At 70.5% G+C, this 54,098-nt stretch carries 60 protein-coding genes and 2 pseudogenes (1 of these 62 running past the window's edge); 41 read left to right on the top strand and 21 right to left on the bottom strand.

Going from position 1 to position 54,098, the window contains the following annotated elements; all coding sequences use genetic code 11:
- Positions 1-468, bottom strand: the 5' portion of a protein-coding gene (locus ACZ501_RS10460) for a hypothetical protein (protein WP_468793988.1). 69 nt of this gene lie to the left of the window's left edge; the window shows 468 of its 537 coding nt (coding positions 1-468); it begins with the start codon at positions 466-468; its stop codon lies off the left edge, out of view.
- A gap of 954 nt (positions 469-1,422) precedes the next feature.
- Here ACZ501_RS10460 and ACZ501_RS10455 point away from each other — a divergent pair.
- Entirely contained in the window at positions 1,423-1,833 is a 411-nt protein-coding gene (locus ACZ501_RS10455) for an excalibur calcium-binding domain-containing protein (protein ID WP_468795448.1), read from the top strand.
- An 890-nt stretch (positions 1,834-2,723) separates the two neighbouring features.
- Here the strand turns inward: ACZ501_RS10455 and ACZ501_RS10450 are convergent.
- Positions 2,724-3,866: a hypothetical protein gene (locus ACZ501_RS10450; RefSeq protein ID WP_361610206.1), complete on the bottom strand. Its 1,143-nt coding sequence runs from the start codon at positions 3,864-3,866 to the stop codon at positions 2,724-2,726.
- A gap of 158 nt (positions 3,867-4,024) precedes the next feature.
- The gene (locus ACZ501_RS10445) at positions 4,025-4,147 is read right to left on the bottom strand and encodes a hypothetical protein (RefSeq protein ID WP_361610208.1); all 123 of its coding nucleotides are present in this window, start codon (positions 4,145-4,147) and stop codon (positions 4,025-4,027) included.
- Positions 4,148-4,175: 28 nt separating this feature from the next.
- Between ACZ501_RS10445 and ACZ501_RS10440 the strand changes: the two genes are divergently transcribed.
- Positions 4,176-4,310: a hypothetical protein gene (locus ACZ501_RS10440; RefSeq protein ID WP_468793985.1), complete on the top strand. Its 135-nt coding sequence runs from the start codon at positions 4,176-4,178 to the stop codon at positions 4,308-4,310.
- Between the two features lie 253 nt (positions 4,311-4,563).
- Here ACZ501_RS10440 and ACZ501_RS10435 read toward each other — a convergent pair whose 3' ends face one another.
- Positions 4,564-4,989 carry a hypothetical protein gene (locus ACZ501_RS10435; protein ID WP_468793982.1) on the bottom strand — a complete coding sequence of 142 codons (426 nt, stop codon included), beginning with the start codon at positions 4,987-4,989 and terminating at the stop codon, positions 4,564-4,566.
- Between the two features lie 524 nt (positions 4,990-5,513).
- Here ACZ501_RS10435 and ACZ501_RS10430 point away from each other — a divergent pair.
- The 4 genes from ACZ501_RS10430 to ACZ501_RS10415 all read left to right on the top strand — a co-directional run bounded on the left by ACZ501_RS10430 (position 5,514) and on the right by ACZ501_RS10415 (position 8,873).
- Positions 5,514-5,921: an ATP-dependent DNA ligase gene (locus ACZ501_RS10430; RefSeq protein ID WP_468793979.1), complete on the top strand. Its 408-nt coding sequence runs from the start codon at positions 5,514-5,516 to the stop codon at positions 5,919-5,921.
- Between the two features lie 96 nt (positions 5,922-6,017).
- Positions 6,018-6,176, top strand: a complete 159-nt coding sequence (locus ACZ501_RS10425; RefSeq protein ID WP_361609880.1) for a hypothetical protein — start codon at positions 6,018-6,020, stop codon at positions 6,174-6,176.
- A gap of 303 nt (positions 6,177-6,479) precedes the next feature.
- Entirely contained in the window at positions 6,480-6,749 is a 270-nt protein-coding gene (locus ACZ501_RS10420) for a hypothetical protein (RefSeq protein ID WP_468793976.1), read from the top strand.
- A gap of 78 nt (positions 6,750-6,827) precedes the next feature.
- Complete coding sequence (locus ACZ501_RS10415) at positions 6,828-8,873, top strand: CehA/McbA family metallohydrolase domain-containing protein (protein ID WP_468793974.1); 2,046 nt, start codon at positions 6,828-6,830, stop codon at positions 8,871-8,873.
- A gap of 388 nt (positions 8,874-9,261) precedes the next feature.
- On the opposite strand, the gene ACZ501_RS10410 is transcribed toward ACZ501_RS10415, so the two are convergent.
- A complete protein-coding gene (locus tag ACZ501_RS10410) occupies positions 9,262-10,359 on the bottom strand; it encodes a hypothetical protein (protein WP_468793971.1) in 1,098 nt (365 codons plus the stop codon).
- Positions 10,360-10,680: 321 nt separating this feature from the next.
- Here ACZ501_RS10410 and ACZ501_RS10405 point away from each other — a divergent pair, with 321 nt between their 5' ends.
- The 8 genes from ACZ501_RS10405 (at position 10,681) to ACZ501_RS10370 (ending at position 18,032) form a co-directional block, all read left to right on the top strand.
- The gene (locus ACZ501_RS10405) at positions 10,681-11,637 is read left to right on the top strand and encodes an ABC transporter substrate-binding protein (RefSeq protein ID WP_468793968.1); all 957 of its coding nucleotides are present in this window, start codon (positions 10,681-10,683) and stop codon (positions 11,635-11,637) included.
- A 2-nt stretch (positions 11,638-11,639) separates the two neighbouring features.
- Complete coding sequence (locus ACZ501_RS10400; protein WP_361609885.1) at positions 11,640-12,602, top strand: amino acid ABC transporter permease; 963 nt, start codon at positions 11,640-11,642, stop codon at positions 12,600-12,602.
- Positions 12,603-12,610: 8 nt separating this feature from the next.
- The gene (locus ACZ501_RS10395; protein ID WP_468795445.1) at positions 12,611-13,363 is read left to right on the top strand and encodes an amino acid ABC transporter ATP-binding protein; all 753 of its coding nucleotides are present in this window, start codon (positions 12,611-12,613) and stop codon (positions 13,361-13,363) included.
- Complete coding sequence (locus tag ACZ501_RS10390; protein WP_468793965.1) at positions 13,360-14,574, top strand: M20/M25/M40 family metallo-hydrolase; 1,215 nt, start codon at positions 13,360-13,362, stop codon at positions 14,572-14,574. Before ACZ501_RS10395 ends, ACZ501_RS10390 begins: the two co-directional genes overlap by 4 nt.
- 171 nt (positions 14,575-14,745) lie before the next feature.
- Complete coding sequence (locus tag ACZ501_RS10385) at positions 14,746-16,038, top strand: cyanophycinase (RefSeq protein WP_468793962.1); 1,293 nt, start codon at positions 14,746-14,748, stop codon at positions 16,036-16,038.
- Positions 16,039-16,175: 137 nt separating this feature from the next.
- On the top strand, positions 16,176-17,048 hold the full coding sequence (locus ACZ501_RS10380; protein ID WP_468793959.1) for a MurR/RpiR family transcriptional regulator: 873 nt from the start codon (positions 16,176-16,178) through the stop codon (positions 17,046-17,048).
- A gap of 199 nt (positions 17,049-17,247) precedes the next feature.
- Entirely contained in the window at positions 17,248-17,679 is a 432-nt protein-coding gene (locus tag ACZ501_RS10375) for a hypothetical protein (protein WP_468793956.1), read from the top strand.
- A complete protein-coding gene (locus ACZ501_RS10370) occupies positions 17,676-18,032 on the top strand; it encodes a hypothetical protein (RefSeq protein WP_361605570.1) in 357 nt (118 codons plus the stop codon). The genes ACZ501_RS10375 and ACZ501_RS10370 overlap by 4 nt, the downstream gene beginning before the upstream one ends.
- Here ACZ501_RS10370 and ACZ501_RS10365 read toward each other — a convergent pair.
- A pseudogene (locus ACZ501_RS10365) lies at positions 18,022-18,844 on the bottom strand (IS5 family transposase). The gene ACZ501_RS10370 and the pseudogene ACZ501_RS10365 overlap by 11 nt on opposite strands.
- 48 nt (positions 18,845-18,892) lie before the next feature.
- On the opposite strand from ACZ501_RS10365, the gene ACZ501_RS10360 reads away from it, so the two are divergent.
- Entirely contained in the window at positions 18,893-19,699 is an 807-nt protein-coding gene (locus ACZ501_RS10360; protein WP_468793953.1) for an AAC(3) family N-acetyltransferase, read from the top strand.
- Between the two features lie 78 nt (positions 19,700-19,777).
- Here the strand turns inward: ACZ501_RS10360 and ACZ501_RS10355 are convergent.
- The 3 genes and pseudogenes from ACZ501_RS10355 to ACZ501_RS10345 all read right to left on the bottom strand — a co-directional run.
- Positions 19,778-20,040 (bottom strand): annotated as a pseudogene (locus tag ACZ501_RS10355) (response regulator); the annotation flags it as partial.
- 98 nt (positions 20,041-20,138) lie between these two features.
- On the bottom strand, positions 20,139-20,975 hold the full coding sequence (locus tag ACZ501_RS10350; protein ID WP_468793950.1) for a nucleotide sugar dehydrogenase: 837 nt from the start codon (positions 20,973-20,975) through the stop codon (positions 20,139-20,141).
- 93 nt (positions 20,976-21,068) lie between these two features.
- Positions 21,069-21,542 carry a hypothetical protein gene (locus tag ACZ501_RS10345; RefSeq protein WP_468793947.1) on the bottom strand — a complete coding sequence of 158 codons (474 nt, stop codon included), beginning with the start codon at positions 21,540-21,542 and terminating at the stop codon, positions 21,069-21,071.
- Between the two features lie 49 nt (positions 21,543-21,591).
- Here ACZ501_RS10345 and ACZ501_RS10340 point away from each other — a divergent pair, with 49 nt between their 5' ends.
- The 5 genes from ACZ501_RS10340 (at position 21,592) to ACZ501_RS10320 (ending at position 25,201) form a co-directional block, all read left to right on the top strand.
- Positions 21,592-22,899, top strand: a complete 1,308-nt coding sequence (locus tag ACZ501_RS10340; RefSeq protein ID WP_468793944.1) for an outer membrane protein assembly factor BamB family protein — start codon at positions 21,592-21,594, stop codon at positions 22,897-22,899.
- A 704-nt stretch (positions 22,900-23,603) separates the two neighbouring features.
- Complete coding sequence (locus ACZ501_RS10335; protein WP_468793941.1) at positions 23,604-24,227, top strand: hypothetical protein; 624 nt, start codon at positions 23,604-23,606, stop codon at positions 24,225-24,227.
- 154 nt (positions 24,228-24,381) lie between these two features.
- Complete coding sequence (locus tag ACZ501_RS10330; RefSeq protein WP_468793938.1) at positions 24,382-24,741, top strand: ParB N-terminal domain-containing protein; 360 nt, start codon at positions 24,382-24,384, stop codon at positions 24,739-24,741.
- The gene (locus ACZ501_RS10325) at positions 24,738-25,070 is read left to right on the top strand and encodes a hypothetical protein (RefSeq protein WP_468795540.1); all 333 of its coding nucleotides are present in this window, start codon (positions 24,738-24,740) and stop codon (positions 25,068-25,070) included. Before ACZ501_RS10330 ends, ACZ501_RS10325 begins: the two co-directional genes overlap by 4 nt.
- The gene (locus ACZ501_RS10320) at positions 25,016-25,201 is read left to right on the top strand and encodes a relaxase domain-containing protein (protein WP_468793935.1); all 186 of its coding nucleotides are present in this window, start codon (positions 25,016-25,018) and stop codon (positions 25,199-25,201) included. The genes ACZ501_RS10325 and ACZ501_RS10320 overlap by 55 nt, the downstream gene beginning before the upstream one ends.
- Positions 25,202-25,364: 163 nt before the next feature.
- Here the strand turns inward: ACZ501_RS10320 and ACZ501_RS10315 are convergent, their stop codons facing one another.
- Positions 25,365-26,765, bottom strand: coding sequence for an alpha/beta hydrolase domain-containing protein (locus ACZ501_RS10315; RefSeq protein WP_468793932.1), 1,401 nt, complete (start codon positions 26,763-26,765; stop codon positions 25,365-25,367).
- 514 nt (positions 26,766-27,279) lie between these two features.
- Here ACZ501_RS10315 and ACZ501_RS10310 point away from each other — a divergent pair.
- Positions 27,280-28,872 carry a relaxase domain-containing protein gene (locus ACZ501_RS10310; RefSeq protein WP_468793929.1) on the top strand — a complete coding sequence of 531 codons (1,593 nt, stop codon included), beginning with the start codon at positions 27,280-27,282 and terminating at the stop codon, positions 28,870-28,872.
- Positions 28,873-29,025: 153 nt separating this feature from the next.
- Here ACZ501_RS10310 and ACZ501_RS10305 read toward each other — a convergent pair whose 3' ends face one another.
- The gene (locus ACZ501_RS10305) at positions 29,026-29,424 is read right to left on the bottom strand and encodes a helix-turn-helix domain-containing protein (protein WP_468793926.1); all 399 of its coding nucleotides are present in this window, start codon (positions 29,422-29,424) and stop codon (positions 29,026-29,028) included.
- A 489-nt stretch (positions 29,425-29,913) separates the two neighbouring features.
- On the opposite strand from ACZ501_RS10305, the gene ACZ501_RS10300 reads away from it, so the two are divergent.
- From ACZ501_RS10300 to ACZ501_RS10285, 4 genes are all read left to right on the top strand, one after another.
- Positions 29,914-30,249 (top strand): hypothetical protein, encoded by a 336-nt coding sequence (locus tag ACZ501_RS10300; RefSeq protein WP_468793923.1) that lies wholly within the window; start codon positions 29,914-29,916, stop codon positions 30,247-30,249.
- A 97-nt stretch (positions 30,250-30,346) separates the two neighbouring features.
- A complete protein-coding gene (locus ACZ501_RS10295) occupies positions 30,347-30,799 on the top strand; it encodes a hypothetical protein (protein ID WP_468793920.1) in 453 nt (150 codons plus the stop codon).
- Between the two features lie 760 nt (positions 30,800-31,559).
- Positions 31,560-31,757, top strand: a complete 198-nt coding sequence (locus tag ACZ501_RS10290) for a hypothetical protein (protein WP_468795537.1) — start codon at positions 31,560-31,562, stop codon at positions 31,755-31,757.
- Positions 31,714-32,043, top strand: coding sequence for a hypothetical protein (locus tag ACZ501_RS10285; RefSeq protein WP_468795442.1), 330 nt, complete (start codon positions 31,714-31,716; stop codon positions 32,041-32,043). Before ACZ501_RS10290 ends, ACZ501_RS10285 begins: the two co-directional genes overlap by 44 nt.
- A gap of 572 nt (positions 32,044-32,615) precedes the next feature.
- On the opposite strand, the gene ACZ501_RS10280 is transcribed toward ACZ501_RS10285, so the two are convergent.
- A complete protein-coding gene (locus ACZ501_RS10280; RefSeq protein WP_468793917.1) occupies positions 32,616-33,233 on the bottom strand; it encodes a TetR/AcrR family transcriptional regulator in 618 nt (205 codons plus the stop codon).
- Positions 33,234-33,384: 151 nt separating this feature from the next.
- Here ACZ501_RS10280 and ACZ501_RS10275 point away from each other — a divergent pair, with 151 nt between their 5' ends.
- The 3 genes from ACZ501_RS10275 (at position 33,385) to ACZ501_RS10265 (ending at position 35,258) form a co-directional block, all read left to right on the top strand.
- Positions 33,385-33,633 carry a hypothetical protein gene (locus ACZ501_RS10275; protein WP_361605621.1) on the top strand — a complete coding sequence of 83 codons (249 nt, stop codon included), beginning with the start codon at positions 33,385-33,387 and terminating at the stop codon, positions 33,631-33,633.
- Between the two features lie 49 nt (positions 33,634-33,682).
- Positions 33,683-34,366 (top strand): NADPH-dependent FMN reductase, encoded by a 684-nt coding sequence (locus ACZ501_RS10270; protein ID WP_468793914.1) that lies wholly within the window; start codon positions 33,683-33,685, stop codon positions 34,364-34,366.
- Between the two features lie 595 nt (positions 34,367-34,961).
- Positions 34,962-35,258 (top strand): hypothetical protein, encoded by a 297-nt coding sequence (locus tag ACZ501_RS10265; protein WP_468793911.1) that lies wholly within the window; start codon positions 34,962-34,964, stop codon positions 35,256-35,258.
- 494 nt (positions 35,259-35,752) lie between these two features.
- Here ACZ501_RS10265 and ACZ501_RS10260 read toward each other — a convergent pair whose 3' ends face one another.
- Positions 35,753-36,382, bottom strand: a complete 630-nt coding sequence (locus ACZ501_RS10260; protein ID WP_468793908.1) for an antibiotic biosynthesis monooxygenase family protein — start codon at positions 36,380-36,382, stop codon at positions 35,753-35,755.
- A 485-nt stretch (positions 36,383-36,867) separates the two neighbouring features.
- Here ACZ501_RS10260 and ACZ501_RS10255 point away from each other — a divergent pair, with 485 nt between their 5' ends.
- Positions 36,868-37,140: a hypothetical protein gene (locus ACZ501_RS10255; protein ID WP_468793905.1), complete on the top strand. Its 273-nt coding sequence runs from the start codon at positions 36,868-36,870 to the stop codon at positions 37,138-37,140.
- A 38-nt stretch (positions 37,141-37,178) separates the two neighbouring features.
- Here ACZ501_RS10255 and ACZ501_RS10250 read toward each other — a convergent pair whose 3' ends face one another.
- Positions 37,179-37,970: an alpha/beta fold hydrolase gene (locus ACZ501_RS10250; RefSeq protein WP_468793902.1), complete on the bottom strand. Its 792-nt coding sequence runs from the start codon at positions 37,968-37,970 to the stop codon at positions 37,179-37,181.
- Positions 37,971-38,122: 152 nt separating this feature from the next.
- Between ACZ501_RS10250 and ACZ501_RS10245 the strand changes: the two genes are divergently transcribed.
- The 6 genes from ACZ501_RS10245 (at position 38,123) to ACZ501_RS10220 (ending at position 42,306) form a co-directional block, all read left to right on the top strand.
- Positions 38,123-38,971, top strand: a complete 849-nt coding sequence (locus ACZ501_RS10245; RefSeq protein ID WP_468793899.1) for a helix-turn-helix transcriptional regulator — start codon at positions 38,123-38,125, stop codon at positions 38,969-38,971.
- Between the two features lie 107 nt (positions 38,972-39,078).
- A complete protein-coding gene (locus ACZ501_RS10240; RefSeq protein WP_468793896.1) occupies positions 39,079-39,675 on the top strand; it encodes a hypothetical protein in 597 nt (198 codons plus the stop codon).
- 112 nt (positions 39,676-39,787) lie between these two features.
- Positions 39,788-39,994, top strand: a complete 207-nt coding sequence (locus tag ACZ501_RS10235; RefSeq protein WP_361610008.1) for a hypothetical protein — start codon at positions 39,788-39,790, stop codon at positions 39,992-39,994.
- Positions 39,995-40,582: 588 nt separating this feature from the next.
- Complete coding sequence (locus tag ACZ501_RS10230) at positions 40,583-41,362, top strand: SDR family NAD(P)-dependent oxidoreductase (RefSeq protein WP_361610009.1); 780 nt, start codon at positions 40,583-40,585, stop codon at positions 41,360-41,362.
- A gap of 149 nt (positions 41,363-41,511) precedes the next feature.
- Positions 41,512-41,907 (top strand): hypothetical protein, encoded by a 396-nt coding sequence (locus tag ACZ501_RS10225; RefSeq protein WP_468793893.1) that lies wholly within the window; start codon positions 41,512-41,514, stop codon positions 41,905-41,907.
- A 189-nt stretch (positions 41,908-42,096) separates the two neighbouring features.
- Positions 42,097-42,306 carry a cold-shock protein gene (locus tag ACZ501_RS10220; RefSeq protein WP_468795439.1) on the top strand — a complete coding sequence of 70 codons (210 nt, stop codon included), beginning with the start codon at positions 42,097-42,099 and terminating at the stop codon, positions 42,304-42,306.
- 13 nt (positions 42,307-42,319) lie between these two features.
- Here the strand turns inward: ACZ501_RS10220 and ACZ501_RS10215 are convergent, their stop codons facing one another.
- Entirely contained in the window at positions 42,320-42,856 is a 537-nt protein-coding gene (locus ACZ501_RS10215) for a hypothetical protein (RefSeq protein WP_468793890.1), read from the bottom strand.
- A gap of 76 nt (positions 42,857-42,932) precedes the next feature.
- Here ACZ501_RS10215 and ACZ501_RS10210 point away from each other — a divergent pair, with 76 nt between their 5' ends.
- Positions 42,933-43,292, top strand: a complete 360-nt coding sequence (locus ACZ501_RS10210) for a hypothetical protein (RefSeq protein WP_468793887.1) — start codon at positions 42,933-42,935, stop codon at positions 43,290-43,292.
- A gap of 36 nt (positions 43,293-43,328) precedes the next feature.
- Here the strand turns inward: ACZ501_RS10210 and ACZ501_RS10205 are convergent, their stop codons facing one another.
- The gene (locus ACZ501_RS10205) at positions 43,329-43,466 is read right to left on the bottom strand and encodes a hypothetical protein (protein ID WP_468793884.1); all 138 of its coding nucleotides are present in this window, start codon (positions 43,464-43,466) and stop codon (positions 43,329-43,331) included.
- Positions 43,467-43,608: 142 nt separating this feature from the next.
- Between ACZ501_RS10205 and ACZ501_RS10200 the strand changes: the two genes are divergently transcribed.
- The 3 genes from ACZ501_RS10200 to ACZ501_RS10190 all read left to right on the top strand — a co-directional run bounded on the left by ACZ501_RS10200 (position 43,609) and on the right by ACZ501_RS10190 (position 45,571).
- Positions 43,609-44,445, top strand: coding sequence for a replication-relaxation family protein (locus ACZ501_RS10200; protein ID WP_468793881.1), 837 nt, complete (start codon positions 43,609-43,611; stop codon positions 44,443-44,445).
- 108 nt (positions 44,446-44,553) lie between these two features.
- Entirely contained in the window at positions 44,554-44,685 is a 132-nt protein-coding gene (locus ACZ501_RS10195) for a hypothetical protein (RefSeq protein ID WP_468793878.1), read from the top strand.
- Between the two features lie 412 nt (positions 44,686-45,097).
- Positions 45,098-45,571, top strand: coding sequence for a hypothetical protein (locus ACZ501_RS10190; protein WP_468793875.1), 474 nt, complete (start codon positions 45,098-45,100; stop codon positions 45,569-45,571).
- Between the two features lie 69 nt (positions 45,572-45,640).
- Here ACZ501_RS10190 and ACZ501_RS10185 read toward each other — a convergent pair whose 3' ends face one another.
- Positions 45,641-45,856 carry a DUF6207 family protein gene (locus ACZ501_RS10185; protein ID WP_468793872.1) on the bottom strand — a complete coding sequence of 72 codons (216 nt, stop codon included), beginning with the start codon at positions 45,854-45,856 and terminating at the stop codon, positions 45,641-45,643.
- 277 nt (positions 45,857-46,133) lie between these two features.
- On the opposite strand from ACZ501_RS10185, the gene ACZ501_RS10180 reads away from it, so the two are divergent.
- Positions 46,134-46,349 carry a hypothetical protein gene (locus ACZ501_RS10180; protein WP_361596554.1) on the top strand — a complete coding sequence of 72 codons (216 nt, stop codon included), beginning with the start codon at positions 46,134-46,136 and terminating at the stop codon, positions 46,347-46,349.
- A 674-nt stretch (positions 46,350-47,023) separates the two neighbouring features.
- On the opposite strand, the gene ACZ501_RS10175 is transcribed toward ACZ501_RS10180, so the two are convergent.
- From ACZ501_RS10175 to ACZ501_RS10160, 4 genes are all read right to left on the bottom strand, one after another.
- Positions 47,024-47,692 (bottom strand): hypothetical protein, encoded by a 669-nt coding sequence (locus ACZ501_RS10175; protein WP_361596551.1) that lies wholly within the window; start codon positions 47,690-47,692, stop codon positions 47,024-47,026.
- Between the two features lie 305 nt (positions 47,693-47,997).
- Positions 47,998-49,191, bottom strand: coding sequence for an alpha-hydroxyketone-type quorum-sensing autoinducer synthase (cqsA, locus tag ACZ501_RS10170; protein ID WP_361596548.1), 1,194 nt, complete (start codon positions 49,189-49,191; stop codon positions 47,998-48,000).
- Positions 49,192-49,546: 355 nt separating this feature from the next.
- On the bottom strand, positions 49,547-49,969 hold the full coding sequence (locus ACZ501_RS10165) for a hypothetical protein (protein ID WP_361596545.1): 423 nt from the start codon (positions 49,967-49,969) through the stop codon (positions 49,547-49,549).
- Between the two features lie 377 nt (positions 49,970-50,346).
- The gene (locus ACZ501_RS10160) at positions 50,347-53,004 is read right to left on the bottom strand and encodes a DEAD/DEAH box helicase (protein ID WP_361596542.1); all 2,658 of its coding nucleotides are present in this window, start codon (positions 53,002-53,004) and stop codon (positions 50,347-50,349) included.
- Between the two features lie 552 nt (positions 53,005-53,556).
- On the opposite strand from ACZ501_RS10160, the gene ACZ501_RS10155 reads away from it, so the two are divergent.
- Entirely contained in the window at positions 53,557-53,760 is a 204-nt protein-coding gene (locus ACZ501_RS10155; protein ID WP_468793869.1) for a hypothetical protein, read from the top strand.
- Positions 53,761-54,098: the final 338 nt, after the last annotated feature.

The raw sequence follows: 54,098 nt of genomic DNA, 5'->3' as shown, positions 1-54,098 counted from the left end.
GGCCACCAGCGAGAGGTTGTCGACGAGTCCGCCGTTGGTGAACTCCAGGCGCCAGGAGCCGCTCTTCAGCGCCACCGCCGGAACGGGCTCGCCATGGCGGGCCGTGACCTGCCAGCCGCGTTCCTCCAGGGCGGTTTCGAGGGCCGCCAGCCGGCCGTCGTCTGCTGGGCCGTCGCCCGTCCAGCCTGCGATGCAATCTGCGAGCTCCCCTTCCTCGGCGCTGGACGCAGCACCCGGGGCGAGCCCGGCGGCGGTGGCGGCAGCGGCGAGTTCGGCTGCGACCGTGTTGCGTGAGGGGTCTGCCCCGGCGCGGGCCGGGCCCTTGGTGCCCGCGGGCTCCCGGACCCAGCCGTCCTCGCTGTCTTCCTCGGCCGCAGCCAGGACGACCCCGCCGACGACGAGGGCGCCCGCGAGCGCCGCGCCCCCTACGGCAGCCGCCCACAGGGATCCGCCCCTGATCCTGCTCACGTTCGTCCCCCGCACCCGCATGGCCTCACACCGGGGCGGCGTGCTCCGGCAGCAGGCCACAGGCTAAAGGGTGACCGGCCGAGCGAGCCCCGCCGGGTCGGCTCGATGACTACCGTGTCCCGTGTCTGATGGGGATGGGGTCGAGCGGCGGCCCGTACCTCTCGGGCGACCCTGCCGAGGGCAGCGTCGTCGCGGTGAACATCAGCAGTGACGCGGAAGCGAGCTACGGAACAGCGCTTGGCGCCTTCGCGCAACAGCTCTACCAGCAGTCCGAGCACGGCTAGCGACCGAAGCCAGAAGTTCACTGTCAGACAAGACGCTCGAACCCGGCGGGCCCTCGCCTGATCGCAGGGCACCCGAACGTAACGGCCGGAGATCCACTGGAGCACCTCTCACACGGGGGTGGCGGAACACCTTCGGACACTCACCATTGCAGTCACCTGGCGGACCCCGCGCTGAGTCGTCGTGACCGCACGGGCGTAGGAGACGGCGAAGGAAAGCAGTTGCCGCGCATGCTTCGTCGCCCGCAGGCATGTTGTCGGGTGGCCGTTGCGGCGCGGGGGCGTTGAGCGGGTGTGCCGTGGCCGTTGCCGTACCGCCAGGCGGTGTCCTTGCGTGTCTGTCCCGGCCGTCCGGGCCCAGGGCGCTGGGGGCCTGGGTATGCGTCGGCCCGCGGTGCCCGCCTCGTTATGTTCTGGTCTGGAGTTCTGTGTACTCACCCCCTGATGCCGCCGCCTCGTTCCAGCCGGCCCCCGCGCGCCGCTGGCATCCCCTGCTGGCGGTCCCTGCCTGATCGCCTTGACGCTCGCCGTTCCGCCGCTGGGTGTCGCGCTCGCGTTCGCGGCCCGCTGGGACAAGGCCGGCCAGGCCGTGACGGTGGTCCTGGCCTCGATCTGGTTCGAGGTCCTGGTCGTCGCCGATGCCAGCCCGAAGAACACGCAGGATGACGCGAGGATGCGCCCGCAGCCGGCCGCCACGGTCACCGTCACCGCACCAGCCCCAGCACCCCCGGCTTCCGCCCCTGCGCCGCCGGCCACCGCGGTGCCCGCATCCCCGACCCCGGCGGCTACTCCTTCGCCACGGTCTGCCCCGTCCGTTGCCGCTCCGGCGCAGCAACAAGCACCTGAGCCGCCGAGCCAACCGCGGCCCCCTGCGGTAGACGACAGCAAGACCGGCACCTCCGGAGACACACAGCCGGGCGGGGCGTCATCCGATGACAGCTCGAGCGCTGGGGACGGCGGTGGCAGCGTCTCCTACCGAAACTGCAGCGCCGTGAGGGCGGCGGGGGCGGCTCCGATCCGCCGCGGGGACCCGGGCTACGGCTCCCACGTGGACCGCGACGGCGACGGCGTCGCCTGCGAGTGACCAGGCTCCTCACCCGACACGACACGCATGCGGTCGGCTCTGCGCGGTCGGCTGAACCGTCCCGGCCGCCCGGGCGCCGCCCGTCAGACAGTCGAGCACCGGGCCGAGGCCACGGTGGCCGTGCGGTGGCGCTCGGGCACGGCGTCCAGGTTCATACCCGGAAGCGGGCGGCGCCGTCGGACGGTCTGGTCCTCGATGGCGAGCTCGTCATCCGGGATGCTGCAGCCGCTCGGCGGCGGTGCCGTGGTCGGCGCAGAGGTCCCCCTTCGGGGGCGGTTTCGTGACCGGGCCGTGTCGCCCCGGCGGTAGTGGCATTGAGCGGGCATGAACATCATCAAGCGCGTGGCGGTGGCCGCGGCGGCGGTGGCGGCGCCAGCCGCTCCCACCCCGCGGCTGTGCCGGCCTACCGGTGCGCGTCCAGCACGCAGGACATTGATGACAGCAGCTATGACGGGCCGTGGCCGGCAACGGCCACTACCGGACGCCGACGATCAGCCACCGGGCCGGCCCCCGGCGCCCTGGTTGATGCGGTGCTGTTCCTGGACTGGCACGGCTACGGCTGCGGCTACGGCCGCCATGACTACACCGCCTCACTCAACGTCTGACCTCGGGCAGCAGTACGGGCCGTTAACCCTGGCCGGGTGGCGGCCCACGCTGCTGCGCTCACTGTTCGCCGGAGTCGGGACTCCACACCGCGGGCCCGCCGCCGCGCCACTCGCGAGCCCGCGCACCCCCACCGCGGTCCGCGCCAGCTCCCTGACCGGCAGCGGCCCCCCCAGGCTGCCCGCCCCCCGGTAGCGCACCCGCCCGACCGTTTCCGCCGCCCCCCCAGCGCCTGCCACGCCTGGACCGTCCCACCGTCATGGCCCGTCATACCGTCATACTGACGGTTACTCACCCACCTCGGGGGTCCCGGCTGCGAGCACTGCGGCGCGCAGGCGTTCCAGCACGTCCGCCGGGGTGATCATGTACGCCTTGCCGGCGATCGACTTCTCAAACCCGGCGCGGGTCAGTCGCCACACCCCGCATGCCTCCCGGCCGGTGACGCCGAGGGAGTTCTGCACCCGGGGATTGAACAGGTCGAGGTGGTGGAGGGTCAGGCCCGGCTCCACCGAGTGCGCCGTACGGGCAGAGCCCGCCTGCTCGTGGTTGGCGAGGACGCTGATCACGTGCGCCACGTGGAGGGCGGGCAGCCGGCCCTGGGGGGCGTCGGGGTGCCGGAAGATGTGCTGGGAGCTGTACGAGTCGGTCTCCGGCCGGACCTCGAAGGGCGTGTCGACGAGGGTCCCGAGGAGGTCGAGGACGGATCCGCCGCCGGCGACTGCGCCGCCAAGGGCGTGCCGAACCCGGTCGACGACGCGCTCCTCGTCCTCGAACGCCTCGTACTCGGCCCGCGCCAGATCGACCGCGTGCTTCTGGTACCAGTCCGGGATCCACTCCGGCACGTCGTTGGCCTTGTCGACCGGGCGGGGCGTGACGCCGGCCATGTCCTCCGGGGCGTGCGCGTCGAGGCGGATCAGCGCTCGGCCGGGAAGGCGGGTGTACAGCGGGCTGTCCGGGACCAGGACCTGCGTGGCGTTCAACCACAGGCGCATGTCCGGGCCTTCGGCGCCGGCCAGACGCCAGATCGCCTCCAAGACCTCGTCGTCGTCCTCCGCGACGCGGACGGGAGCACCGAAGCGCTGTGCGACGGCGTCAACGTGTTCCCGCCACGCGGTGCGCGCGAGGGCGAGGACCTTCGGGTTCTCCTCGGCGTTCTCCGCCTCGATCACGCAGGGCACGTAGCGCGCCATCCGCACCGGGTTGAGGAAGTCGCTGCCCCGCCCGTACAGCTCAAAGGGGGTGCCGGAGCGGCTGTGCAGGGTGATGACGGAGTCGATCTCGATCCGGGTGAAGTACTTGACCTCGCCCATCCATCCGGCGAGGTCGCCCTCCCGGACCGGGGGCCCGGACCACAGCACGGGGTTCGGCAGACCTATGAAGGTGGCCGCGTCCCGAACCTGCCCCGGTGTGTCCTGCCAGGCAAATCTCATGAGTCTTCCCCCCGTTGAGTGATCATCAGTTGATCATCTTAAGGTCGCTTTTCGGCCATGGTCGCCATGCTTCCCGAAAACGCCGAGATCCCGTCCGGTCTTTCAATCGGACGGGACCTCGTGACGATTCTTGAGAGCTTCTCGCCGACAACGCCGGTTCAGTCGCCGGGGTTGGGCACGGTGTCCTGGCCGTGGCGGAGGATCGGCAGCGGGGTTTCGGTGGCGTCGCACCCGGTGCACGCCATGGTGCCGGGCCGGGTCAGGGCATCGAGCGCTGCCATCGTCTCTGGCGGGACTTAGGCTCCGCTCGTGGCTGATACCGAACTCGATGACGATGTGATCCGGGATCGGAAGTGTGCGGATACCGCGTGGGCGCGGCTGCGTGAGGTGCAGGAACGGCATGGCCGGCCGTCGGTAGGGGAGGGCTGGACGGCCGAGGCCTAGCAGGAGTGGGAGGCGGCGCGGTTTCGGTGCCGAGGCCGTGGACGTGGCCCAGGAGGCCATTGCGAAGTGGGCGAAGGACAGCGGGCAGCGCCGGATCGATGTCGAGGTCCGGCTCACAGGTGAAGTGCGGGGCGGCAAAGACCCCCAGGTGTGGCCGGAAGACGAGTAGCACTGCTTGGGTGGAGCGCGGGCCGTACCGGGCGCCGTCGCGGTGATCCACCGCTGGAGCGGCCCCGTCGTCTTGTCGGCCCGGTCAGGCTGTGCGGTGTCGGCGGTGCCGGGCCTGGGGGTCGCAGCCGAGCACGTCGCACAGCAGCTCCTGCTGGAGCGGCGACAGCGGCACCACGCGCACGAAGGCGTCCTCGACAGGGAGCAGGGTCCGCCCCCGGGTGTCCGGGTGGCGCTGTTGCCGACGGATATCGACATCGTGGGCGTCGATCAGGCGCAGCTCGATGTCCGCGAGGGCGAGGGTGTCGCCGTGGGCGGCGATGGCGTGGCATCCGGCGTCGTGCCGGGCCGCGTCCACGCTCGGGTGCACGCTGTGCCCCTGCTGCCAGCAGGTGCTGCACACCCACACGATGCCCACCGGCAGGGCCGTCATCCGGCGCAGTTCCTCGGCGGTCGGCGCGCGGCGGTCGGCGCGCCGGTGTTCTCCTCGGGCGTCGTCATGTCCGGGCAACGAGCGGGCGCCCGTCGGCGTAGCGCTGATGCGGGGCCGCCGGCGTGGGGGACGGCGGCGGGCCGTGCGCCGGGTGCCGATCGCGCCCTTGGTGGTACGCCGCCCGGTGCCCTCCGTCGCGCCGTTGACCGGTGCGGCGGTCAGGCTGGCCCTGGGTACGGCGCACCGGTGGAGGGAGGGCTTGGGGATGGTGCTGCGGCCGCCGGTGGAGCCGATGCTCGCGCAGGCTGCCGAGGCGCTCCCGGGTCCGGCCGTACTGCGTGCGGGGTGCCTATGAGCAGAAGTTCGACGGGCACCGCGCGATCTTGTTCACTCCGGCTGGCCCGGGTGGGCGGGTGCTGCTCCAGACCGGGCGCGGATCGCTGGTTCAGGACCGGTGGCCGGACCTGGTGGCGGCCGCCGAGGCGCAGCTCCCCGCCGGCTTGGTCCTGGACGGTGAGCTGCTGGTCTGACACGGAAGCGGGCTGGTTGTCATTCGAGGCGTTGCAGCACCGGGCCTCCGCCCGGGGCCGCGGCGCTCTGGCTTGGCCGCGAAGTGGCCGGCCTACTTCGTCGCCTTCGACGTCCTGCAACTGGACGGCGAGGAGCTGCTCACGCGTCCGTACGCCAAGCGCCGCGAGCACGGGCTGACGGCCCCCTGGACGCTCTGCCCGATGACCACCGACTTGGCCAGGGCCCGCGAATGGCTCCAGACCTGGACCGACGTGTCCGGGGTCGAGGGCATTGTCTGCAAGGCCCTGACGGGCAAGTATCTTCCCGCCTACCGGGGCTGGGCCAAGATCAGAAGACGCGATACGACGGAGGCGGTCATCGGCGCGGTCACAGGCACCCTGACCCGCCCGCAGCTCCTGGTCCTGGGCCGCCACGACGAGCACGGCCGGCTGCGCGCGGTCGGCCGTACGGTTGCACTGCGCCGCGATCAGGCCCGCTAGGTCGGCGAGCACCTGACCGCGGCCGGCCCCGGGCACCCCTGGACGGGGGTGCGGTTCGCGGCGGCGTGGGGGTACCGCGATGTTCTGGACGCGGTCTTGGTGCGGCCGGAGGTGGTGGCGGAGATCAGCGCCGACCGGGCCGTGGACCGGGGCGGCGTCTACCGGCACCCGTTCCGGTTCAAGCGGCTGCGCCTGGACCAGACGGCGGACGATGTCTCCGCTTTCGGGCAGGGCGGGGCTGTGGCCGCCAGCTGAGGGCGGTGCGCGGGCGTCCGGGGCCGGGTCTGCGGGCCCGGGCCGCCCTGCGGCGGCCGGTCGGCGTACGGGCTGCCGGGGGGCATGAGCACGGCGGTCGCGCGGACGCAGCGGCTGAGCGTGCCGAGGGGCTGTGCCGGGTTCGCCCGGGACGGCGCCGGCCGTATGACGAATGCGGCTGGGCCGCCGGTCGTCCCTCGTTGGGGGTCTGGGTCTGCCCTGTCCAGGCGCTCCGCGGCGCTCGGACAGGGCAGCGCGCATGAGACCGACTGGGTCGGCGGTGATTTCGCCGTGGGCGACGTCGTGACATTTCCCAGCCTCACGGTCCATCAGTCGTTGCCCGCGGTGGTCCGCGACGAGGTCCGCATCTCCATGGACGTCCGCTACCAGCGCGGTGACGACGTGATCGAAGCCCGCTCGCTGACGAACCATGCGGAGCGATCCTGGGACGAGATCTACGAGGGATGGTCGAACGAACACGCGGACTTGATGCACTACTGGAGCCCGGACCGGCTCTCGTACGCCCCGTGGGACGAATCACTCCTCCAGCCGGGCACCCGCAGGATTTGCTGACCAACAGCCCGGCCGCCGCGGGGACATCATCGCGTTGCCGTGATCTCACAGGTCACGCTCTGCAGGAGAGGGACCGCCATGTGCTGCGACGACGAGCTGCCCCCCGCGGTCGGCGAGGCCCTGGCGCGCTACCGCGCGCTGCTCGCCGAATCCCCGCTCGACTGGGGCGCCGAAGCGCCCGACGTCATGTTGGACGTCCTCGATCTGGCCCGCCGCTGGGGATTGCCGGCGCTCGGACCCGTCCTCGCCGCCATGGGGGAGGACCGGCGCATCGACCGCACCGCCGCTCTCCGGCTGCTGGTGACGGCGGACGCGCCGCTGCCCGCCGGTGTCGTCGTCATCGACGTCCTGACCGGGACCGTGCGGCACGGCGAGCCGCTGCACGTGCTGGACGGCTCCCGTGGTCCCGCGACCTGGTGTCCCGGAGGTGTGCTGGCGGTGGTGGTGAACGACACCGCCCATGCGGTCGATGTCAGGGGCGCGGCCGGTGCGTGGACGGTGGCGGCCGGTGCGGTCGGCCGGATGGGGCTGCAGCCGGATCCGTGGCTGGCGTCGCTGCGCGCCGGTACGGTGACGGTCGACCTGTCGGCCGCCGTGCGCCGCGTGCCTCCGGCCGTTCTGGAGCTCTCGGCCCCCACGCCCGTCCGATGGAGCGTCGTGGACGCGGGGGGTCAGCCGTGGGCGCCCACCGGGGGCCGACTGAAGTACGACGTCCACGACCGGCCGTTCTTCCACGCGCAGGAAGTGACGCTCGAGGTACCGGCAGGCATGGTGCGGGTGACGGCGGCGCGGGGTGCGCAGTACACCTCGGTCTCCGAGCGGGCCGAGCTGCGCGCCGGCGGCACGACACGGCTGCACCTCGAGCCGGAGCGCTGGTGGGACGGCGACGGCGGCGGCTGGACCGGCGCGGATCTGCACGTGCACGCGAACTACTCGGGTGACCAGGTCGTCTCGCTGCACGACGCGGTCCTCATGCAGCAGGGCGAGGGGCTGGACCTGATGGGACTGGTCGCCGGCAACTGGCACGGCGACGAGGTCTACGACCAGGCGCTCGTGGAGAGTCGGCTGGGCCGTCCGCTGCGGCACGAGCACGGCACGACAGCCTTCGGGGTCGAGTTCCGCAACGATCTGCTGGGCCACTTCCACGCCACGGGCGGACACACCTCACCGGCTCGCTGGGCGACGGGGCACGAGAGCAGCTCGCACCCGTGGGACTGGCCCGCTAACGCGGAGACGGCGGCCGAGCTGCGGGCGGGAGGCGCGGCCATCGGCTACTGCCACCCCGTGGTCCGCCCGTTTCCCCCGGGTGCCGAGTCGGCGCCGGACCACCTCTTCGACTGGGTCATCCGCTCGGTGGAGGCGCGGGAACTGGTGGTGGACGCCGCAGTCGGCCTGGTCGACAGCATCGACCTGCTGTTCTCGGTCGACCCCTCCGGGCCGGCCGAAATCTGGTACCGCCTGCTGGGCTGCGGGCTGCGGCTCGCGCCGACGGCCGGGACCGACGCCTTCCTGTCCTTCAGCCGGGCCGGTGCCTTCTCCGGCCCGCCGGGTCCGGACGGGTCTACGCGCGGACCGGGGGCGACCACGACCCGGAGGCGTTCAGCCGCGCTCTGCGCAGCGGGCCCGTCGTCGTCACGAACGGCCCCTGGGTCCGGCTGCGGGTGGACGGACAGGACGAGGGCAGCCGGATCGACGGGGCGGCCGGGCGGAGCGTCCACCTGTCGGCAGCCGCGTACGGGCCGCAGGCACGCCTGCTTGAAGTGGTCACGGCGGGCGGGCATGTGCTCGGTTCCGCCGAAGGTGACGGGCCACTCGCGGTGTCGCTCGACCTGGAGGTGCGCGAGCCGACCTGGGTGGCGGCACGCTGTACGGGCGGAGCGCACCCCGACGTGCTGGCCGAGCGGGCGTGGTCGCACACCGGTGCCACGTGGCTGGACGTGGACGGAGCCGGCGTACGGCGCGAGCCCGACCTGGCCTTCTGCCGTCGGTGGCTCGACCTGCTGGCGGACTTCGTGCAGAAGCACGGCCGGTTCCGCGACGCCCGGCAGCGGCTCGATGTGCTCGCCGCTGTCGACGCCGCCCGCCCCTTCTACGCCCCTGACCCCGTGGTGGCGAGCGAGGTGACCGCTGCGCCGCTGGACCTGCGCGACTGACCTTGACCGTAAACGCTCGGCGAAAGAAGGAGGCCGTGCCTTTGACATGTTCAGAAAAAGACTCCGGCGGGTCGGGCTCCCGAGTGGCCGACAGCTTCTCCGCACCCGATCACTGGCTCGTCGCTCAAGTACGACTCTGCTCGGCTCTCAGCCCCCTCAAAGGGACGCGGGCCGACTCGATCGAACGGCAGTCGCCGGTCCACCTGCCCCCGCCGCCGGCGCTGGAGCCACCGTCGCCCATGTGCCCACCCGCGCGCGATCACTGCCGCAGGCACGGCCACATTCCCGCCGTGCCCCCGTGAGGAGCGCAGCGAGGTGCGGTGCGGCCCGGGAGGCGACGGCGGGTTTGTCGGGCGGCCTCAGCAGCCGGTGGCGGGCGTGCCGCTGTACAGGTTGCTGTCGGCGACACCGTTGGTGACGCTCTTGAGGTAGAAGCCGCAGGTGGGACGGTTCTTGAAGTCGAAGGTCCGGCCTGAGGTCAGACGCCAGATCTTGAAGTCCGAGTAGGTGAGGGGCTGTCCGTAAGCGACCTTCTCGGGCTGGTGGTCTCCCAGGACGACGTAGGCGTCGGCCCCGGAGAGGGTGGCGAGGCCGTTCTTGTCGATGAAGAGGGAGCCACCCTCTTCGACGCCCACGCCCCAGGCCTTTCCGCCGGTGACCAGCCCGTCCTCCAGCGCCCGTGCGACGAAGGCCATGGTACGGCCCATGCGGTCGCGGGTGACGAAGTGGGAGTCGTTGATGGTGCCGGCGTAGTTCGGCCAGTCGAACATGCCCGTGGTGAACGTCGCATACGAATCGTAGGGGTTGGCCAGGGCCTCGTCGGAGGTGATGCTCCCCCGGCAGGCGTCGTACACGACGGAGCTGTTGATGTGGTGGCCGGCGCTGCCTCCGCCGGAGCCGCCGCCCTTGGCGACGACCGACTGGACGGAAGAGCGGAGGGAGGTGGATTTCCAGGCCGCGTACTTGCACTGGTCACCGCCGGCGAAGTAGACGAACTCCGCGTTCCGGATGTCGGTGTTGGCCTGGGCGTTGTTGCCGTCACTCGCCCTGGTCAGCGTCCATGTGGTGCAGGAGTTGATCCCGCTCAGGCGCATGACCGCATCGCACTCGGGCGTTCTGCTGCCGGAACCGGACGTGGACGCCGCCAGCACCACCACGTCGAGTGAGCCGGTTCCACCGCGGATGGCGTCGACGGCCTTGGTCATGGAGGCCGGGACGATGCCACCGGACCCGTTCATGGTGAAGGCGGGGCCCGACCAGGTGGCCCGGCTGGCGTCCGCGGAGCTGCCCAGGCGAATGCGGCTAGCGGAGGCCTCGGCCTGATCGGCCTGGACCCACCCGCCAACGATGACCGCCAGCGCGGCCGCCACGCAGGCGGTGACGCGGTGGATGGGCCGGCGCCGCGGGGATGAGGCAGCGGCGGACGCGGGGGAGGTGTTGCGGGGGAACGGACGCATGGGGTCCTCCGTGGGCAGCGGTGTGGGGGACCGCAGCGATGCGGCGAAGCAGGCGCTGCGGCTTGCAGCAACGGAAAGTACAGGTCGATAGTGAACTGCGGTAGATGTAACGCAGTACTTCGCCAAGGAGGCAGTCGATTGCCTCGTTTCTGGGCAGATAGACGGCCGCCCTCCTGCCTGCTCGGTTGTGGGCTGGTTCCGTTACCTCGCTGAAATGTGCGTTACATCTAGCCAATCGGAAGCCCAACATGTAATTTCCTGGCTGTCAGACGGTGGCGTACGCAGGCGCCGCCGACCGATCTTCCGAGAGGCTTACCCGTGATGCCAACCCCGCCCCTCCGTCGCGCGACGACGGCCGCCGCTCTGTCCGCGGCGATCCTCATGACGGTCTCGGCCTGCGGGGACGATGCTGCCTCTGGCGGTGCCGCCGAGCCGTCCGCCGCCGCCACGGTCGCGGGAGTCACGATCGCCAAGGACGCGGCGCTGCACTCCGCCCTGCCCGCGAAGATCAGGGAGTCGGGTGTCGTGCGAGTGGCGACCGACGTCCCGTACGCACCGTTCGAGATGTTCGTGACCGAGGGCAAGCCCGAACTGACCGGTCTGGACTACGACCTGGGCCAGGCGCTGGGCGCGAAGCTGGGAGTGAGGTTCGCCTTCACGCCGCAGAAGTTCGATGGCATCGTGCCCGCCGTCCAGGCGGGCAAGTTCGACGCGGCGATGTCGGCCATGACCGACAACAAGGAGCGGCAGGCGGTCGTCGACTTCGTCGACTACTCCGTCTCCGGCTCCGGGATCATGGTCGTCAAGGGCAACCCGGCGAAGATCGCGACCCTGGACGACCTCTGCGGCAAGAAGGCCGCGGTGCAGGCGGCGACCAACCAGCTCGCCCTGCTCCAGGCACACCAGGCCAAGTGCAAGACCGCGGGCAAGGCCGAGATCGACATCCAGACCTTCCCCAAGGACTCCGACGCCCAGCTCGCCCTGCGCTCCGACAAGGTGGTCGCCCAGGTCCAGACGAAGCCCGCCGCGGGCTGGACCGCCAAGACCGCCGACCAGGGCAACGCCTTCGAAGTCGTCGACGACCCGGCTGCCGCGGGTGGATACGGTGCCTCGCCCAACGGGATCGCCGTGTCCAAGAAGCTGCCCCAGCTCAGCGATGCCATCCAGAAGGCACTGCAGGCCCTGATCGACGACGGCACCGTCACCAAGATCTTCGAGAAGTACGGCGTCGCCTCCATCGCCGTCAAGGAGGCCACCAAGAACGCGGCGGTGGACTAGAGATGACCACCACCACCGCTCCCGCGGACCTCGACCGTGCGGCGCCCGAGGAGCTCACGATCGTTCCGCTGCGCCACTACGGCCGCTGGATCGCGGCCCTCGCGGCGGTCGCCGCCCTCGTCGGCACGGCCGGATCGCTGGCGAAGAACGACAACCTCCACTGGGAGGTCATCGGCCACTTCCTCTTCGCCGACCTCGTCTTCTCCGGGCTGGTCACCACGCTCTGGCTCACCGCGGCGGCGATGGCCCTCGGGCTCGTCCTGGGGACGCTGGTCGCGGTGATGCGCCTGTCGGCCAATCCCGTGCTGTACGGAATGTCCTCCCTCTTCGTCTGGTTCTTCCGCGGCACCCCCCTGCTGGTTCAGATCATCTTCTGGGGGTACGCCGCCGCTCTCTACCAGTACGTGATGATCGGCATCCCGTTCACCGACATCACCTTCATCCGGATCGAGACCAACTCCCTGCTCACCCCGGCCGTCGCCGCGCTGCTGGCCCTCGGCCTCAACGAGGCCGCGTACGCATCGGAGATCGTCCGCGCCGGCATCCAGTCAGTGGACACCGGTCAGGCCGAGGCGGCCCATTCCCTGGGGATGCGCCCCGCCCTGACGATGCGCCGGATCGTGCTGCCCCAGGCGATGCGGGTGATCATCCCGCCGATGGGCAACGAGACGATCAACATGCTCAAGATGACCGCCCTGGTGTCGATCATCTCGGCACACGACCTCATGTCCAACATCCAGGACGTCTACGCGCAGAACTACCAGGTCATCCCCATGCTCGTGGTCGCCAGCCTCTGGTACCTCGGGCTGGTCACCCTGCTCGGCGTTCCCCAGGCGTGGCTGGAGCGCCGCTACGGCCGCGGCGCGGGGCGCGGCGGCCACGTCTCGCCGCTGCGCCGCATGTTCGCCGGAGCCCTCACCCGGCCCGCTCGTGCCAAGAAGGACGTCAAGGAGGCGGTCCGGTGAACGTCCCCATGGTCCACGCCCAGGGCGTGCGCAAGCACTTCGGGAAGCTCGAAGTCCTCAAGGGCATCGACCTGACCGTCCAACGCGGGCAGGTGTGCTGTCTGCTGGGCCCGTCCGGCTCGGGAAAGTCCACCTTCCTGCGCTGCATCAACCACCTAGACCGGGTCGACGGCGGGAAGCTCGCGGTCGACGGCGAGCTGGTCGGCTACCGCCAGAGCGGCCCGCGGCTGCATGAACTGAAGGAGAAGGAAGTCGCCGCGCGACGCCGTGACATCGGCATGGTCTTCCAGCGGTTCAACCTCTTCCCCCATATGACCGCCCTCGAAAACGTCATGGAGGCCCCCGTCAACGTCCGCGGGGTCGACAAGACGCACGCCAAGGCCGCCGCCCACGACCTGCTGGAGCGGGTGGGCCTCGGCGATCGGGCCGGCCACTACCCCGCCCAGCTGTCCGGAGGACAGCAGCAGCGCGTGGCCATCGCCCGGGCCCTGGCCATGAAGCCCAAGCTCATGCTCTTCGACGAACCCACCTCGGCGCTCGACCCCGAGCTCGTCGGGGACGTGCTGGACGTGATGCGGCAGCTGGCCGCCGACGGCATGACGATGGTCGTCGTCACCCACGAGATCGGCTTCGCACGCGAGGTGGGGGACACCGCCGTCTTCATGGACGACGGCGTCGTCGTCGAATCCGGCGATCCCCGGCAGGTCCTCGTCGAACCTCGTCAGGAGCGCACCCGCGCGTTCCTCTCCAAGGTCCTGTGACCGCCCCCTTCCGGGAGCGGCTCCGCGCCACCGCGCTGCTCCCATACGCCGAGGCCCGCCTGAAGGGCTACCTGGCCGACCTGGCCGACCTGGTGGCCATCGACTCCGGCTCGTACAGCCCCGACGGCGTCAACCGGATGGCCGACTGGACCCGGGAACGGCTGCTGAGGCTCGGATTCGACGTGGAGCGCATCGCTCCGGCTCCCACCCACGGGCACCCGGTCGGCGACCTGATCGTCGCTCGCAAACGGGGCGACCTGCCCGTCGCCGAAGGCGGCCGGCGCGTCCTGCTCGTCGCTCACCTGGACACCGTGTTCGAGGAGGGCACCGCCGCCGCACGGCCCTTCGCCCTCGACGGCTGCATGGCGCGCGGCCCGGGCGTCAGCGACGACAAGGGCGGCCTGCTCGCAGGACTCAGCGCTCTCGAGATCCTCGAAGAGACCGGAGCCCGGCAGTACGCCGAACTCGTCTTCCTCGCCACCCCCGACGAGGAGATCGGCGGACCCGCGAGCCGCCCGGCCACGGAGGCGGCAGCGTGCGGAGCCCATTTCGCGCTCGCCCTGGAATGCGCGCGGGAGAACGGCGACCTGGTCATCGCCCGCAAGGGCGTCGCCGACTTCCGGGTGACGGTCACCGGCCGGGCCGCGCACGCCGGCATCGAACCGGAGCGCGGGGCGAACGCCGCCCTGGCGGCCGCCCACCTGGTCGTCGCCCTCCAAGCGCTCAACGGCCACTGGGACGACGTCACCGTCAACGTCGGCGTCGTACGCGCGGGGACCCGTGCCAACATCGTCTGCCCGGAAGCAGAACTGCGGGTCGAGGTGCGCTCGGCGACCGCCGCCGGTATCGCAGCGGCCAGGTCCGCGATCGAAGCCGCCGCCGCACGGCCCGCCGTACCCGGTACCACCGCCACGGTGGAACAGCTGGACCTGTGCCCGCCCATGGAGGACACACCGGCCTCACGCCGCATGTTCGACCTGGCCAGGAAGATCGCCGCGGAGCTCGGGCTACCGCTCGGCGGCGCGGCGACGGGCGGCGTGGGAGACGCCAACGTCATCGCGGGCACCGGCGTCCCCACCCTGGACGGCCTCGGCCCGGTCGGCGGCGCCGACCACACCCCCGAGGAATGGCTGGACACCACCACCGTCCCGCTCCGCGTCACGCTCCTCGCGTCGCTCGTCGCCGAACTCGGCGACGGCCGCATCGGCTGACACCCCCGATACGTCCCGTACCGGTTTGATCGCGCCATTGCCCGGTACGGGACCCGGCCCCCGGCAGCCCGGTCCACCACGCCCCCGGCTGCCGGCCCGCGCCGGGACCGCGGCACGCCCGTACCGCCGTGGTCCCGGCCACCACCGACCCCCATCCACAGGAGGCACCACATGCGTATCCCGACCGGACCCCGCCGCGGCACACTGGCGGGCGGCACCGCTCTCCTGCTCACCCTCGCCCTCGCCCCGACGGCCGGTGCCGCCCCCACCCCCCACGCCGGCGACCGGGGCTCCCTCGTCCTCGTCGGTGGCGCACTGAAGGCGGACAACACCCAGGTCTACGGTGAGATCATCAAAAGGGCCGGCGGAGCCTCGGCGAGGATCGGAGTGATCACCGCCTCCTCCGTTCCGGCCAGCCAGGACCCGTACGCCTCGGACCCGGACAAGTGCAGCAACTCCGAGTGCAACGGGGCCTACTACGCCGCCCTGTTCGAACGGCACGGAGCCGCCGGCGCCGAGTGGATCCCCGTAGACCTCGACCACATCGCCAACGCCGACTCCGACGAGGTCGTCCGGCAGGTCAACTCCATGACCGGCTTCTTCTTCGGCGGCGGCGACCAGTACCGCTACGTCACCACCCTGCTCCACGGCTCCGCCCACACCGATTCCAAGGTCCTCGCCGCGATCCGTGCCAAGCTCGCCACCGGTGCGGTCGTATCCGGCTCCAGCGCCGGGGCGCAAATCGCCGCCGGAGCCGACATGGTGACAGGAGGCGACTCCTACGAAGGACTGCGCGACGGCAGCAGCCCGGGCTACTTCGAAGACCCGTCCCGGCTCGGCCATCTGCCCGCCGGCGGGTTCGGCCTCCTGCACTCGGGACTCATCGACACCCACACCGGCGCCTACGGCCGGGAAGGCAGGGCGCTGCGCCTCGCCGCCGACACCGGACACGACCGCGTGTACGCGCTGGAGGAGGACACCGCCCTCATCGTGGAGGGACCCCGCACCCCGCACGAGCGCCTGCGCGTCCTTGGTCCGCGCGGAGTCGCCGTCCTGGACCTGCGCCAGGCCCGGACGGGGAAGACCACATCCGGGGCGTGGTCCCTCACCGGCGCCCGCTACACCTACCTGACCGACGGCGACCGCTACGACCCCCACCGCTGGCGCGTCCTGCCCGACGCCGGCAAGCGGCCCCTAATACCGGCCTCCGCCTCACCCGTCCCTGCCAACCCCGACGTGTTCCACTCCGCGGCGAACCCCGCAGGCGTTCCCTACTCCTTCCTGGACACCGCGCGCGCCCTCGCGGCCAGCGCTGTCCAGCGCACCGCGACGGCCGCCACGTTCGAGAGCGGGCCCCGGTTCACCGTCACGTTCGGCAAGCGACCCGGCTTCGCCGCCTGGACCAGTGACGGCGCCACCGCGCGCACGCTCACCAACTTGCAGGTGGCCGTCACTCCGGAGTGACGCCGCCCCGGCCCCGCTCCGGGCGACCGAACCGGCCGACTCGAAAGGGGATCCGGCCGGCGCCACCCCCAGACGAGCGGCAGTAAGCTCGACCAGCCACCAGTCACCCCTGTCCCACACCCGAAAGTAGATTCCGCATGGCCCCTGGCACGCTCGCCGACGAGATCCGCCGCAAGCTGGGCGACGTCAGCCCCGCCGAACGCAAGGTCGCGCGCGTGCTGCTGGCCGGCTACCCCTCAGCGGGCTTCGAGACCATGGCCGTCCTCGCGGAGCGGGCCGCCGTCAGCACCCCGACCGTACTGCGCTTCGTCAACCGGCTCGGCTACCGGGGCTTCCCCGACTTCCAGGCTGCGCTGCGAGCGGAGCTCGACGAACGCAACGCCTCCCCCCTCTCCCTCTACGAGACCACCGACTACGGCCGCAGCAAGGGCGGGCCGGACGAAGACCTCTCCCTCCTCCAACGGGGCAGCGACGTCTTCAGCGCCGCCGTGGCACAGACCCTCGCCGAACTGCCCCCGCACGACCTCGAACACGCCATCAGGCTGCTGTCCGACAGCAAACGCCGCATCACCCTCGCGGGAGGGCGCTTCACCCACCTGTTCGCCCAGTACCTGGGACTGCACCTCATGCAACTGCGCAACGACGTGCGGTTCCTGCCCGAGCGCAGCGTCGAACGCACCGCCGTGTTCGCGGCTCTCCACCGTCGTGACGTCCTCGTCCTCTTCGACTACCGGCGCTACGAGCAGGACAAGGTCGCGATGGCCGAACTCGTACAGGCCCAGGGCGGAAAGGTCATCCTCTTCACCGACATGTGGCTCTCGCCCGCTTCCGCCCACGCCGATGTGGTCCTGCCCAGCCAGGTCGCGGCCCCCTCCCCGTACGACAGTTTGGTCCCCACCCTCGCCGTCATCGAGACGGTCGTCGCCGGGGTGCTCACCGCCCTCGGGGAAGACGCCCACCAGCGGATGCGGCACGGAGAGGAAACCGCCCGCCGCATGGGCCTGTACTGACGGCGTTCCTCCGGGTCCGGGGCTCGGTGGGGCGACCGGACCGGTGAGAACCGCCCGTCCTGGCGGGGGGCCCGACGCGGCGCGTACGTCGCCGGCCGGCCCGTGTGGGGACGCGACCTGTCCTCCGGATCAGGACCAATGCGGCCTGTCTGCGCTCTGCTGCCGACAGCCCACCGCGCATGGGATGCGGGGCATGGGCATGCGGACGACCAACGAGGATCTGGCTGAGGAAGCCGAGCGGCAGATCCGTGATCAGGCGTGGGAGCTGTCGCCCACCGACCGTACCGTCGCCGCGAAAGCCGCCGCCGACCTCCACGCCGCCGTCGGCACCCCGCAGTCCCGGCAAGGCTTGCCCGAGGTCGACCGACTGGAACACCTGCGGGAAGCGCTCGCCGCGGTGGCCCTCGCCCTCGCCCACGTCCACGGACCCCTGGCCTGGTTCCTCGGCGCAGCCGCCATCGCGCTCACGCCGGTCCTGCACTGGCGGGCGTCCACTCAGCCACCCGTACAAGCGCCAAACACCCCCTGCGGGACAAAGCGCTCTTTTAGGCGTCGTTTCCTTTGGTTGAAGCCCGTGCTGTTGACCGGCTCAGATGGGTGTCAGTGCGGTGTGAGAGCCTCCGTGGCATGAGCTACGACCTGGCTGTCTGGGAAGGTGAGAGGCCGGCGGATGACAAGACCGCCGGCCGGGTCTTCAACGACCTGTACGACCGCTACATCGACTGCGAGGTGGAGGAGCCTCCGTCCGAACGCATAGCGGCCTACGTCACCAAGCTTCTTGAGCGGTGGTGCGATATCACCGAGGACGAGGAGGACACCTCGCCCTGGTCGACTGGCCCGTTGATCGGCGAGGCCAGTGGTCCTCTGATCTACTTCCCGATGCGGTGGAGCATGGCCGAGGAGGCGTCGGCCTACGCCGCAGCCGTGGCGGAGTCCATGGGGCTGGTCTGCTTCGACGTGCAGCAGCATCGGATCAGACCTTGAGAAGGGTCGCCAATCGGCGGTGGCAGATGAGGGCTGAGGCTATGCCGACGACGGCGAGAAAGTGTTCTGCCTTGCGTTCGTAGCGGCGGTGCGGGCGGCGGCAGCCGGCGAGCCAGGAGACGGTCTTCTCGACGACCCATCGGTGGCGGCCGAGCCGTTGTGAGGACTCGATGCCCTTGCGGGCGATGCGGTGGCGGATGCCGCGTTCGCGGAGCCATCGGCGCAGGTGATCGTAGTCGTAGCCCTTGTCGGCGTGCAGTTTCGCTGGCCGTCGCCTGCGGGGGCCGCGGCGGAAACGGACGGGCGGGGTCGCGCGCACGATCGGCTCCATACCAAGGTTGTCATGCATTGGGCACCGGAGATGCCTAGAGGCAGAGGCAGTCCGTTCCGGTCGGTGAGCAGGTGGATTGTCGATCCCAGCTCGCCGCGCTCGGCCGGATTCGGTCCCGTTAGCGACCCCCTTCTGCGGCCCTCATGCTGACGGAGTCGATCGCGCCCCGCGACCAGTCGAGCTCGCCGCGTGCGCCGAGTTCGTCGAGGATGACGCGGTGGAGTCGTGCCCAGACACGGGCCCGGCTCCATTGGGCGAAGCGCCGGTAGACCGTCTGCCAGCTCGGGCCGAACACCGGCGGAAGCTGTCTCCATGTGCAGCCCGAGGTCGCCACGAAGACGATCGCGGTCAGGGCTTCTCGGTCACCAGCACGCCGTCGGCCCCCACCTTCTGCACGTATCGCCTCCGTTGGCGGCACCACCTGCCGGAACAGCACCACAATCAGCAGGGCCCCGGACTCGGTGAGGGTGGTCTCCGCAATCTCTCGACCGTCCTACCCGGGCATCAAAAATCAGATATCAGTACAGAAATGAGGAACATCATGATGAACCCGCCCAAAAGCCCCGTGGACGAGGGCTTCCTCCAGCGGGAGTTCGAGGCCTTGGGGCTGCCGAAGGGCGCCCTCGTCATGGTGCATGCCTCCCTGTCCGCCTTCGGATCCGTACAGGGCGGTGCGCAGGCGGTGGTGAACGCGCTGCGCTGGTGCGTGGGGGAGTCCGGCACGGTCGTCGTGCCGACCTTCACCCCGCAGATCAGCGACCCGCACCCGGGGCTGCGGCCTTTCGGGGACAGCGGGGCTGACGCGGACCGCCTCGGCGTTCCTCTGTTCCACGACGCCCTTCCCACCCCGATGGGAGCGATCCCGAACGCGGTGCTGGCGGTGCCCGGGCGCCTGCGCGGCCGGCATCCGCAAGCCTCGGTCGCCGCGATTGGTCCCCGTGCCGAGGAGATCACGGGGAACCAGCCCCTGAACTACGCGCTCGGCAAGGATTCCCCGTTCGACCGGATGTACGGCATGGGTGCCCATATCTTGTTGCTGGGTGTGGGCCACAACCGCAATTCCTTTCTCCACTATGCAGAGTCGCTCGTGCCCGAGCACCGCACGAAGCTGCGTCGCTTCCCCTATGGGCTGGAGGACGAGCGGGTCTGGGTGGAGGCCCCGGACGTTGGCGACGACAACGGCCGCTTCTTTCCGCGGCTGGGCGCCGAAGCCGACGCGGCGGGCCTGATCCGCCACCGCGGGATCGGCCTGGCTCCCTGTCAGCTGATGGACAGCGGCCCGTTCGTCGACTTCACCGCCGGCCGCTTGGCGGAGCTGCTCGCGCAGGGCCGGTAGGCGGGCGGCGGTAGCGGCTCAGTCCGGGGTGGACACCGGCCCGGAAGCGACTGCGCGCGTTCAAGTCGGAGAGCAGGACTCGTCCAGGTCGAAGGTGGTCAGCGTAATGACCTTCGGCGGATGGGGCAGGACGCGCAGCCGTGCACTGGCGGTGATGCCGTCCATGCGTGGCATGCGGACGTCGACCAGGGCGACGTCGACACGGTGTGCGGTGGCCTGTTCGATGGCGGCCGGACCGTCAGCGGCCTGGGCGACGACTTCGATGTCGTCGTCATGGTCGAGGAGTCTGTCAGTCCGAGACGGACGAGGGCGTCGTCATCGACGACCATGGCACGGATCACGTCTGGGAGCCGTGGTGTTCGGTGGTGGGGTGGGGGATGCGGGCGGCCAGTCACCTCCCAGCGCCGCCGGGCCCGGCGCTCAGGTGGCCGCCGAATGCTTAGGCACGTTCACGCAGGCCCACCCGACCGAACCTGGAGGGCACCGCCGGAGCATTGGGTGCGCCGGGTGTGCCGGGCGCGCCGGGAGGCTTGGCGACCTCGCACGCTGACAAGGGATACCCGCTGGGGCGGCGGCTTCGCGAACCGCCGGCTTGGGCGGTGAGTGGGCTGGTGTTCACCCCGGCCGGGTCGGGTGGGCGGGTGTTGCTCCAGACCCATCGCGGCGCCCTGCGCGGGTCGGTGACGAAGATCGGAGCCCCGGCGTCCAGGGTCGGTGCGTACACGGCACGGATCGCCTTTTCCCCCTCGGCGGTGGTGATCCCGGCGATGAGACGGTCGGGGCGCAGGGTGTCCTGCACCGCGTGTCCCTCGCGTAGGAACTCCGGGTTCCACACGACGTCGACGTCCTGGCCGGCTGGGGCCAGGCGCTGGGCGAGAGCTGTGACCTGAGCGGTGGTGCCGACGGTGACGGTGCTCTTGCCGACGATCGTGCACGGCCGCGTCAGCAGAGGGGCGAGCTGGCGGACGGCGCCGTAGACCTGTGCGGTGTCGTAGGAGCGGCCGTCGGCGTCGATGGGGGTGCCGACGCCGATGAAGTGCAGGTCGGCGAAGTCGGCGGCCTCGCGGATGTCGGTGGTGAAACGCAGGCGTCCGCTCGCGGTGTGGCGGGTGAGCAGCTCGGGAAGCCCGGTCTCGTAGATGGGGCAGTGGCCGGCGTTCAGGCTGTCGACTTTGGCCTGGTCGACGTCCACGCCGATGACCTCGTGGCCGAGCTCGGCCATGGCCGCAGCGTGCGGGATGCCGAGGTGGCCACAGCCGATCACGGAAACACGCATTGCAGATCCTTGTCTCGTCGGGGGGCACTTCGGGCATGGTGTGCCCCCCGGCGCTATCGGTGCCGAACTGGACCTGAAAGAAACGGAGTTCGCTCAGGCGTTCGCGTTGATGTTGAGCAGGCTCTCCAGGTGGCTGATCGCGGTCGCGGCCGTCTGCCGTACGACCACGTCACCGGTCTGCGGGGCTTCCAGCGGGTAGTCGAACCAGGTGCCGTCCGGACGGGGGAATCCCTCCGGGTCGACGAGGAACACCTTGAGTCCGGCCGCGCGGGCCCGCTTGGCCACCCACCGCCGGTCGGCGTGCAGCCCGATCACGACCAGGGCCTTCGCGTCGGGGTGGAAGGTGACCGGGGGGATGCGCTGGTCATAGCGGCGCATGAACTGCTCCTCGAAGCCGGCGCGCGCGCCCAGGCCGTCGAAGTTGTTCGTGATGAACGGGCCGACCAGGTGCCCGGCCTCCTCCATGCGCTTGAGCGCATGCAGGGCCGGGGTGACCTCGGCGTCGAAGCAGGCCCGGTACCTCTGCGACAGCTCGCTGACCGGACGGGAAACCCGGCAACGACGCATCTACCTTAGAGTGATCGCTTTCTGAGGGAATGAGGACGAGTTGAGGGCTATGCGTCTACACCGGGGCCTGGTGGCCGGTGTGGTCATGACGTTGGCGGCCGTGACGGCGGGGTGCTCGCAGACACCCGACCGTCTCGACGCGGCACCACCCGCGGAGAAGCAGCCCGTGGTGCCGCCGAGGGTCGCCCACGACCCGCCGACGACGTTCAGGCCGACGGGCGTTCTCATGCCGTGGGAGGCCTACTCCGGCCTGCTGAACGTCGCCGGCACCTGGATGTACGAGAGCGAACTCCCCGTCGTCCTGCACGGTGAGACGGCGTTCGTGGCCACCCCGGACCGCCTCCTGGTCTTCGACACCACCAACCAGGTGACCAGAGAGACCATCCGGCCGGAGGGCGGCGAGCCCGTCTCGCCCCTCACAAGGGACAACCACAATACGGCGGCTCCGCCAGTGATCACCGAAGGCGCCTCTCCGCTCGTCCTGGCCCCGTTCCTGGTCCGGCAGGCGGGCACCGGCACACAGACCGCACGCTCCTCGACGCAGTTCGTCGCCGCGGACGCGAAGTCCGGCAAGGTGGCCTGGCGGCTGTCGCTGCCCCTTCCGGAGTGGACCAAGGGCGTCTCGGACCCGCTGACGGCTGCGGTGGTCGGGGCCTCGGGGAACGTGGCCGTTGTCACGGTCTCCCACAAGGGACCGGCGCTGGTCAAGAACGCTTCGACTACCTACGCGATCGACCTCGCGAGCCACCGGGTGCTGTGGAGCCAGGAGACGTTCAGGGCCGCCACGGTCGCGGACGGCGTCGTGGTCGGGGAGAAGCGCAAGACGGACCTGGACGACTACAGCACCCCCGCCGGCTACGACCTGACCACGGGTGCCCAGCGGTGGCAGGGACAGGAGTACTACAACCTGGAGCTGCGTCCGGCCGGGCCGGGACTCCTCCACCTGTACGCCCGCGATCGGGCGGACTACCGGCACGTCTACCAGCAGTTCCTCGACCCACGGACCGGCGAGGTCCGGCAGACGGACGCGCCTACCGCCTCCAAGTGCCGACACGACGGCGCGAGCGCGGTCGTCTGCTGGGGCCGGGACAAGGTCGTGGGCGTCGACGCGACGACCGGAGCCGTCCTGTGGCAGCTGCCCGACGAGAAGGCCGGCCGCATCGCCCCCCGGGTGACCACGGTGTGGCACGGGCGTGTCTACGCCAAGACGGCTGACGGCACGGTGGCCCTGGACTCCCGTACCGGAGCGGACCTGCCCACGCCCCCGGGCATCGCCCCGGACCTCGTCAATGCCTTCACCGGCATCGCGATCTCCAAGTCCGGCGATGACGTGACGGCCTACCAGTCCGCCAGCTGACCGACGCCGCGTACCCGGCCCCGGCGTTTGACGCCAGGGCGACGGGCCAGCAGGATCTTCCTGCCATGCGGAAGATGCGCGAGGCGTGATGCCGACCAGCGGAATGCCCTCGTAGTGGAGCTGGGGTCCGGTACGGCCGTGCACGGTCACGGCGCTCGAAGTGGTCGGTGTGGAGGGACCACTGCCCGGACTCCTTCCAGAACCAGAACGGGAAAGCGCCCGTCCGTCCGGCCGGGATCTCGCCACCGAGGGCGGTGGCCACCTGGTGCGGGCTCATGCCGAACCGGAGCGGCCCCACCTACTCCAGCGGGTTCCACTCCCAGTGGGGGCGTTGGTGATCGGGCGTCACGGGCCAGGCTCCGGGTGAAAGATCAATACCCTGAGGATCGGCAGGCTACCCTCGGTGCTGGTCCTGGCGGCCTCGTGGATGGCGGTCGCCGCCCGGCCCCCGCCGACCTGCTCGCGGGCGGGGCCACGCACCATCTGCGATGCCCCATCGCGATCTTCCCTCCAGGGACCGACGTCACCGGCCGCCCGACCCACCTGATCGGACATCACGGCCCCCAACACGACTCCCACGAAGGTTTACCCCTCTACAACTAGGGGTGTAGACCACATTTACAACCCCCGTTGGAGTACAGACGACGGCGGCGGCCCCTAGGTTCGTGCCTGACCCCACAATGAACCCAACTCAGGGGGAGCACATGAGGAACACCCAGAAGGGCGCACTCGTCCTGGCTTCGGCGTTAGCCGCACTGACCGGCGTCCTCGCTCCGGCGGGCGCGGCCGCAGCCGCTCCGCAGGGCAACGGCACGGGGCAGACGGCCGCGGCATGGGCCGAGGCCGCGCGCTACACCGGCGAAGCCCGCGCAGCGGGGCTGGGCAATGCCCAGATCAGCACGCTCCAGCAGGACCTCGCCACCTACCTCGCCCAATACGGCGGCAAGGCGGTGGCAGCGAACAAGGTGGCCAACCGGGACGGCTCGACGACCCTGTTCCCGCTGCCGGGCGAAAAGTTCGCCCGCGACCTGAACAGCGGCGTCAACGGCAACGACGCGAAGGCGGCCGCCGCGGGCTGCCAGTACGGCGCCTTCTGTGCCTACAAGAGCGCCAACTACGCCGGCACGGTCAGGCAGTACATCCGGTGCGGCACCTACGAGATCCCCGACGGCTGGAACAGCGGCGGCTCCTGGATCAACAACCAGACGAGCAATCTCCAGGCCGTCATGAGGAACAAGCGCCACCAACCGGTGTACGTCACCCCTCCGGCGTACTCCAGCGACAGCAGCGGGGACTGGGGCCCGGTCTGGTTCATCACCAACTGCTGATCCGCCCCATCGCGCCCCGTCACCGCCACCGGTCTCAAGGGCCGGTGGCGGTCCGCGTTACCCGGGCCAGCGCCTCGCTGTAGCTCCTGGACCGCAGGATTCACGCTTCACTGCTCTGCTGCTCGCTAGTGACCCTGCTGACCACGGTGTCGTCGTGCACAAAAACCGCCGGGCCCAGGCCGCCGCCCAGCAGCTCGGCGGGGTGCCGTGCGTTCAGGGCGTGGAGGACGGCGGCGTGCGGGCTGGGGGAGCCGCGACCAAGCTGCGGGCCTCGATCCCCAGGGACGGGATCCGAGAGCCGCTCCTGTTGGGCGTCCGCGCAACCGACCGGCTCACCTTCGTCTTCGAGGGGCACCACCGGGCCGTCATCGCCCTCGAACTGGGGGTGCGCTCCTTCCCCTTCCGGTGGTTCTGGGACCCGGACGTCAAGGTCGTGGAACACGAGCCGTTCCCGCACCACGCTCTGGGACCGGACGGGCAGGCGTGGCTGTGCCACCAGGAGGCGCGCTCATGACCGCCCGCTTCCGCAGATGCGGACACGGCAGCGGCCCGATGCACCCCGGCGACCAGAAGGCCGTCGCGGAGTTCACCGCCATGCTCACCGGCCGCCAGCGGCCGGCCCCGTGGACCGGCCGCGGCGACGTCGCCGTACGGATCGGCGAGCGCGGCCTAGAGCGCGGCCGCCCGCTCCCCGATACCGACCCTCTCGCCCTGGTCCTCATCCACCCCGACACCGAGACCGCCCTCACCGGCACCCTTCACTGCGCCAGGGCGCGGATCCACGGCGCGTGGACCGGGCCCTGCCGAGGGTGTTGGAGTGGATCGAGGACGAGGTCGCGGTGATCCGGTACGGCAAGGACGGCATCTACCGGGTGAGGCCGCCCGGCGGTCTGGTCGCCGCGCGCTTCCGCCACTACGAAGCGCGTTCCGGCCGTCCCTTGCTTTTCTTGGGGCAGTTCAGACCTGTCTCATGAGGCGAGTGCACCCTCCTCAGTAAGCGTCTGGACGCAGCGGCCACAGCCATCGCCGCCCTCCACCACGACAACACCCAACTCCGCCAAGACCTCGCATCCGCCTCTGGTGGCCGCCTCATCCCACTCCGCTAACTCTCCGCGTCCGCCCGACGCCGAGAGAGTCTCATCGGGCCGTGCAGGGCCGGATCGCGACGAATTCGGCGTAGTGATCGCGGTAGGTCTCCGTGAAGGTGGACGGAGGGCACAGGCTGGCGCGGCGGCTCATGTCACGGGCGTCCTGCGGCAGGATGAAGCCGGCCTTTCGGTAGTCGCGGAGTTTGTTCTCGAAGGCCTTGGCGTAGGCCTGGTGGCTGCTGAAGCCGAGTTGCTGCACGGTGCGTACGTTGTCGTAGCTGCCGGTGAAGCCGGTGATGAAGCGGGCCTCGCCGAGCTCGACGAACGGCAGCCGGGGCACCAGCCGGCCGGTGCGGTCCTCGGTGATCGCGTTGCCGTTGGCGTCCCGGACGATGGTGTCGTCGCTCGCCGTGCGCAACTGCGTGCTCGTCGGCGGCGGTGACCCCTTGTGGACCCAGTTGTGCCCCTGCAGGAAGTGCGCGCGCAGCGCGGGCACGAAGCTCGCCGGGGTCGTCCCCCTCACCGGGAACGGCACGTCCAGCGGCGCGTCCAGCGGGTCCGGGATGTGCGGGCTTCCCGCGACGACGTAGAACCGGTACCGCTTGGTCACGACGCCCCGGTCGGTCAGATTCGTCGAATCGTCAAATTCTGAATTGACGATGAGGACCTTGCCCTTGTAGCGGCCGGCGGCGATGTCGGCCTGGGGGTCGAAGCCCTCCGTTGTGATGGGCAGGACCAGGTCGAGCGCGCCTGTGGCGTCGCCGGAATGGACCAGACGCAGGAGGGGGTACGAGCTGTCGGAGAAGCCCGTGCCGTACCGTCGGGGCAGCTTGCCGACCAGTGGACGCGCGCCGGAGGAGCGGGAGGCGAGTGCCTTGGCGAAGTCCGTGATGATCTCGTCGTCGACCCTGGCTCCGTCCTCTTCGACTCCGCCCTCGATGAAGGTGCCGGGCACCGACGGGTCGAGGATGCGGTTGCCGAGCGTGCTCCAGCCGACGCCGGCGTGCACGAACCCCTGGCGGAACAGGAAGTCCCTGCGCAGGTAGACGTTGAGGGCGCCGAGCCCCACCACGAAGTGTGGCGGCTCCACGACTGCGGTGCCGTTCGTGCGGTCCGGATCAGCAGGAGCGCTGATCCTGTAGGGGACGCGGAACCGCCCGGTCGACGTCTCGCCCTCGAACACGCCGTCGTACTGCACGTAGCGAATTCCGCCGAACGAACCGAGGGGCGTGACCACCGGATCGCCGAGTCGGTCTTCGGCCCCGCCCTTCGGAATGCTCACCGCATGGCCGGGAGCCTGGCCGGGATGGTGGTCGGGGGGAACGGCCTGGGCGGCCGAAGCCGGAAGGGCTGGCGTCAGCGCGGCCATCAGGAGCGCACCTACCCGGAGAAACGAAGCTCGCCGGAAGCGCGGAGCAGGATCTTTGCATCGGAAACTCAGCCAGAACATCGAAAGCCTCTCCTTCGGCGCCAGGGACACTCGTCCGGGGGCACTGGCGCTGAAGTCAGCCGAACACCCGATGCCCGCGTCGGCCTTCCGGCATGGCCGAAGGAGCGAGGCGTCTCACTCACCTAGCCGATGGATGGCCGGGCTGTCGCCCTCGCCCCGGCCAGAGTTCAACGACACCTCTCAGGCTCGGGCCGTACTGAACCTGCCTGATCGGCCCTCGGCGGACCTCACCCCCTGGGCCGTTCCCGGGGAATCTCAGTGAGCAGGTCTGTCCCGCCAGAGCATCGGGTGGAGCTATCCAGGAAGCGCATCACCGCCCCCGAAACGGGTGAACCGTATCGCCACACCACGAACAGGAGCGACGTCTCGTGAGACATGCGGACCGCGAAGAGCTTCTGCATGACCATCTGCTTTTGAGCGTGAAGGGGCAGCGCTTGGACGGGAAGTGGGGGTCGACCACACCACGGCCCTGCACGAGAACACGGTCGCGGCCTCCGCGCTCTAAAACGAGCTGGTGGCCGCTGAGGTCTGCGAGGCGCTGGGGGTGGCGACCGAGCCGCGCATCGTCACGCCGGGGCGCCGGCCTGTGATGGAGATGGCCGGGGTGCCGCACGAGCTGATCCGCTGGACTGCCCGGCGCAGTGACGAGATCGCCGCCTGCCTGGCCGAGCTGGAGCACGAGTACGTCACCGCCGTCGACGACGACGGCGAGCTGAAGTTCCTGCCCGTGGTCTCCGAGCGGGCCCGCGCCAAGATGAACCAGATCGCTGCCCGCAAGACCCGCCCGCCCAAGCAGAAGACCCAGCCGCTCGCGCAGCTGCGCGTCTGGTGGAAGGTGAGCGCGATCCTCACCTCCAAGGTCGCCGCCGATTTCATCCCCTCCCTCCTCGAGTACGCCCGCGCCGCAGCCGCGGCGATCCGGGTCCGGATCGCCGTCGTGGTCGACGTCGCCTTGGCGGCCGTCGACGTCACCGCGACGGTGTTCGTGATGAACGAGGGCGGCCGCTTCCATCGCCGGCACCTGCTCGCCGAAGCCCGCCGCCATCTCGCCCTGGTCCTGCGCGGCCGCCGCCGCGACCCCGGCCTGGACGAGGAGATCGTGGCCGCCGCCATCTCCACCCACTGCCTGGACATCAGCGAGCCGACAACCACGATCGGCCTGCTGGCGGACTACCGCCTCTACACCGCCCGGTGGGACCTGGCCGACCTCCCCGCCCGGCCCCGCCCACCCACTCCCGTGCCCGACCTGGACCGGCAGCCCCCGGCCGATCCCGGCGAGCCGGCTGCGCTCCGGCCGCCGGGACAGGATGCGGGGGAGTGGGAGATCCCCCGCATCCCGCTCCAGTACGACCGCGCCGCCCTCGCCGGTGCGGTGGTCCGCGAGAAGCTGCGCACCACCACGACCGCCACCGTGCGGGGCCGGGCGTACGACGTCGTCGCCCACCAGCAGGCGGCGATGCCCGAGCAGCTGCTCCCGCCCGAGCCGGCCGACCCCGAGCACGACGACCAGGAGCCGAAGGCCGGGCGCCCAGAGGCGATCGACATGACGGCGCTGCGGGCCCTGCGGGAATCCCGCACGGACGTGGAAGCCCTTGACCTCACCGCCGACCGGCTGCGCCGCCTCCAAGACGCGTTCGCCAAGTTGGGCGACGCCCCGCGTCCGCGCCGATCGCTACACCGGCCAGGACGACGACATCGGCGCGGTGCGCCCCGTGCGCCCGGACAACCAGCAGGCGCACCGCCCACAGCAACGCGGACCGCACCGCGGCCGGGAGGCCGGCCATTGAGTGGACTCGGTGGTGCGCGCGCGGTTCGGTGGTGCGCACCGACGATGCGGTGGAGGTACCACTTCACCGCCCGGCTCCGGGTGCGGTCGACAGCGACGATGGGGGTTGGCGGCGCACCTCTCGGTGCTTGGGCAGGTTCCGAGAGGTGCAGGGCAGGATCCTCCGCTACAGCCCGGGACGGGCGACGCGGAGGGGCCAGGTTCGTCCGGGTGCTGTGTGGCGGGCCGCCAGCTCGGCGAGGCGGTGGCGCCGGTTCTGAGGCTGCTTGGCGCGCTTCTCCAGGAGCCGGGCCATCTGCGACTCGACGATCTCCTCGTTGAAGGTAGTGGGGAAGGTGGTGAGCACGTCGTCCACCCGCGCGGGAACCTCGGGCGTCACCGGTGTCTGTTGTCTGGGCTCGGGGCCCTGGCTGTGCTCGCGTTCGGCGTGCTTCCACAGCTTCCTGAAGTAGGCGGCGTCGCCGCCGAGGAGGTCTACGACGCTCTTGAGGGTGTGCCAGCGGGGGATCTGGCTGCCTTGGGTGACGGTGGCGACCTCGCTGACGCTGAGGGTCCAGCGGCTGGCCCGTGCGATGTCCTGAGAGGTGGGTCGTCCTGCTTTGGCGTGGAGGGTGAGCACCGCTTGGTGCAGTCGGGTGGCTGCCGGCAGGGCCGGTTCCTCGTCGCCGGAGGGCTGCTCGTCGGCGCGCTCCTTCTCGGATGCCAGATGGTGTGCAGCACGTCGGGGTCGGCACCACAGGCGCGGGCGAAGCGCAGGGTGAGCGCCCAGGTGGGGACGCGTTCGCCGCTGAGGATGCGGGAGAGGTAGGAAGGCGAGACGCCGATCTTGCCGCTGACCTGTTTGTTGGTCTGCTGTGAGGTGCGGACGAGCATGGACAGGGGCCGGCGCCGGAGGGGTCCCGGGGTGTTGGTGCGGGGCCGGTGTCTGAGGGGGCGTCGCCCTTGTCGGGGCCGGCTGCCGTGGCGGGGGCGGGGGGTTTGGCTGCGGAGTACAGGGTGGTGAGCGAGGTGGTGGCGATCGCGCGCAGGGGGGCGAAGTGGGTGAGGCGGCGCCAGATGTTGTGGTTGGTGTAGCGGCGGCGGGCGGTGTCATCGTTGATGTCGAGGATCTTGCTGATGCGTACCCAGGTGACCCGGCGGCGGCGGGCGAGGCCGACGAAGCCGTAGGTGAGGCCGTCGAGCTGCTCCTGGAGGTCGTCATCGGCTGGACGCGGCGTGCCGAGCATCCCGGCGACCTCTTGCCGGTCCGTATCCCGCGGGCCGGCCGCCCGGCTGCGCTGCTGCCGGGTCTGCAGGTACGACGCGAGAGTGTCCAGCGCCATGCCAGTGCGCTGGCAGTACGCAGCGATCAACATGGACGCCATGTCCATCCTGTCGGAGGCGTCCGTAGCCGCAGCGCGGCCAGCAGCCGGACGGGCCCGCGATCTCGGCCTGGCGCCACAGCTCGGCGCCGGAGTGAGTGCCGTCCAGTCGGCGCGGCATGGAGGTCTGCACGCCGACCAGGGCGGCGGCCAGCTCCCACCACGGCGCGGTGCTCTCCTGCTCCCGGGCGGTGTCGGCGGCTACGTTCGTCTCGGCCGGTTCATGCTGGCGTGCGGTCTTGGCGCGGGCCTGTGTTGGCGCGACGGGGGGAATGGCGCCAAGGCGCTGCCCCCGGGCCACGCCGTCGCAGTCGGCGAGCACGCCTCGCTGCTGTAGCGTCCTTTCCTCGTACGGGGCCGGTATCCCGAAATACCTCAAAGCGGCCTGGATTCCCCGATACGCTGCCCTCCACCGGCAACCCGAGGAGCATGCCTTGACCCGACTTCGGCAACTTCTGACGGCCTCCACCGTGGTGGCCGCGTCCCTGCTCACCGCCGTCCTGGCCACCGCGCCGGCCGAAGCAGCCGGAAAGTCCTGGGGCAAGCTCTATGCCCGCGACGACTCCGGGAAGCTCGCCCGCGCCTACGGGGACTTCGCCAACAACGGCGGCGTCTACGCCACCGTCGGCGCCAACTGGGACGATCTGCGCCGCAGCGACCGCAACCCCGTCTACGTCGAAGCGGAGTTCTTCTTCCTCAAGAACGGGAAGTGGGAGAGCGCGGGGACGACCCAGACCCCGCGCACCGACACCTCCGCCAGCGGCTCCATGTCGCGCAAGCTGCGCCACGACGCCCACGCCGCACGCGCGGTCATCAAGGTGTGTGTCGACCGGGCGCACTGGTCCGACATCTGCTCGCCCCAAGCGGTCGTCTCGTTCAGCTACTGACACTCAGGGGATGACGGCGTTCGCGTCAGGGCCGCGCAGTCGTTGCAGCCGATGCCGCAGGGGCTCCATCCCCGAGGTGACGCCCGACGAACTCTCCTCCCCGACCACATGCGCGCCACCGGCGAGTACCCGCTCCACTTCTAGCGGACCCCTGGCGCGTGGCGCCTGGTAGGGGCGGGGCGTGCCCGCCGGGTGGCCATGGCATGCACGGGGGAAGCCGGGCCGCAGCACGCGTGGGGCGCTCGACTAGGACGGCGGTATCTGCACGTGCCACAGCCTGGACGACCGCGACCGCGACCACGACCACGACCACGACCGGGAGCCAGGCGGCGGTGCGGGACTCATTTCTGTCGTCCGGCCCTCGGTGGACTGGCGGGCGGTCTGCGCCGCCCCCGCGGGCCGCCGCTCGCCGCTCCCCGCTCGCCGCTCTCGACCCGGTTGTACCGGGCCGGGACACGGTGCTGCTGGCCGAGGTGGGACGGATGGCTCGAGTCGGCCGGGCCGCGGTGGTGCACTGGCGCCGCCGACACGCCGACTTCCCCGCCCTGGTCGGCGGCACGGAGGTGCATCCGCGGTTGGGCGGGGGTGGTCTGTCATGGGGTGCCGGTCTCGGCTAGGGGGAGGCGTGGGCGTGCCGCCGGTACGACCCTCACGAGGCGGAGGGCGCAGGCTCGTTCTTCGGTGAATCCGGTCATCCGGACAGGTGAGTTGTTTCTGAGGGTCTGTCAGGGCGGGTGTCGGGTCCGCTACACCCGCTTGTGTGATCAAGAAGCTGATGCTGCGCGGTGTGCCCGTGCTCGCACTGTGCTCCCTTTCCCTCCTCACGGCCCCGGCGGCCGCGCACTCCGGAGCGGATGCCGTGGTCGGCGGCGCGGCGGGAGGCGTACGCGAACGACCATGGGTCGCCGGAGAACCTGATCGCGGTGTCTGCCGCGTCGAACACGAGCAAGGCGGATAAGGATCCGGCCGAGGGGCTACCGTCGGACGGCTCCTACCGCTGCACCTGCGCCGCGACCTGGGTCGCCACGAAGCTGCGCTGGGACCTGGCCGTCGACGAGAACGAGCAGCAGGCCCTCCTCGGGCTCGCCGAGGACTGCCCCACGACCACCGTCGCTACGAGCCCGCTCAATAGCCGCGACCGTCTACTCCCCTCGCGTCCGGGACCTGCCTGCCGGCCGCGGGCCGGCTTCTCGCGCGCGGCACCGGCTACCGCCGCCATGCCCGCGAGGGCCACTTCTCAATAACCCGTCGGTTTCTGTCACCTTGCGGGGTGGTTTGGAAAGATTGAGGGGGCAGCGACAGCATGCGACTCGGCGCGGACGCCGCCGCGCATGCGGAAGCGGGGGTAACCGCTCCGGCGGTAAACAACGCGGTACCCAGGGGTGCCCCCGGCCAGCGAGGCGTCGGGATCGGCAACCACGTGGACGGTGGCAGACATGCCCGGTGACCGTCGCTGCCGACGGCCAGTCCGCCACCGGCCAGTTCCCGGCCAGCATGTGGCGATTCGACCGGCCGCTCCCAACCTGCGCGGCGGGGCGCGGCTGGGACGGTACGACCGGCATCGATCAAGGAGGGTTTATGGTCGGGAGGGCGTGGCGAGGCCTCGGCGTGGCTGTACCCGGTGAAGCGGATCGCGATCCCGGCGCGTTCGCCGGCTCAGTGCCTGTTTCTGACCTTGTTCCCCACCGCGTCCACGGGCGCCCACGCTCGTTGGGCAGGGCGGGCTCGATATAGACGGCCCTGCCTCGCGGGTCGGCGCCCGGGTTTGCCCGGCAGCATGGTTCGGCAGCGAGTCGTCGTCTCGCCGGTGTAATCCTCAGGAGCACAGGGTGTGCTCGGCAGTGCTGACCAAGGTCGCGGTGACGCGGTCGGATTGCAGCGCCCGGCCGGTGTAGAGCAGGTCGAAGCTGTCGAAGCTGGTCAGCAGCCACAGCACGTCGGCGGCCTGGGCGGTGGTGAGGCCGTCGCGGAGCACGCCTTGCTCGGCCAGTCGGCCGGCGAGGCCGGTCATGCCTTCGGCGCGTCCGTGTTCCAGGCGTTGGACCGCGCCGCCGACCGCTTCGGCGTCGAGTTGGGCCATCGAGAACAACGCGCGCAGCACGTCCCGGTGCGCCGCGTACATCAGCACGTTGCCGCGGATGCCGCCGCGCAGACCCTCTCGGGCATCCGGGTGGAGTACCGCGTGCACCATGTCGGTGAATCCGCCGCGCTCCAGCAGGTCCATGCCGAGCGCGTCGAACAAGCCCGCGCGGGAGCCGAAGACGGTGTAGACGGTGGAGCGCGACACCTCCGCGAGCTTGGCGACCTTGTCAACACTGACCGGTTCGGCCGGCGCCTCACGCAGGCGCTGGTAGACGGCGTCGAGTATGCGGCGCCTTGTCTCTTCCGCGGCCCGGGCGCGCAGACGCTGCTCGTACTTCCGAGTGGGGGGCATGGCTCAGCACCCTAGCATTCACTTGACAGTCTGCCTTTTGAAAGACAGGCTGTCCGACGAAACCTTGGGTCAGTCGATGTGTCGCAGGGAAAGGGACCGCATGCGCGTGATGATCCGGTACACAGTCAGGCCGGAACACGTGGAGCAAAGCGTGGCGTTGCTGCACGCCGTCTACGCAGACCTGGAACGGGTCCGCCCGTGCGGCCTGCGCTACGACACCTTTCGGCTCGACGGCAGCGACAGCTTTCTGGCCCTGATCGACTCCGAGGGCGACCCGGTAGCGGCCCCGCACCACCGGCTGGCCTCATTCCAGTGCTACCGCGCCGCCCTGAGCGAGATCTGCACGGAGCCGCCCGCCGTGACCTACCTGGATCAAGTCGGCTCCTACCGATCCGACTGACAACGGCCACGGCGGCCTCAAACACCCTTCAACCAAGGAGATAGACCCCGTGATCGGGATTGCCGTCATCACCGGCAGCACCCGTCCCGGACGCCGGGCCGAGGCCGTGGCCCGGTGGGTCACCGACACCTCCGCCCGCCATCTCGCCGTCGCCGCCGGCCAGGCGGCCGTCGAGGTGGTCGACATAGCCGCATACGGACTGCCGCTGCTGGACGAGCCGGTGCCCGCGGCATTCGGTCGCTACGCCAACGCACACACCCGCCGATGGGCGCAGACCATCGCCGCCTTCGACGGTTTCCGGTTCGTCACCCCGGAATGCAACCGCTCCGTCCCCGCCGCGCTGAAGAACGCGATCGACTTCCTCTACGCGGAGTGGCACCACAAGGCCGCGGGGTTCGTCGGCTACGGCGTGCAAGGCGGAATCCGCGCGGTGGAGCAGCTGCGGCAAGTGATGGCAGAGGTGAAGATCGCCGACGTGCAGACTCAGGTTGCCCTGGGGATGTTCACCGGCTTCACGTTCACCGGTCACACCGACCGGGCACCTGCACACCGAGCACCGGCCAGGAATCGACCCTCGCCGCCATGCTCGACGACACGCACTTCAGGGCGGCGGCCTTTGCTGGCCAAACCACTCAGGGCACCAGCGGCCAGACCCTCGCGGACCTCTTCGACCCGTCGGCCGTTCCCGTCCCGGGCCCTGCGCCTGCCGCGCCTGAAGCCGCCCCCCTGCTGACGAAGCAAGGAGGCGCCCCGAACGAGATGCTCCCCGAGGCGGAGAACCCGGTCCCGGCCCGCCTCCCGCCTGCAGCTCCTGTGCCGGTGCCTGCCCCGACTCGCGCCGCGGACGATGCCGACGGCCCCGTGGGCAGCGCGCCGATGGTGCTTCTGCTCGGGCGGGTGGTCATCGAGGGTGCGGCCGGCCGGATCGACTCCAACCGGCAGAGCGCCGCCGTCGAGCTCGTCTCCTACCTCGTGCTCAACCCCGGAGCCGACCAAAACGCGATCGACGACGCACTCTGGCCGGGCCGCCTGGTCAACAAGCAGATGCGCAGCGCCGTCATCTCCAGGACCCGCTCCTGGCTCGGGAAGGACGCCGACGGCGAGGCCTACTTCCCGCGGGTCCAGGACACCGGCGACAGCCGCTACCGCCTCGCCCAGTCGGTCACCTGCGACTGGAAGGTTTCCAGAACTTCGCGCGCACCGGCCTGGCCCGCCACGACGAGGACGGCGAGCTCGCCCTACGCCGGGCCCTCGCGCTCGTCCGCGGCCGACCCTTCGCCGCCATCGACCCCCAACGCTACGCCTGGGCCGAGCCGGCCATCCAGGAGATGGTCTCGGCGATCACCGACGTCGCTTACGAGCTGTCCACCCGCCGCCGGGAAGCCGCCGACTACGCCGGCGCGCTCTGGGCCGCGCACCAGGGCCTCCTCGCCGCCGAAGAGAACGAGCTTCTCCACCGGCAGGTCTTCCTGGCCCACCACGCCGCCGGAGACGTGGACGCCCTCCGCGAAGCAGCCGCGAGGCTGGCCCCAATCAACGAAGGCCTCGGTGGCGGAGTGGACATGGAAGCGGAGACGGCTCAGCTGCTGAGCACGCTGCTGCCGAAGACGGTCATCCGGCGCTGACAACAGCCAGACAGGTATCGCCATACAGGCTCAGCTTGGCTCCCCGCTGCGGCCTGAGGAATCCGGACCTGGAGGATCTCCAGCCGGGGCCTGCGGGGATCCCCGGGCGGACAGGGCGGACTCCGGCATCGGCGCGAAGGAGAAGTGGGCCGGGGGCTGATTTTTGGGTGCGCGGGGCGGACTTCGGCGGCGGCACTGCCTCCAGCGCGGCCATGGGCTGATCCCCGGGGCGCGCAGGACGGACCGGGTGTTCTGGCACGGGCTGATGCCGATCCTGGGCTGGTCCCCGGGCGCGCGGTGACCGCCGCGATCTGGCACAACGACCACACCGGACAGCCCGTCCTTAGCTCACTGACCACCTAAGACCACTGACGACAACGCCGGGCGGCGCGCTACGCGCGCCGCCCGGCGTTCGGATTACTCGTCTTGGTTGCCCCTTGTTGCATGGCGGATCGAACACCGGGGCGAACGGCTCGGGAGCGTACGACCCGCGCTCAGAACTCGACGACAACCCGGAAGAGTGCGGGGTCGGCGATGGCGAAGTCAGGGGAGGCGGACAGGCCCTGTTCGAAGCGGGGGTCGTTGTCTGCTGTGCGCCATACGTCGGGGCTGTCCCAGTGCGCGATGCTGACCAGCTGGAAGCGAGTGTCCGGGTCCACCGCACGGTGCAGCCGGTTGTCCCGGAAGCCAGACGCCTCGCTCATCAGCTCTGCGCGGCCGAGCCAGTGCGGCAGGAATTCATCAATCCGCTCGGCAGACAGCTCGAAGGCATGGACGATGGTGATTCCCGGCCCTTCGCCCGAACCGTTTCCACCCTGCGGAAATTCGGCCGCCACCTCATACCAGCCACCGTGCACGGTGGCATAGCTGGCCGCGGTGGCTGCCGACGCGGTGAAGCCGGGATTCGCCAGCGCCTCGTCCCGGGCCTCGACGCTGTCCCAGTGCGCCACGTTAACCAGGCCGAGCCGGGACTCGGGGAACAGTCTGCGGTGCAGCCGCGCATCCCGGAAACCGGGGGCGGCGTGGATGAGCCCGACGCGCTCTCGCCAGCGTGCGATGGACTCGTCGATTCGGTCCTCGGGCAGTTCCCACGCGTCGATCAGGGTGATTCCGTTGTCAGTCACCGCACCATCGTGAAACCTCAACCACACTTAAGGTCAAGATGACCGGCCACGCAACCCGGCGAGCGACGCAACTGTGTCCAGGACCTGCCTGCATGCCTGATTGCCGACCACTTGGAATCGATCATCTAGGGGCTGTACGCCTCCCTTAGCGCCCCACAGGACCCCGCAGCCCTCCCGTCCGCGCGGCAACATGAAAGGCACTCAGGGGGGCGGCCTGTGGTCTCGGGTTGCCGTGGGGCGCCACGGGACGGCCCGGGGGGCGCGCCAGGGACAGCTAGGTCGGGTGCAGCCCGCGCCGATATGGCGTTCGCGGGCGAGGCCCGGCGCCCGGCTTTCGCGGGGGCAGTACCGCCGGGCCGCCCCAAGCAGACAGCCAGTCCCGGCCGGTGACGAATGGTCAGTGCGCGGCCCCGTCCGGGCCTGTGCCGAGATGACGGCGGGGCGCCCCCGCGGACCTCCCCGACGGCCGCACCGTCCCGCTGCGCATGGAGGCGGCCCGCCTGATCGCGGAGTACCTGACGGCGGCCGAACCGGGACGTCCCTGGGAGGGCGTCGCGTTCGCCGTGGTCTGGGGGTCTCGTGACGTCCTGGACGTGCGTCTGGTCCGCCCCGACCTGGTGGCCGAGATCAGCGCCGACCGGGCCGTGGACCGGGGCGGCGTGTGGCGCCACCCGCTCCGTTTCCGGCGGCTGCTCCTGGACGTGGGTGTTGAGGATGTTCCCCGGTTCGGGAAGGGGTCGGACGCCGCAGTCGGCTGAGCGGTGCGGTGCCCGGTCACCTGCGGTGCGCACGCCAGTCATGCCGAACGTTCGGTGAAGTCGGTCACGAGCTTGACGAAGGCGTCTTCCTGCTCGAAGAACATGACGTGGCCCGCGTCGAGCTCGGCGTAGGAGCTGTCCGCGATCGCGGCGTGCAGCGCACGGCTGTGTTCGACCGGGACCGTGATGTCCTGGGTGCCCCCGATCACCAGGGTCGGGGCCTGGACGCGGGGGAGCAACGGGCGGATGTCCACCTGGAGGTCGTAGGCGATGTGCCGCAGGGTGCCGGGGGTGGGCGGCATGTTGGGGATGAGGGCTTCGAACGCCTCGCGGCCGATGGAGTTGAGGAAGGCGCGGCTGAAGCCGGTCATCGCCACGGCGCGGCCGAAGGCCGCGGGGTCGCTCGTACCGAGGCTCTGCCAGAGGGTGAAGAGGCTGCGCAGGTACTCGTCGCTGTCGGTGTGGGCCCAGCCGGCGACGAGGATCAGTCGCCGCACCAGGTCGGGCCGGAGAGCGGCGACGGTCGCGGTGACCGTGGAGCCCATGGAGAAGCCCAGCAGGTCGACCGGCCCGTCCGCCGCGTCCTCGATGACGGCGATGACCTGCGCGGCCAGGCCCTCGGCGGTCAGCGGGCCGCCGTCGTCGACGGTGGCGTCCGTGCCGGAAAGGTCGGGGGTGATCACGGTGCGGTTCGGGGTGAACCGGGGTGCGGTCTGACCCCAGTTGACGGCGCCGCCGGCCGATCCGGTGCCGTGGACCAGGAGCAGGGCGGGGCCCGAGCCGGTCTTCTCATAGTGGACCTTAGCGCCGTTGACGGTGATGGTGGCCATGGGATTCTCCGATCTGCTGTGTGTCGGCCGGGGCGTTCGTGCTCCGGCCAGACCAACAGTGCCGCCGTCCGGCAACGGCCGGCAGAGACCTCCTTACCCTGGGATCGGCAGTCCCTGGTTGGGGCCCGTAGCCCCTCCGGCAGGATGACCGTATGAAGATCGACCGTGAGGCACTCGCTGATTTCCTGCGCCGCTCGCGCGACCGGGTAAGGCCCCAGGACGCGGGTCTGCCGGTCGGCCCCCGGCGGCGCACACCCGGCCTGCGCCGCGAGGAGGTGGCCCAGCTCGCCGGCATGTCTGCCGACTACTACATCCGGCTCGAGCAAGCCCGTGGTCCGCAGCCCTCACCGGAGATGCTCGCGGCACTGGCACGCGCCCTGCGCCTGTCCGACGACGAACGCGACCACCTCCACCTTCTCGCCGGACGGCGCCCGCCGCTGGGACGGCCGGAGAACCACGTGAGCCCGGGACTGCTGCACATGCTGGATCAGATGCCGGCCACGCCGGTGCAGGTCATCAGCGATCTCGGTGACGTCCTGGCCCAGAACGCGATGGCCGAGGCCCTGCTGGGCGGGGTGTGCTCGGTGTCCGAGCACGGCCGCAACGTGGTCTGGCGCTGGTTCGCCGACCCGTCCCAGCGCGCCGCGTACCCAGTGGAGGAGCACGAGTACTACAGCCGGCTGCATGTGGCGGACCTGCGGGCGGCGGTGGGCCGACGCGCCGGCGACCCAGCCGCGACGCGCCTGGTGGAGCGGCTCCGGGGGCTCGGGCAGGAATTCACCGCCTTGTGGGAGCTGCACGAGGTCTCCGTACGCCGGGCCTCACGGATGCGCGTCCTGCACCCACTGATTGGCCCCGTCGACCTGGACTGCCAGGTCCTGCTCGCCCCCGAGGGGGACCAGCGCGTGGTCCTGTACACCCCGCCCGTCGGCAGCGACACCGCCGAACGCCTCGCCCTCCTCAAGGTCGTGGGCACCGGCCAGTTCACCGCGTCCCGCTGACGTCCACACGCCGGGACAGGTGGACCGCCGCCCGGGCGGCACAGCCATCAGGCTCCGGCGTCGGACTGGACCGGTGGGCCCTATCTCCGGTCAGGTTCCGGCACCTGTTGGCGAGCCTCCGCCAGCAGAGCAAGCACCGCGCCTGTCTGCTCGCTGCGACACCGCGGGTGATTGTCACTGGGGCGCTGCGGGAGCTGTCTGGCTGGTCCACCGACGAGGACGCCGACGAACTGGCCGCGCTGACGGCGGGGGAGGCGGGGGCGGCGGTGGGCCGGCCGACGGTGCCGGGATCGGTGCCGTTGACGGTGTCCGGGCACGTGCGGGTGGTGGAGCGGTTCCGTTCGGGATCGGGCGGTCTGCGGGTGACGCTGGCCTGGCCCGCCGGCCTGCGGGGCACCCACCCGGTAGGGCCGCAGTGGCGTGCCGGCCGGACGCGAGCTCGGCGTGCTGGACTGACCGCACTCACGCAGGCTGGGGGCATGGCGGATCAGACGGAGATCGTCGTGCATCCCGTGTCGTCGAAGGGCAGCCGGAAGGTGACGGCCCATGTTCACGGCGTCGACGCGGACCTCGGTCGCGCGTTTTCGCCGCTGGACGTGGCGGAGTTCCTCCGGCGGGCTGACCTGGAGGACGTGGACCTGTCGGAGGACGGGCCGATCCGCTGGGAAGGCGGCGGGCCCGAGGTGTGGACGCCCGACATCTGAGGCGCCACGTCTGGGCGAGCCGTAGGGCATGAAGGCATCCTGACTCCCAGCCGCTGGCCGGATCACGAGAGGGCCCAGTGACGCCGTGCTACTGCGTCGCTACTGTGCTCGCATGATGGACATCCTTCCGTCGGCCAACTCCTCGGAGATGGTGGAGGCCCTCACCGCAGCTCTCGCCTCCCTCGGCATACTGACCCCGCCGCCGGCTCCGGGCCCCGAGACGGGCACCGCTCTCTTCGCGGACCCCCACGGCCAGTGGTGGCAGTGTGATGACGAGCCCGGCCACGCAGCCGAGTACCACGACGCCGGGGGCGAATAGGGCTGGCGCGACGACGACTCCTGCACCCTTCCCGCCAGCGTCCCCCAGTAGCGGCCAGCACCCGATCCCCACAACGGCAGACCCCTGCCGCCATACGCGCGGGGGTCTCGTCGTGTCCGCACCGTGCACGGTCACTCCCAGGCCGCCGCTCAGGGGGCCGCCTGCGACGGCCCGGTGGACTGTCTGTCGTACCCCGGTCCTGGAGTCCGGCGTATGAGCCGTCGCACCTTCGCCCGCCCGGCACGGCCTTGGGGATCACTGAACAGCCGTTGGTGCTGAGATGAATCACGGTGCCCAGCATGTCTTCCCGCCGCTGGGCTGACTGAGCATGCCCTGTCGGTCAAGGCCCGGGTCCGGCAGGGTGGGAGCGTCCGCGAAGTGGTCAACGGGAGGGGGCACGGCATGACGTGCGTGCCACGGCATTCCATTGTCATCTGAGCGGGTCGGTCGATGGCGAGTGCTTGATCCTTGGGCTGGCACGGCACCGACCTGGGTGGGCGCGTGAGGATCAGCACCGCACTTCACTGAGGCCGCTCAGGCTGAATCGTTCCCGGATCGACCGGGGCATCACGAGGGAAAGAGGCGATCATGGGGGAACTGGACGGCAGGACCGCACTGGTGACGGGCGGCTCGCGGGGGATCGGGCGCGCGGTCGCCCTGCGGCTCGCTGCCGAGGGAGCGCTCGTCGCGGTCCACTACGGCGGCAACGATGCGGCCGCCGCGGAGACCGTGGCGCGGGTCGCCGAAGTCGGTGGCCGGGCGTTCGCGGTGCGGGCCCGGTTCGGCGAGAGCGGTGCGGTGGACCGGCTGTTCAAGGAGCTCATCGCCGGGTTGGCGGACCACGGCGCGGAGGGCCTGGACATCCTGGTCAACAACGCGGGCATCCACTCGGTCAGTTCGATCGGGCAGCTCACCGAGGAGGAGTTCGGGCGGCTGCTGGCGGTCAACGTGAGCACGCCGGTCTTCGTGGTTCAGCGGGCGCTGCCACTGCTGCGGGACGGCGGACGGATCGTCAACATGGGCTCGGCGGCCACCCGGATCGCGGAGCCCGGCCAGATCGGTTACACCGTCACCAAGGCGGCCCTGGCGGCTCTCGGCCCGTCGCTCGCCAACGAGCTGGGCCGGCGTGGGATCACCGTGAACACGGTCGAACCCGGGGTGGTGCTGACCGACATGATCGCCCCCTACGCTGCGGTTCCCGAGGCGGTGGCCGCGCTTGAGTCGATCACCGCGCTCGGGCGGATCGGCCAGCCGGAGGACGTCGCCGACGTGGTGGGCTTCCTGGCGGGCCCGCAGGGGCGCTGGGTGACCGGCCAGACCATCGATGTCTCCGGCGGTACCTACCTCGGACCGATCGCGGCCGGGTGATCACCCGGGGGGCACCCTCAGGGACCGTTTCGAGGAATTGCTCGCCAAGACTGGGCTGCGCTACTCACGTCACCCGGAGAGTCCTTGCGGAGGAACAGCTGGGCGTCAAGCCGCTCGCGCACGCCACGATCGTCGGACTCGTCAAGGACGTGCTGCCCGAGACGCAGGTCGGTCTCCTGGTCGGCTCCCGCCCCTGGCCCCTGCTCGCGGCCCGCATGAACCAGATCCGCGACCAGGGCGGCCCCGCACTCCTCGGCGCGCACTTGGCCCGCCTGAAGGACGACACCTCCTTCAAGGAGGCTTCGGGTGCCGCCGCTGTCGGCCGTCTCGTGGACGCGACCCTGAACTCCCTGACGACACCGCCCTCGGAGCCGCCCGCGCCCGCCTCCCCGGTGCGGATCCGGGTCTCCCCGGTGGCGGCCCGCTCCCGCTCCGTCACGACACCCGCCGCCGCAGCTCCCGGACAGCAGGCCCCGACGGAGGCCGCGCTCCCCGCCCATCGGCAGCAGGCCGGACCGGCCAGGGGCGCGGGGCGTACGCGGTAGACGCAGTGCTCACGGACCGTCCTGTGCGGCGTCGCTGGCTTTCCCCGCCCGCCGCCAGGTCGCGCATACCCGCGTCCGTGAAGCCGGACCGGGGATACCCGCCGCTGCTCACGGCCCTCAGGTTTTCCTCTGGGACCGGGGTGGGCAGGGATGGGGCCGTTGATCATTCTCGAAGAGATCGGTGGAAGCGTGAGCAACCGGCAGAACGGCGTAGTGAAGTGGTTCAACGAGGAGAAGGGGTACGGGTTCATCACACCCCAGTCGGGCGATGATCTCTTCGTCCACTTCAAGGCCATTCAGGCCGACGGCTTCAAAACCCTCAAGGAAGGGCAGGCGGTCACCTTCGTCGCCACCCGGGGGCAGAAGGGCATGCAGGCCGAAGAGGTCCAGATCGCGTGACGCCGTAGCCCCCTTACCGAGGTCCGCTCGCCCACTCCACCCCCAGCTCAGCGAGTGCGGCGAGCTGGCCACCGTCGAGCCGGTCGCGGCGCGCCTTCATGTTCCCGATCCAGATCCCGGTGCGGTGCTCGGTCCCATCGGGCAGGACCTGGACGACGCCGCGCCCCGGCAGCCGGCCCTCCCTCGCGACGTACTGCGCGAGCGCCTCCACGCCCCTCTGGAACGCCCCGCCGCCCGCGTTCGGCCCGGACGTCACGGCGACCTTCGCAGGGGTCTTACGGGCCCGTACGGCCTTCTGCGGCTTCACGCCGAGCTCGCCGAGCCTGCGCTGCTGCTCGGCGTTCAGCTCACGCAGTGCCTCCCGTTCCCGGTGCCCGGCGAACGCGCCCACTACGTGGTCGGCCAGTACGCCGACGTGCACGACCTCGTTCAGGACCTGGTCGTGCCCGACGGCGTTCCCGAGGCCGCGGCGACCGTCCTGCGCGAGGCCCGCGAGTTGCTGCGCCCTGGGGTCGTCGGCGCACTCGATCTCATGTCGCCCCAGAGCCACGTGATCTGCAGCTTTGGCGCCCTGACGGCCGGTAATGCGTTCGACGTGGTGTGAGCCCGGTCAGGAGAATCGGCTCATGACTCTCCTCGTACACACCTTTGTCTACGACGCCGATGGCAGGTACGACTTCCTCGAAGACCCTGAGTACGGCGACACACTGGCGGGCTTCGAGAGCACTCGGACCCGACTGTGGGGATCCGCGGTGGTGCGGGACTTGGGATCCCGGTTCTTCCCGCGGCTCGACGGTGACGACCTTTACGTGGAGCGGGACGAGATCGACGACTTCCTCGCGGAGTGCGAGTCCATCCGTCCTCACCTCGACAACCTGGCCGGCCAGGGCGGTTATGACACCGACTATGTCGCCCAGCGATTCGACAACATCGTTGCCGCCGCGGTTCGCGCCAAGGCCGTAGGCGGTGGGATCGTCGTCTGGTAGTCGACCTGCCTCGATGGCAGGCGGCGAATGCTGTCACTAGCTGGTGAACGGGACGACGCCTTGGCCGTTGGTGGCCTGGGCGAGGCGGAGGCTGGTGCCCTCGGTCAGCACGATGTGCGAGTGGTGCCGGAGCCGGTCGACCGCCGCGGTGGCGACAGGAACGACCTCGTTCACGGTCGTCTCCGAGCTCTGCGCCGCACCCACCGAATGATCACGGCTCGATAACAGGCGTCACACCGTCGGCTTCTCCGGCACCTGTAGCAGGTGAATGCGGGGCTCTGCCCGGAGTCCCGCGCCCGCGTGAGGAGCCTCGACGATGACGTACGCCGGCAGCGCCCGGCAGCCCGATCCGGAGCCGCGCCCGACCTGGTCAAGGGGTGCCGAGCGCCCTGCAGACGGCCCGGAACCCAGTGCCGCGTCCAGTGCCGTGAACGACTCGAACGGCCTACCCATCACCGCAGCTCACACCGCCTGCCAGGGGGCTGCCCGGCACGCTGACACCTCTCTCCCTACCCCTGAGACACCAGCGAAGGGGAAGAAGTCCACTCCCACGGCCGGGAAGGTACGGGCCGATGTGCTGCGGATGCTCGGGTGCGTACGGATAGCCACGGTCCGGCAGATGGCCCAGGTGATCACGGAAGAGGGGTCGGACGGCCGGTCGTACGTACGCAGAGCCATGGTGGAACTGGCGAAGCTGGGGCTGGCGGAGACGAACGGCAAGGACGGCAAGCACCAGATCTGGAACCTCACCCCGGCCGGGCAGAAAGCTCTGGCCGACGGCAACGAACTCCCCGCACGACCGAAGGCCGGCACCGGAGCGAAGGCCGTACGCGCTGGGTTCGGCCCGCACGCCGTCGCGGTCACCGACACGATCCTCGCCTACACCGACACCGTCCTCGGTGGGCGCCGGGAGTACCTGACCGACTGGCAGGTAGAGGTCAACCACGCCATCAAGGAAACCGGCCTGTCCTTCAACACCGACGCCGAACTCGCCGTGCCCACCAACACCAGCGAGGTCCGCCTCTTCGAACTCGACAACGGCACCATGTCCCGGGCCCACCTCGCGAAGGAGGTCTGGCACTACGAGCGCTACGCCGGACACCGCGTCTGGGAAGGCGCCCGAGGCACCATCGGCGGCACGTACCCGTTCTAGCAGCGCCACCGCTACACCCGCTCCACCACCTTTCCGCGGCTGCACATCGTCCTGGCTGGCAAGGCCGAACACCTCCTCGACAACCGCCTCCAGGCGCTCACCGCCGCCGTGCAGGGCATCACCATCGCGGTGTGGGCCACCACCCTGCCCAGCCTCCAGCGCGGCGAGCCCTGGTACGAGATCGGCGTCGACGACCCGCACCGGCGCCGCTCCCGCTACCCCGAACCGGTCGGCCGCTGACCGGCACTGGGCAAGCCCAAGGGGAGCCTGCCGCAAGCCACCCCCATGCACCGGCTTGCCCACACCAGCCGGGGCTCGTCGGCAGGGCGGCATCGGTCACGGCCAGCGCCGGCCTTCACGGCCAGGACACGCTGACCGATGACGCGTGACCGATGACCGATCACCGCGCAGAGCGGGAGTTGGATGGACCGGTCACGCCGCTGATGTGCTGGTTGACCGACCGTGGGAGGCGGATCGGTCACGACCGGCCCGCCGACCGGTCACGCATTCTGCTGGGCAAGCCCTCCGCGCCGAGGGCTTGCCCAGCACCCGGATCACGCGGCGGGACGGCTCCCGAAGTCGCGGCGCCACTCTCCGGGACGCAGACCCTCGGGGCCGCCCGACGCCTCCTCGCCGGTCGTACACCGGAGCCATGAGACGAAACAAGCAGCACAGCCCCGGGCCCTTGCCCGGCGATGCGGGGGACATGTGGCACGCCCTCGCCGCTCTCCGCCACACCCACTCCGAACCCGTCGGGCGCCTCGCCCCCTTCGAGCGCGCCGGCGCGCTGCTCTCCCTCACCCGGCCCGGTGACATCGCCTTCACCGCGCGAGTGGAGCTGTCCGGCGGGGAGACGATGGGCCACGTCCACGATCTGATCGCCACGGTCACCCGCGGCATCACCTACGAACTGGGCGCCGCCGCGCCGGACACCGCGCTGGAGATCCTGCTCGGCAAGCGCCACCAGCTCGCCCTCCACACCGACCACGTGGACGGCCTCACCCACCTCCTGCGCGACGCCGTCACCACCATCGACGTGCACAGGACGCCCGGCGGCGGACTGTGCTCCCACTGCCACGGCACCGGCCGTGCGCACCCCCTATGGGCGCCGGCCGGGCAAGCCTGAGCACCTGGGCAAGCCCAAGGCGACCCTGGGCAAGCCCTCATCGAGGAGGGCTTGCCCAGGGGCCTGTGGCTACGGGGCTTCCCGTCCCGGGCGCAGGACGTCGGCGTAGACCCGGGCCCGGACGCCTGGCTCGCCGGGATCCCTGCGCCCCGGGCCGACGCCTGATGTGGCCCAGCGCTCTTCCAGCGCGGCCATGACGGCCCGGACGGTGTCATCGTCCCCGCCGGTGATGTCCAGGACCACCAGGCCGGGCTCCGCGATGTGCTGCTCGTCGATCGGCTTCATGAGCCCTGCGACGGCGCTGGGACCGGAACGGTTCGCCGCCGCCCCGGGTCCACCCGCACGAAGGAGCCAACTCAGGCCGCGGGCGTCGCACGGTCGGTTCTGTCGGGGTGCGGCCCCCGTCGCGGCCCTGGTGGCCAGGGCCGCACCCCGTACGCCCGAACGTACTCCGTCGCCGAGACCAACGGTCTGGCATTTTCGCTGGCGGCCGCGCTCTGCGGCCTCACCCGTTCGCGCCTGGCCGGGTGACGGTGGGGTGCGACGGGGACAGGCTGGGCGCATGGTCGCGAAGCTGATCGTCTACCCGCCCGACGAGCAGGGCTGGCGCCGGGTGCGCTACGACGGCGTTGCCATCGGGGTTGCGCACCGGCCGGCCGACATCCGGGTCTTCCTCGCGGCCGCCGGGCTCGAGAACGCTGACGACGTGGACCTCACCGACCCCGACTTCGTGGAGTGGCGAGGCGCCGGCCCGGAAGCCTGGGAGCCTCTCCGCTGATCCTTCGCGGGGGTTGCACCGGAGGGCGGCTGGAGAGTTGTCTGCACGGTTGTACTAGGCGGGGGACCGAAGGTGTGACCGGGAGTGGGACCCCCCGAATCTGGTGATCTTGCATTCGTGCAGGTCAGATGCCGTGGGCAAGCCCCCTTCGGAAAACGACACCTCTTTGTCCGCGATAGCCGGACGAAGAGGTCTGTCCCGTGTCCGGGGAGCCGGCGGCGCCGCAGGGGTACATGTACCGGTATGGCTCGTGAACGGATCCGGTGGCCCCTCGTCGTGGAACGGGCGCGGCAGATCGTGGACGGGTAGGCGCCCTTGAAGGTCACGCTGCGGCAGGTGATGTACCGCCTCGCTGCCGAGGGCGTGCTGCCGTACACGCCGCCGATGTATCGCCGGCTGTCCGCGCAGCTGGCTCAGGCCCGGCGCGAGGGCCGCTTCCCCGACTTGATCGACAGCGTCCGCGAAGTTCACGTCTCGCCGGCCTGGCCGAGCGCGGACGCCTTCGTGCGGGAGATGCCCGGCTGGTTCCGCCTGGACCGCACCGAGGGCCCGGGGTACGTCTTGTACGTCGCCGCCGGGCATGCGCGAAGGTCCCCGGACCGTACAGTCCGGTGCTTCCCCTCGCGTGTGCCCGTCGGGTTCCGACTCCGTGGAGCGGGTCTTGGGCAGCGGCATTAGCCCAGGGTGACGCCTTGGTTGACGTCGAATCCCCGGAGCTGGGCAGCCTCTGTGGAGTCGTGGCCGTATTTGATCGGCGCCTGCAGCACGTACCTGGTGCCCCCGGTGGATGACCCGTCCGGGTTCATCTCCTGGGGCGGTGGCGGGAACAGGATGTGGTTGGCGATCCACTTCCCCGGCTCAAGGGTCTCGTAGGAGAACGGGCCCTCGACGTCACCTGAGCGATCGAAGGTGAGGGCCATCGACTGGGTCCACGTCTCGACGAGACCGTCAGGGGTGAGTTGGAGGAGGCCGTCCGGGGAGGAGGCGATGTCCGGTAGCCGCAGGGTCACTTTCCCGAACAACGGGTGTAGCGCCTCCATCGCGAAGTCGACGGTTCGCAGGCGAACGAAGTCGGCGCCACCGACTTCGACCCTCACAACCCGGGAACCGATGAAGTTCAGTGTCGGCAGCGGCGGTGGGAGATCCACGACCAGTGTTGCCCCGAAGCCGATACAACTGAGGGTGAACTGCTGGCCGATCGCCGGCAGCACCGGAGGGGCCTGACCGGATGGCTTCGCGGCAGCGGCTGCACGGGTGGCTGCTGCGCCCGTCGCGAGCAGCCCCATGCCGGCAGCCGCCACAGCGTGGCTGAGCAGACGACGGCGACTGAGGGAGGATGTCATGCCGACGATCATCAACCTCACTGCCTCCCGCTGGGCCGGTTCGGGCCGCGATGTCCCTCCCAGGAGTGACGCAATGCAGCTGATCGTGCACCGGCCCGTCGAGCAGGGATGCTGGAATTCACCTGCGCGGAGCCCACTGGGCGGCGGTGGCAGTGCCCAGGCGGCAGGATGCCAGGAGGGCGGCAAGCGGGGTAGGCCGAGGCGGGGGCCTGGGCCACTCGCGTGGCGGGTTTGCCAGCAAAGCGCCGGCTTTGCTGGGGCGGGGGAGCTTGGTGTCGTGCGCTTGCCGGTGGGTGGTTGCGAGGTCAGGTGGTGGGCGGGGTGCATAGGGGGCGGACGGTCTCAGCGGCGTGAAGGATGCGGTCCACGTCATGGTCGGTGAGGTCGCAGTGCAGGGAGAGCCGTAGTGCGGTGCGGTTGTGGGGGGTGGCGGGGGGACAGAAGACGGATGCGAACACGTCGTGTTCTTCCATGATGTCGCGTACCCGGATGACTGTTTCGTCCCGGCCGGTGGGCAGCGACATGATGTGGGCGCCCGAACCCCGAAGGTCGTACCCGAGGCCGGTGAGCCCTTCCCGCAAGGTTGTGGCGACTTCCCGCAGGCGGGTGCGGCGCCACTCGTCGGCGCGGACGACGTCCAGGGTGGCGGCGATCTGCACCAGGTCGGACGGCACCAGGGTGGAGGCGAAGACCGCCGGCAGGGAGGTCATCTTGAAGTATTCGACGAAGTCCTCGTCCGGGCAGGTGATGTAGCCGGCGCGCTTCGCGAACGCCTTCGACAGGCTCATCGTGCGGAAATGCACCCGCCCGGCCAGTCCCGCCTCGGCGACCATGCCCGCACCGTCCGGGCCGTGGGTGCCTAGTGAGTGTGCCTCGTCGACGACCAGGACACAGCCGGTCTGCTCGGCCATCTCGCACAACGCGCCCAGCGGCGCAAGGCTGCCGCACACGCTGTACATCGAGTCGACCGCGATCACTCCGGGCCCGTGCTCTTCGATACGGCGCGCCAGGTGGTGGACATCGTTGTGGCGGAAGGGCCGCACGGGGGCGCCTGCAGCCTTCGCTCCAGCCCACAGCGACATGTGGGCCAGCATGTCCACGTACACCGGTACTTCAGGCCCGGCCAGGGTTTGCAGCAGACCGACGTTGGCGTCGAAACCCGACTGGCAGAAAACGCCCGCCCCTGAACCGAGGGACTGGGCCAGCTCTCGCTCCAGCACCGTTTGCGGGTGCTCTTCATACAGCAGCACCGCAGAGGCGAGCCGCGCTCCCCGCATGGCATGGAGTGACTCGGCTACGGCGTCCACCACGCGTTTGTCGCCGGCCAGGCGCAGGTAGTCGTTGCTGTCGACGACGGTGGAGTGCGGACCCGGCAGACGTCGGCCGCGCAGGATGTGTCGGCCTCCCCACCGGCCCCGAATCCCGTTGGCATGGAAAGCCTCCACCCGTTCCTGAACGAATGAGGGCAGCAAGGGGCTGACGGCGCAAGCATCGATCATGCAGCGCAATGTAGGCCCGCAGACCAGCCGAAAGACGCTGCCCGGCAAGCACGTTCGGGTGGTCCATTGCCCTTCTGTTCGGGTGCGAGTACACCGCGTCCCGAGAGCCATCCTCTACCTGGTCAACGACCTGCAGTGAACAAGCCCGGAACCGGCAGACAACACCCGGACCGTCTGCCAGCAGACTCATTCCTTCCGGCAGCGAAAGCCCGGCGAAGGAGGGGGAGCATGAGGCGTGCGAGGATCAGCAACGCCGCGCCCTGGGGGACTTCGTCGGCCGGTGGGGCGCGGAGGGCGGAGAGCAGTCCTAGGGCTTGCGCGGGTGGGGCGAGGCGTAGCAGGACGGCCTGGAAGGTCAGCGTCGTCCGATGGTGCCGCGGACGAGGGCGTAGGGCATGACGCAGAAGGCGCCGAGGTTGGTGGCGACGATCAGGGTGAGGAACAGCCAGTAGGAGAAGCCGTGGCCGTTGGAGGAAGCGAGGAGCCACCCGTAGGTGAGGGTGGCGAGGATGCCGGTGCTGGCGAGTCCGGCCGCCCAGCCCGTCTTGCTCAGCCCGATGCCGAGTCCGATGAAGGCCCAGAACAGGGCGGGGCCGGCCACAGCCGCGATGGCCAGGAACACCGGGAAGTCGATGTCCCGGCCGCCGATGTAGTCCGTGAGCTGAGGCACCGAGATGAAGGTCATTAAGCCGATGTAGGCGAAGCCGAGGGCGACGGCGACGCTGGTGAGCACGCGGGCGGCGCGGGTGGTGGGAGGGGTGTTCGCGGCGTCGGTCATGAGGCGGTGGACTCCTTCTCCTACGACGGGCAGGGCAGTCGGCCCCGCTCCGGTATAGCCGACGGAGACCACAGGGGTGCGTGCTTCCCGGCAAGGCTCCCCGCGGCCGGTGACGAACAAGCCACTCGAAGCGGTGACGCGACACAGGCGACTGCAACGCACCCGCTCGGGCCTGCAACACCGGCTCTGCAACGCGTGAGCACGTTGCACCTCTGACCTGCGAGAACACCGGCCGAAGGCCGGTCTGGGGGCCCGCGTTGCAGCTCCGTGTTGCACCGCCACCCGGTGCCAGGAGCGAGACGAAGGCCCTGGGGGTCACGACGCCCCGGGTCTCCACTTCGCTGACCTCTCCGCTCAACGACGGGCGAGGCGGCGTGTCAGGCCCAGTCGACGCCCAGCTGTGTGAGGGCGGCGAGCTGGTCGGCGGTGAGTTTGTGGCGTCGGGTTTTGGTGTTGGAGACCCATACGCCGAGCTTGACGATCACCGGCTCCGTTTCACCTTCGACTGTGATCTCCTCGCCGTGGGCCCTGGGGACGGGCCGGTCCGCGCCCTCCCGCTCCACCCACTGCGTGAGTGCCGCCAGGCCCCGCTGGAACGCCTGCTGCGTCTTGCTCGGCCCCTTCGCTCCGCGACTGGCCGCAGGAGCGGGAGGCGGCGCCTGGTCGGGTTGTACGCCCAGTGTGGTCAGCCGCTTCTGCTGTTCGGGCAGCAGCCGCGTCCAGGTGGCCGGCTGTTTCTGCTGCTGGAGCCAGCGTCCGATGTCGTCGCCGTCCCACAGCACGCCGGGGGCGATGTCGGGCAGCTGTCCGTCGGCGTCGACGAGGTCGGCCAGGACGCGGTAGTGGCGCTGCCAGTCGAGTGGCCAGGGGCAGTTCCAGTCTTTGTCGATCGAGGTGAGCTGCGCCGCGCGTTCCGCGGCGCGGTCTGGGTCCTTCCCGAGTCCGTTCTTGCTTCCCTTGCGGCGGAGGTTGGCCATGTACTGGCCGATGGGCACCATCTCGTCGTCTTCGCCCCACATGGCGTCTTGCCGGGGTGCGAGGTGTCCGGTGGCCTTCCGGTAGGACCGGAGTGCGGCGAGCTTGTTCTCCCACGCCTCCTCGCCGGGTTCCCAGACCATCCCGGCCTCCGGGGCGTCCAGCAGCGTCTTACGCCGCTCCTCCAGCTCACCGGCCCGCAGCGCCTTCCGCTGCTGATGCACCCACCGGCCAAGCGGGAAGTCCTTGGTGACGCCGACCTCGACCTCGACGTCATACGGAACGGCGTAGAGACCGGCGATCTCGTTCTCCCTGCGCCACCGCAGCAGGGCTTGATAACCCTCCAGCCACACCAGCGACTCGGGCCGGTAGACCCGGGTGCGCAGGAACGCCGCGATGGTCGCCGCGTCCCGGGGTGAGGAGAAGTGCAGCAGCGCCGACTCGGCCGCCGCGTCGGTGTCGTCCTCCGGGCCCTCGCCCTCTCCGCCGGCCCCGACGATCCGCCCGTCCTCATCCCGCCGGAGGTGGACCTTGCGCTGGCCGTGGGTGTGCGCGCGGGAGGCGAGCTGCTCGACGAGGCGGTCGTCATGGGAGCGCAGGCCCTGGAGGACGGCTACAAGAGGGTGGAAGCTGGCGCTGGCGACCATGTCGGTCGGGTCCTCGCCCGGCTCCAGGAACACGGGCACGATGATCCGCGCGATCTTCGTGGAGCCGTCCTTGTTGAGCCGCAGGGCCCGGCCGATGTTCTGGACGATCTCGACCTGGGAGCCGCGCGTGTCGGCGAAGCAGATCGCTTCCACGCCCCGCTCGCCCGTGATGTCGACGCCTTCCCCGAGGACACGGACGGAGGCGAGGAACGCGCGGTGCACGCGCCGGTTGTCGGCGTCGATGCCGTTGGCGAACTGGCGCAGGACCTCGCGGCGCTCGGTGACGAGGTGGTCCCCGCACAACCACGCCGACCACACCCGGTCCGGTGGGACGTGACGGCCGGCCTCCAGCTCGTAGAACTCCGCCTCGATCGACGACTTCGGCAGTTGCTCCGCGGCTGCCAGGTCGGCGTCGGAGGCGTCGGTGACGTACAGCTCGGCGGCCGTCGCGGGGAGCTTCTCCGCGAACGCGGCCGCCTCTTCCACCTTCTGGTGGAAGGTCATGACCGTACGCAGGTTGTACGCCGCCGCGTGCTCCAGGAGCGCGGTCTGCAGCAGTGCCAGGCGCCGTCCCCGCTGCGCTTCCTCGGACTCGCCGAGGACGGGGGAGGGGTCGCGGATCTCCAGGACGTCGATCTCGAACCCGGCGAGGATCCCCCGCTCGATCGCCTCCGACAACCCCAACTCGGCCAGCCACGCCCCGTAGGTGCCGTCCGGGTCATCGGCCATGCTCGCGATCTCCGGCTCCGGACCCCCCGCCTTCTGCGGCCGGGCCGCGGCCAGGATGCGCGGTGTCGCGGTCAGGTACAGCCGGAAGTCCGCCGGGATCCGGGTGTTGTCGTGGATGGCGGCCCAGGGGCGTCCGAGGTCACCGGCAGTGCCGTGGGCCTCGTCGACGATCGCGAGGTCGAAGCCCGCCATCTGCTGCCCGTACAGCCGTTCCCCGCCCGCCAGGGCGGCCTCCAGCGGCCCGCGGACCTTCCGCTGCCCCGCGGGTGCGTCGATGTCTTCGCGGTCCACCAGGGAGGCGTATGTAGCGAGCACGACTACGGGCCCGTGCCCGGCCCACAGGGCGAGCTGGATCGGGTTCGTGGTGGTGCGCACGCCGAGCTCGCCCAGGACCGGGTCGTTCTCCAGCGAGCAGACGGCGACCATCGGGGCCCGGTGGCCCACCAGTCGCCACGCCTGTGCGGTCTGCGCGAGCAGGTCCAGCGTGGGGACGGTGACGAGGATCCGGCCGCCCGGGAAGCACTCCAGCGCGCTCGCGGCGGCGGTGATCGTCTTGCCCGAGCCGGTCGCGGACACGATCGTCCCCCGGGCCTCCTGCGGGGGCACCGATGACCTTGCAGGAAATCCCACCCATTTGCGGAATGCCGATTTCTGATCAATCTGGTGCTCACGGAGCTGGAGCATCGAGATTCAACCTCACACGTATCTTTTGACAGATTCGAATATCGAGGGCACAGGTCACCAGCCGGTGAGCGACCTCAAAGGTCCGTGTTGTAAGGATAGTTGACCTATATGAGGTGGTCACGGAGGCATCGGGGCGAGAAAATGGGAGGCATGGACGAAGACTTCTGTGAAGTGATGTTCCTCCCCAGCTCCCAGTGTGACCACTGCCGAACAGCACGATCCGAGCTTCCCCGAAGGGTGTACGTCACCAAGGGCGGGAGCGTCTACCACAGGACGCCTAGCTGCGAAGGAATCAAAGACGGCCAGCGGTACGCTCGTTGGAGAGGGGATGAGATCCATGATGTTCAGTCCGTCCCACGCAGTGAAGTGCAGGCCCAGCGGGGCGCCTGTGAAATCTGCCGTCCAGACCTGATCCACAGATAACACCAGGGAGCCCCCTATTTCTGCCAATGGTACATGCTGCATCAGACCGATGCGGCATGTACCATTGGCGGGCGCGACACGAACGAGCGCCCCCGGCTCCTGCCCTCCTCCGCCCAAAAGGGACTGCCCGTGGAACCCACCCCCCAAGAACTCCTGGCCGACCTCTACGGATACGACCAGGACGCCCACTTCGACACCATCCAACTCCGAGAGGGCCTGGCTCATCAGATGTCCCCGGCCCAGCTCGACAAGCTCATCGCTGCCGTCGAGGCGACAGGGGACCCAGCAGTCGACCTCGAAACGGCCATGGCACTCCTAGACAGCAGCCGTTAACCTCCACGATCCCGCTTCCGCCAGCCAGGGCCCGTGTGCGGGCCCTTCGGACTGGAGGCGCAGCCGGAAGTTCGGGGGTGGGAGCGCAGCGGACACCCCTAACAGGCCGAAGGCTTGGACCCCGTGAAACGGGGTCACCTCCGGTGCGGAGCACCGGAGTCCTGGGCGCTGCGCAGCAGGCCCGCTCGGGTGGAGCGCAGCGGAGCCCGAGCAGTCCGAAGCGAAGCGGAGGACTCCGGCCCGAAGGGCCGGCCCTGGCTTGGCGAAGCCAAGCCCCGCCGAGCGCAGCGAGGCGGTTCGCTCCTGCGCGCGCAGCGCGCAGGGACCCGCTCCGCGGG

It is taken from the genome of Streptomyces sp. NPDC034085, from assembly GCF_055575555.1.
The sequence above is the reverse complement of the archived record's forward strand: the minus strand, read 5'-3'. Positions and strand labels throughout refer to the sequence as shown.

What these genes read in the sequence shown, in the direction of transcription:
- ACZ501_RS10410 (WP_468793971.1), bottom strand. Translation starts at nt 10,359, where the DNA reads ATGCGTCCGTTCCCCCGCAACACCTCCCCCGCGTCCGCCGCTGCCTCA.
- ACZ501_RS10335 (WP_468793941.1), top strand. Translation starts at nt 23,604, where the DNA reads ATGAGGAACACCCAGAAGGGCGCACTCGTCCTGGCTTCGGCGTTAGCC.
- ACZ501_RS10190 (WP_468793875.1), top strand. Translation starts at nt 45,098, where the DNA reads ATGAGACGAAACAAGCAGCACAGCCCCGGGCCCTTGCCCGGCGATGCG.
- ACZ501_RS10360 (WP_468793953.1), top strand. Translation starts at nt 18,893, where the DNA reads ATGAGGAACATCATGATGAACCCGCCCAAAAGCCCCGTGGACGAGGGC.
- ACZ501_RS10370 (WP_361605570.1), top strand. Translation starts at nt 17,676, where the DNA reads ATGAGCTACGACCTGGCTGTCTGGGAAGGTGAGAGGCCGGCGGATGAC.
- ACZ501_RS10180 (WP_361596554.1), top strand. Translation starts at nt 46,134, where the DNA reads ATGGTCGCGAAGCTGATCGTCTACCCGCCCGACGAGCAGGGCTGGCGC.
- ACZ501_RS10305 (WP_468793926.1), bottom strand. Translation starts at nt 29,424, where the DNA reads ATGCTCGTCCGCACCTCACAGCAGACCAACAAACAGGTCAGCGGCAAG.
- cqsA (WP_361596548.1), bottom strand. Translation starts at nt 49,191, where the DNA reads ATGATCGATGCTTGCGCCGTCAGCCCCTTGCTGCCCTCATTCGTTCAG.
- ACZ501_RS10350 (WP_468793950.1), bottom strand. Translation starts at nt 20,975, where the DNA reads ATGCGTGTTTCCGTGATCGGCTGTGGCCACCTCGGCATCCCGCACGCT.
- ACZ501_RS10415 (WP_468793974.1), top strand. Translation starts at nt 6,828, where the DNA reads ATGTGCTGCGACGACGAGCTGCCCCCCGCGGTCGGCGAGGCCCTGGCG.
- ACZ501_RS10315 (WP_468793932.1), bottom strand. Translation starts at nt 26,765, where the DNA reads ATGTTCTGGCTGAGTTTCCGATGCAAAGATCCTGCTCCGCGCTTCCGG.
- ACZ501_RS10455 (WP_468795448.1), top strand. Translation starts at nt 1,423, where the DNA reads ATGCGCCCGCAGCCGGCCGCCACGGTCACCGTCACCGCACCAGCCCCA.
- ACZ501_RS10200 (WP_468793881.1), top strand. Translation starts at nt 43,609, where the DNA reads ATGACGTACGCCGGCAGCGCCCGGCAGCCCGATCCGGAGCCGCGCCCG.
- ACZ501_RS10340 (WP_468793944.1), top strand. Translation starts at nt 21,592, where the DNA reads ATGCGTCTACACCGGGGCCTGGTGGCCGGTGTGGTCATGACGTTGGCG.
- ACZ501_RS10325 (WP_468795540.1), top strand. Translation starts at nt 24,738, where the DNA reads ATGACCGCCCGCTTCCGCAGATGCGGACACGGCAGCGGCCCGATGCAC.
- ACZ501_RS10300 (WP_468793923.1), top strand. Translation starts at nt 29,914, where the DNA reads ATGTCCATCCTGTCGGAGGCGTCCGTAGCCGCAGCGCGGCCAGCAGCC.
- ACZ501_RS10450 (WP_361610206.1), bottom strand. Translation starts at nt 3,866, where the DNA reads ATGAGATTTGCCTGGCAGGACACACCGGGGCAGGTTCGGGACGCGGCC.
- ACZ501_RS10345 (WP_468793947.1), bottom strand. Translation starts at nt 21,542, where the DNA reads ATGCGTCGTTGCCGGGTTTCCCGTCCGGTCAGCGAGCTGTCGCAGAGG.
- ACZ501_RS10185 (WP_468793872.1), bottom strand. Translation starts at nt 45,856, where the DNA reads ATGAAGCCGATCGACGAGCAGCACATCGCGGAGCCCGGCCTGGTGGTC.
- ACZ501_RS10165 (WP_361596545.1), bottom strand. Translation starts at nt 49,969, where the DNA reads ATGACCGACGCCGCGAACACCCCTCCCACCACCCGCGCCGCCCGCGTG.
- ACZ501_RS10385 (WP_468793962.1), top strand. Translation starts at nt 14,746, where the DNA reads ATGCGTATCCCGACCGGACCCCGCCGCGGCACACTGGCGGGCGGCACC.
- ACZ501_RS10265 (WP_468793911.1), top strand. Translation starts at nt 34,962, where the DNA reads ATGGTCTCGGCGATCACCGACGTCGCTTACGAGCTGTCCACCCGCCGC.
- ACZ501_RS10375 (WP_468793956.1), top strand. Translation starts at nt 17,248, where the DNA reads ATGCGGACGACCAACGAGGATCTGGCTGAGGAAGCCGAGCGGCAGATC.
- ACZ501_RS10160 (WP_361596542.1), bottom strand. Translation starts at nt 53,004, where the DNA reads ATGCTCCAGCTCCGTGAGCACCAGATTGATCAGAAATCGGCATTCCGC.
- ACZ501_RS10255 (WP_468793905.1), top strand. Translation starts at nt 36,868, where the DNA reads ATGGAGGCGGCCCGCCTGATCGCGGAGTACCTGACGGCGGCCGAACCG.
- ACZ501_RS10380 (WP_468793959.1), top strand. Translation starts at nt 16,176, where the DNA reads ATGGCCCCTGGCACGCTCGCCGACGAGATCCGCCGCAAGCTGGGCGAC.
- ACZ501_RS10235 (WP_361610008.1), top strand. Translation starts at nt 39,788, where the DNA reads ATGATGGACATCCTTCCGTCGGCCAACTCCTCGGAGATGGTGGAGGCC.
- ACZ501_RS10400 (WP_361609885.1), top strand. Translation starts at nt 11,640, where the DNA reads ATGACCACCACCACCGCTCCCGCGGACCTCGACCGTGCGGCGCCCGAG.
- ACZ501_RS10230 (WP_361610009.1), top strand. Translation starts at nt 40,583, where the DNA reads ATGGGGGAACTGGACGGCAGGACCGCACTGGTGACGGGCGGCTCGCGG.
- ACZ501_RS10395 (WP_468795445.1), top strand. Translation starts at nt 12,611, where the DNA reads ATGGTCCACGCCCAGGGCGTGCGCAAGCACTTCGGGAAGCTCGAAGTC.
- ACZ501_RS10210 (WP_468793887.1), top strand. Translation starts at nt 42,933, where the DNA reads ATGACTCTCCTCGTACACACCTTTGTCTACGACGCCGATGGCAGGTAC.
- ACZ501_RS10175 (WP_361596551.1), bottom strand. Translation starts at nt 47,692, where the DNA reads ATGACATCCTCCCTCAGTCGCCGTCGTCTGCTCAGCCACGCTGTGGCG.
- ACZ501_RS10245 (WP_468793899.1), top strand. Translation starts at nt 38,123, where the DNA reads ATGAAGATCGACCGTGAGGCACTCGCTGATTTCCTGCGCCGCTCGCGC.
- ACZ501_RS10405 (WP_468793968.1), top strand. Translation starts at nt 10,681, where the DNA reads ATGCCAACCCCGCCCCTCCGTCGCGCGACGACGGCCGCCGCTCTGTCC.
- ACZ501_RS10250 (WP_468793902.1), bottom strand. Translation starts at nt 37,970, where the DNA reads ATGGCCACCATCACCGTCAACGGCGCTAAGGTCCACTATGAGAAGACC.
- ACZ501_RS10445 (WP_361610208.1), bottom strand. Translation starts at nt 4,147, where the DNA reads ATGGCAGCGCTCGATGCCCTGACCCGGCCCGGCACCATGGCGTGCACC.
- ACZ501_RS10280 (WP_468793917.1), bottom strand. Translation starts at nt 33,233, where the DNA reads ATGCCCCCCACTCGGAAGTACGAGCAGCGTCTGCGCGCCCGGGCCGCG.